Origin of the sequence: Sulfurimonas sp., assembly GCF_029027405.1 — a bacterium.
GTDB lineage: Bacteria > Campylobacterota > Campylobacteria > Campylobacterales > Sulfurimonadaceae > Sulfurimonas.
On the sequence record NZ_CP093396.1, the window covers coordinates 1,845,134 to 1,902,804 of the forward strand.

General features: G+C 31.2%; 62 protein-coding genes (2 of these 62 running past the window's edge). 37 read left to right on the forward strand and 25 right to left on the reverse strand.

Going from position 1 to position 57,671, the window contains the following annotated elements; genetic code table 11:
• The 9 genes from hypE to MOV42_RS08910 all read right to left on the reverse strand — a co-directional run.
• Positions 1-364 carry the beginning of a hydrogenase expression/formation protein HypE gene (hypE, locus tag MOV42_RS08870; protein WP_324170836.1) on the reverse strand. The gene continues 635 nt to the left of window position 1, outside the view, so only the first 364 of its 999 coding nucleotides appear in the window; it begins with the start codon at positions 362-364; the stop codon falls past the left edge of the window.
• Positions 365-377: 13 nt separating this feature from the next.
• Entirely contained in the window at positions 378-1,397 is a 1,020-nt protein-coding gene (locus tag MOV42_RS08875; RefSeq protein ID WP_324170837.1) for an aldo/keto reductase, read from the reverse strand.
• Positions 1,398-1,421: 24 nt separating this feature from the next.
• On the reverse strand, positions 1,422-3,452 hold the full coding sequence (locus MOV42_RS08880) for a KAP family P-loop NTPase fold protein (protein ID WP_324170838.1): 2,031 nt from the start codon (positions 3,450-3,452) through the stop codon (positions 1,422-1,424).
• Between the two features lies 1 nt (position 3,453).
• Entirely contained in the window at positions 3,454-3,951 is a 498-nt protein-coding gene (locus MOV42_RS08885) for a SixA phosphatase family protein (protein ID WP_324170839.1), read from the reverse strand.
• A complete protein-coding gene (locus MOV42_RS08890) occupies positions 3,948-4,910 on the reverse strand; it encodes a Fic family protein (RefSeq protein WP_324170840.1) in 963 nt (320 codons plus the stop codon). The genes MOV42_RS08885 and MOV42_RS08890 overlap by 4 nt, the downstream gene beginning before the upstream one ends.
• 31 nt (positions 4,911-4,941) lie before the next feature.
• A complete protein-coding gene (gene hypD / locus MOV42_RS08895) occupies positions 4,942-6,084 on the reverse strand; it encodes a hydrogenase formation protein HypD (RefSeq protein WP_324170841.1) in 1,143 nt (380 codons plus the stop codon).
• Complete coding sequence (locus MOV42_RS08900) at positions 6,085-6,417, reverse strand: HypC/HybG/HupF family hydrogenase formation chaperone (RefSeq protein WP_324170842.1); 333 nt, start codon at positions 6,415-6,417, stop codon at positions 6,085-6,087.
• The gene (gene hypB, locus MOV42_RS08905) at positions 6,417-7,184 is read right to left on the reverse strand and encodes a hydrogenase nickel incorporation protein HypB (protein WP_324170843.1); all 768 of its coding nucleotides are present in this window, start codon (positions 7,182-7,184) and stop codon (positions 6,417-6,419) included. The genes MOV42_RS08900 and hypB overlap by 1 nt, the downstream gene beginning before the upstream one ends.
• 154 nt (positions 7,185-7,338) lie before the next feature.
• A complete protein-coding gene (locus tag MOV42_RS08910; RefSeq protein ID WP_324170844.1) occupies positions 7,339-7,980 on the reverse strand; it encodes a hypothetical protein in 642 nt (213 codons plus the stop codon).
• 115 nt (positions 7,981-8,095) lie between these two features.
• On the opposite strand from MOV42_RS08910, the gene MOV42_RS08915 reads away from it, so the two are divergent.
• Entirely contained in the window at positions 8,096-8,755 is a 660-nt protein-coding gene (locus MOV42_RS08915) for a transposase (RefSeq protein WP_324170845.1), read from the forward strand.
• Between the two features lie 7 nt (positions 8,756-8,762).
• On the opposite strand, the gene MOV42_RS08920 is transcribed toward MOV42_RS08915, so the two are convergent.
• From MOV42_RS08920 to MOV42_RS08945, 6 genes are read right to left on the reverse strand one after another with little or no spacing between them, the layout of a single operon-like run.
• On the reverse strand, positions 8,763-9,218 hold the full coding sequence (locus tag MOV42_RS08920) for a GyrI-like domain-containing protein (RefSeq protein WP_324170846.1): 456 nt from the start codon (positions 9,216-9,218) through the stop codon (positions 8,763-8,765).
• Between the two features lie 15 nt (positions 9,219-9,233).
• A complete protein-coding gene (locus tag MOV42_RS08925; protein ID WP_324170847.1) occupies positions 9,234-9,752 on the reverse strand; it encodes a ClbS/DfsB family four-helix bundle protein in 519 nt (172 codons plus the stop codon).
• A gap of 48 nt (positions 9,753-9,800) precedes the next feature.
• Complete coding sequence (locus MOV42_RS08930; protein ID WP_324170848.1) at positions 9,801-10,160, reverse strand: VOC family protein; 360 nt, start codon at positions 10,158-10,160, stop codon at positions 9,801-9,803.
• Position 10,161: 1 nt separating this feature from the next.
• The gene (locus MOV42_RS08935) at positions 10,162-10,449 is read right to left on the reverse strand and encodes a helix-hairpin-helix domain-containing protein (RefSeq protein WP_324170849.1); all 288 of its coding nucleotides are present in this window, start codon (positions 10,447-10,449) and stop codon (positions 10,162-10,164) included.
• A 21-nt stretch (positions 10,450-10,470) separates the two neighbouring features.
• Positions 10,471-10,698 carry a BrnA antitoxin family protein gene (locus tag MOV42_RS08940; RefSeq protein WP_324170850.1) on the reverse strand — a complete coding sequence of 76 codons (228 nt, stop codon included), beginning with the start codon at positions 10,696-10,698 and terminating at the stop codon, positions 10,471-10,473.
• A complete protein-coding gene (locus MOV42_RS08945; RefSeq protein ID WP_324170851.1) occupies positions 10,685-10,969 on the reverse strand; it encodes a BrnT family toxin in 285 nt (94 codons plus the stop codon). Before MOV42_RS08945 ends, MOV42_RS08940 begins: the two co-directional genes overlap by 14 nt.
• A 529-nt stretch (positions 10,970-11,498) precedes the next feature.
• On the opposite strand from MOV42_RS08945, the gene MOV42_RS08950 reads away from it, so the two are divergent.
• The 4 genes from MOV42_RS08950 (at position 11,499) to MOV42_RS08965 (ending at position 16,532) form a co-directional block, all read left to right on the forward strand.
• Positions 11,499-13,355 (forward strand): TIGR00725 family protein, encoded by a 1,857-nt coding sequence (locus MOV42_RS08950; RefSeq protein ID WP_324170852.1) that lies wholly within the window; start codon positions 11,499-11,501, stop codon positions 13,353-13,355.
• A complete protein-coding gene (locus MOV42_RS08955) occupies positions 13,355-15,757 on the forward strand; it encodes a hypothetical protein (protein ID WP_324170853.1) in 2,403 nt (800 codons plus the stop codon). The genes MOV42_RS08950 and MOV42_RS08955 overlap by 1 nt, the downstream gene beginning before the upstream one ends.
• A 148-nt stretch (positions 15,758-15,905) precedes the next feature.
• Positions 15,906-16,163: a hypothetical protein gene (locus tag MOV42_RS08960; RefSeq protein ID WP_324170854.1), complete on the forward strand. Its 258-nt coding sequence runs from the start codon at positions 15,906-15,908 to the stop codon at positions 16,161-16,163.
• 66 nt (positions 16,164-16,229) lie between these two features.
• Complete coding sequence (locus tag MOV42_RS08965) at positions 16,230-16,532, forward strand: hypothetical protein (RefSeq protein WP_324170855.1); 303 nt, start codon at positions 16,230-16,232, stop codon at positions 16,530-16,532.
• Here MOV42_RS08965 and brnA read toward each other — a convergent pair.
• Entirely contained in the window at positions 16,522-16,734 is a 213-nt protein-coding gene (gene brnA / locus MOV42_RS08970; RefSeq protein ID WP_324170856.1) for a type II toxin-antitoxin system BrnA family antitoxin, read from the reverse strand. The two genes, MOV42_RS08965 and brnA, sit on opposite strands and share 11 nt — an antisense overlap.
• 100 nt (positions 16,735-16,834) lie before the next feature.
• Here brnA and MOV42_RS08975 point away from each other — a divergent pair, with 100 nt between their 5' ends.
• Positions 16,835-18,016 carry an IS3 family transposase gene (locus MOV42_RS08975; protein WP_324170857.1) on the forward strand — a complete coding sequence of 394 codons (1,182 nt, stop codon included), beginning with the start codon at positions 16,835-16,837 and terminating at the stop codon, positions 18,014-18,016.
• 100 nt (positions 18,017-18,116) lie between these two features.
• Here MOV42_RS08975 and hypF read toward each other — a convergent pair whose 3' ends face one another.
• From hypF to MOV42_RS09005, 6 genes are all read right to left on the reverse strand, one after another.
• Positions 18,117-20,282 (reverse strand): carbamoyltransferase HypF, encoded by a 2,166-nt coding sequence (gene hypF, locus MOV42_RS08980; protein ID WP_324173019.1) that lies wholly within the window; start codon positions 20,280-20,282, stop codon positions 18,117-18,119.
• The gene (locus tag MOV42_RS08985) at positions 20,278-21,951 is read right to left on the reverse strand and encodes a hydrogenase (protein WP_324170858.1); all 1,674 of its coding nucleotides are present in this window, start codon (positions 21,949-21,951) and stop codon (positions 20,278-20,280) included. Before MOV42_RS08985 ends, hypF begins: the two co-directional genes overlap by 5 nt.
• Entirely contained in the window at positions 21,942-22,496 is a 555-nt protein-coding gene (locus MOV42_RS08990) for a HyaD/HybD family hydrogenase maturation endopeptidase (RefSeq protein WP_324170859.1), read from the reverse strand. Before MOV42_RS08990 ends, MOV42_RS08985 begins: the two co-directional genes overlap by 10 nt.
• A 116-nt stretch (positions 22,497-22,612) precedes the next feature.
• Positions 22,613-23,302: a Ni/Fe-hydrogenase, b-type cytochrome subunit gene (cybH, locus tag MOV42_RS08995; protein WP_324170860.1), complete on the reverse strand. Its 690-nt coding sequence runs from the start codon at positions 23,300-23,302 to the stop codon at positions 22,613-22,615.
• Positions 23,303-23,313: 11 nt separating this feature from the next.
• Positions 23,314-25,047 carry a nickel-dependent hydrogenase large subunit gene (locus tag MOV42_RS09000; protein WP_324170861.1) on the reverse strand — a complete coding sequence of 578 codons (1,734 nt, stop codon included), beginning with the start codon at positions 25,045-25,047 and terminating at the stop codon, positions 23,314-23,316.
• An 11-nt stretch (positions 25,048-25,058) separates the two neighbouring features.
• Positions 25,059-26,210, reverse strand: coding sequence for a hydrogenase small subunit (locus MOV42_RS09005; protein ID WP_324170862.1), 1,152 nt, complete (start codon positions 26,208-26,210; stop codon positions 25,059-25,061).
• A 187-nt stretch (positions 26,211-26,397) separates the two neighbouring features.
• Between MOV42_RS09005 and guaB the strand changes: the two genes are divergently transcribed.
• Positions 26,398-27,843 (forward strand): IMP dehydrogenase, encoded by a 1,446-nt coding sequence (guaB, locus tag MOV42_RS09010; protein ID WP_324170863.1) that lies wholly within the window; start codon positions 26,398-26,400, stop codon positions 27,841-27,843.
• A gap of 48 nt (positions 27,844-27,891) precedes the next feature.
• Here the strand turns inward: guaB and MOV42_RS09015 are convergent, their stop codons facing one another.
• On the reverse strand, positions 27,892-28,353 hold the full coding sequence (locus tag MOV42_RS09015) for a CZB domain-containing protein (RefSeq protein ID WP_324170864.1): 462 nt from the start codon (positions 28,351-28,353) through the stop codon (positions 27,892-27,894).
• A gap of 133 nt (positions 28,354-28,486) precedes the next feature.
• Between MOV42_RS09015 and MOV42_RS09020 the strand changes: the two genes are divergently transcribed.
• The 5 genes from MOV42_RS09020 to MOV42_RS09040 all read left to right on the forward strand — a co-directional run bounded on the left by MOV42_RS09020 (position 28,487) and on the right by MOV42_RS09040 (position 36,319).
• The gene (locus MOV42_RS09020) at positions 28,487-28,990 is read left to right on the forward strand and encodes an RDD family protein (protein WP_324170865.1); all 504 of its coding nucleotides are present in this window, start codon (positions 28,487-28,489) and stop codon (positions 28,988-28,990) included.
• 65 nt (positions 28,991-29,055) lie between these two features.
• Complete coding sequence (gene gltB, locus MOV42_RS09025; RefSeq protein ID WP_324170866.1) at positions 29,056-33,567, forward strand: glutamate synthase large subunit; 4,512 nt, start codon at positions 29,056-29,058, stop codon at positions 33,565-33,567.
• Between the two features lies 1 nt (position 33,568).
• On the forward strand, positions 33,569-35,029 hold the full coding sequence (locus MOV42_RS09030; protein WP_324170867.1) for a glutamate synthase subunit beta: 1,461 nt from the start codon (positions 33,569-33,571) through the stop codon (positions 35,027-35,029).
• A 133-nt stretch (positions 35,030-35,162) separates the two neighbouring features.
• Complete coding sequence (locus MOV42_RS09035) at positions 35,163-35,756, forward strand: hypothetical protein (RefSeq protein ID WP_324170868.1); 594 nt, start codon at positions 35,163-35,165, stop codon at positions 35,754-35,756.
• 8 nt (positions 35,757-35,764) lie between these two features.
• The gene (locus MOV42_RS09040) at positions 35,765-36,319 is read left to right on the forward strand and encodes a hypothetical protein (protein WP_324170869.1); all 555 of its coding nucleotides are present in this window, start codon (positions 35,765-35,767) and stop codon (positions 36,317-36,319) included.
• Between the two features lie 437 nt (positions 36,320-36,756).
• On the opposite strand, the gene MOV42_RS09045 is transcribed toward MOV42_RS09040, so the two are convergent.
• Positions 36,757-37,737, reverse strand: coding sequence for an IS5 family transposase (locus MOV42_RS09045; RefSeq protein WP_324170870.1), 981 nt, complete (start codon positions 37,735-37,737; stop codon positions 36,757-36,759).
• A 210-nt stretch (positions 37,738-37,947) separates the two neighbouring features.
• On the opposite strand from MOV42_RS09045, the gene MOV42_RS09050 reads away from it, so the two are divergent.
• The 10 genes from MOV42_RS09050 (at position 37,948) to MOV42_RS09095 (ending at position 45,270) form a co-directional block, all read left to right on the forward strand.
• Entirely contained in the window at positions 37,948-38,925 is a 978-nt protein-coding gene (locus MOV42_RS09050) for a CsgG/HfaB family protein (RefSeq protein ID WP_324170871.1), read from the forward strand.
• On the forward strand, positions 38,925-39,224 hold the full coding sequence (locus tag MOV42_RS09055; protein WP_324170872.1) for a hypothetical protein: 300 nt from the start codon (positions 38,925-38,927) through the stop codon (positions 39,222-39,224). The genes MOV42_RS09050 and MOV42_RS09055 overlap by 1 nt, the downstream gene beginning before the upstream one ends.
• 2 nt (positions 39,225-39,226) lie before the next feature.
• Complete coding sequence (locus MOV42_RS09060) at positions 39,227-39,616, forward strand: DUF4810 domain-containing protein (RefSeq protein WP_324170873.1); 390 nt, start codon at positions 39,227-39,229, stop codon at positions 39,614-39,616.
• Complete coding sequence (locus tag MOV42_RS09065; RefSeq protein ID WP_324170874.1) at positions 39,606-40,292, forward strand: GNA1162 family protein; 687 nt, start codon at positions 39,606-39,608, stop codon at positions 40,290-40,292. The genes MOV42_RS09060 and MOV42_RS09065 overlap by 11 nt, the downstream gene beginning before the upstream one ends.
• 235 nt (positions 40,293-40,527) lie before the next feature.
• Entirely contained in the window at positions 40,528-41,793 is a 1,266-nt protein-coding gene (locus tag MOV42_RS09070) for an O-acetylhomoserine aminocarboxypropyltransferase/cysteine synthase family protein (protein ID WP_324170875.1), read from the forward strand.
• 60 nt (positions 41,794-41,853) lie between these two features.
• Complete coding sequence (gene metX / locus MOV42_RS09075; protein ID WP_324170876.1) at positions 41,854-42,960, forward strand: homoserine O-acetyltransferase MetX; 1,107 nt, start codon at positions 41,854-41,856, stop codon at positions 42,958-42,960.
• On the forward strand, positions 42,953-43,141 hold the full coding sequence (xseB, locus tag MOV42_RS09080) for an exodeoxyribonuclease VII small subunit (RefSeq protein WP_324170877.1): 189 nt from the start codon (positions 42,953-42,955) through the stop codon (positions 43,139-43,141). The genes metX and xseB overlap by 8 nt, the downstream gene beginning before the upstream one ends.
• Positions 43,141-43,935, forward strand: coding sequence for a carbon-nitrogen hydrolase family protein (locus MOV42_RS09085; RefSeq protein WP_324170878.1), 795 nt, complete (start codon positions 43,141-43,143; stop codon positions 43,933-43,935). Before xseB ends, MOV42_RS09085 begins: the two co-directional genes overlap by 1 nt.
• Complete coding sequence (locus MOV42_RS09090; protein ID WP_324170879.1) at positions 43,932-44,549, forward strand: dual specificity protein phosphatase family protein; 618 nt, start codon at positions 43,932-43,934, stop codon at positions 44,547-44,549. Before MOV42_RS09085 ends, MOV42_RS09090 begins: the two co-directional genes overlap by 4 nt.
• 49 nt (positions 44,550-44,598) lie before the next feature.
• Positions 44,599-45,270 (forward strand): ThiF family adenylyltransferase, encoded by a 672-nt coding sequence (locus MOV42_RS09095; RefSeq protein ID WP_324170880.1) that lies wholly within the window; start codon positions 44,599-44,601, stop codon positions 45,268-45,270.
• Here the strand turns inward: MOV42_RS09095 and MOV42_RS09100 are convergent.
• A complete protein-coding gene (locus MOV42_RS09100) occupies positions 45,260-45,715 on the reverse strand; it encodes a c-type cytochrome (RefSeq protein WP_324170881.1) in 456 nt (151 codons plus the stop codon). The two genes, MOV42_RS09095 and MOV42_RS09100, sit on opposite strands and share 11 nt — an antisense overlap.
• A 93-nt stretch (positions 45,716-45,808) precedes the next feature.
• Here MOV42_RS09100 and MOV42_RS09105 point away from each other — a divergent pair, with 93 nt between their 5' ends.
• The 15 genes from MOV42_RS09105 to MOV42_RS09175 all read left to right on the forward strand — a co-directional run.
• Positions 45,809-46,951 carry a succinyldiaminopimelate transaminase gene (locus MOV42_RS09105; RefSeq protein WP_324170882.1) on the forward strand — a complete coding sequence of 381 codons (1,143 nt, stop codon included), beginning with the start codon at positions 45,809-45,811 and terminating at the stop codon, positions 46,949-46,951.
• Positions 46,941-47,447, forward strand: coding sequence for a hypothetical protein (locus MOV42_RS09110; RefSeq protein WP_324170883.1), 507 nt, complete (start codon positions 46,941-46,943; stop codon positions 47,445-47,447). Before MOV42_RS09105 ends, MOV42_RS09110 begins: the two co-directional genes overlap by 11 nt.
• Positions 47,448-47,450: 3 nt before the next feature.
• Positions 47,451-48,764, forward strand: a complete 1,314-nt coding sequence (gene murC / locus MOV42_RS09115) for a UDP-N-acetylmuramate--L-alanine ligase (protein ID WP_324170884.1) — start codon at positions 47,451-47,453, stop codon at positions 48,762-48,764.
• Between the two features lies 1 nt (position 48,765).
• The gene (locus MOV42_RS09120) at positions 48,766-49,095 is read left to right on the forward strand and encodes a hypothetical protein (protein ID WP_324170885.1); all 330 of its coding nucleotides are present in this window, start codon (positions 48,766-48,768) and stop codon (positions 49,093-49,095) included.
• Positions 49,096-49,293: 198 nt separating this feature from the next.
• Complete coding sequence (locus tag MOV42_RS09125; RefSeq protein ID WP_294963258.1) at positions 49,294-49,512, forward strand: cold-shock protein; 219 nt, start codon at positions 49,294-49,296, stop codon at positions 49,510-49,512.
• 139 nt (positions 49,513-49,651) lie between these two features.
• The gene (locus MOV42_RS09130) at positions 49,652-51,871 is read left to right on the forward strand and encodes an endonuclease MutS2 (RefSeq protein ID WP_324170886.1); all 2,220 of its coding nucleotides are present in this window, start codon (positions 49,652-49,654) and stop codon (positions 51,869-51,871) included.
• Positions 51,872-51,921: 50 nt separating this feature from the next.
• Complete coding sequence (locus MOV42_RS09135; protein ID WP_324170887.1) at positions 51,922-52,356, forward strand: thioredoxin family protein; 435 nt, start codon at positions 51,922-51,924, stop codon at positions 52,354-52,356.
• Positions 52,353-52,793 (forward strand): hypothetical protein, encoded by a 441-nt coding sequence (locus tag MOV42_RS09140; RefSeq protein WP_324170888.1) that lies wholly within the window; start codon positions 52,353-52,355, stop codon positions 52,791-52,793. The genes MOV42_RS09135 and MOV42_RS09140 overlap by 4 nt, the downstream gene beginning before the upstream one ends.
• A 13-nt stretch (positions 52,794-52,806) precedes the next feature.
• Positions 52,807-53,247 carry a thioredoxin family protein gene (locus tag MOV42_RS09145; RefSeq protein ID WP_324170889.1) on the forward strand — a complete coding sequence of 147 codons (441 nt, stop codon included), beginning with the start codon at positions 52,807-52,809 and terminating at the stop codon, positions 53,245-53,247.
• Positions 53,240-53,680 carry a hypothetical protein gene (locus MOV42_RS09150; RefSeq protein ID WP_324170890.1) on the forward strand — a complete coding sequence of 147 codons (441 nt, stop codon included), beginning with the start codon at positions 53,240-53,242 and terminating at the stop codon, positions 53,678-53,680. The genes MOV42_RS09145 and MOV42_RS09150 overlap by 8 nt, the downstream gene beginning before the upstream one ends.
• Positions 53,673-54,881 (forward strand): NAD(P)/FAD-dependent oxidoreductase, encoded by a 1,209-nt coding sequence (locus tag MOV42_RS09155; protein ID WP_324170891.1) that lies wholly within the window; start codon positions 53,673-53,675, stop codon positions 54,879-54,881. The genes MOV42_RS09150 and MOV42_RS09155 overlap by 8 nt, the downstream gene beginning before the upstream one ends.
• Before the next feature lie 69 nt (positions 54,882-54,950).
• Entirely contained in the window at positions 54,951-55,640 is a 690-nt protein-coding gene (locus tag MOV42_RS09160; protein WP_324170892.1) for a response regulator transcription factor, read from the forward strand.
• 9 nt (positions 55,641-55,649) lie between these two features.
• Positions 55,650-56,204: a LemA family protein gene (locus MOV42_RS09165; RefSeq protein WP_324170893.1), complete on the forward strand. Its 555-nt coding sequence runs from the start codon at positions 55,650-55,652 to the stop codon at positions 56,202-56,204.
• A 3-nt stretch (positions 56,205-56,207) separates the two neighbouring features.
• Positions 56,208-57,170 (forward strand): DUF3137 domain-containing protein, encoded by a 963-nt coding sequence (locus MOV42_RS09170; RefSeq protein ID WP_324170894.1) that lies wholly within the window; start codon positions 56,208-56,210, stop codon positions 57,168-57,170.
• Positions 57,167-57,671, forward strand: partial view of an EI24 domain-containing protein gene (locus MOV42_RS09175; protein ID WP_324170895.1) — the 5' portion only. 266 nt of this gene lie beyond the right edge of the window; the window shows 505 of its 771 coding nt (coding positions 1-505); the start codon lies at positions 57,167-57,169; the stop codon falls past the right edge of the window. Before MOV42_RS09170 ends, MOV42_RS09175 begins: the two co-directional genes overlap by 4 nt.

Here is a 57,671-nt window from a genome sequence, read left to right on the forward strand (position 1 = left end):
CAACAATAGCACCATTTATTTCAAGTTCTTTTTTCATACTACGGACAATTTTTTCTAAATCTCTTACAGCAAAACCTTCTTCAATTATCACACTACATGTTAAATACTTTGGTTTTGCACCCATCATAGCTAAGTCATTACAAGTTCCACAAACTGCAAGCTTTCCGATATCCGCTCCAGGAAAAAAAAGTGGACTTACTGTAAAACTATCAGTAGAAAAAGCTAACTCTCCATTATGAATAACAGCTGCATCTTCATTTCGTTCAAGTATTTCATTTTTAAAAGCTTTATAAAAAACCTTAGTTATAAGTTCGTTGTTCTCTTGACCGCCGTTACCTTGTGCTAGTGTAATTGTTTTTGTCATTATAATCTTCCTATTATCCCATCGGATACATAATATTGTTTTGTATAGTTTTAATCTCTTGCATTGTTTCTTCACTAAGTTCTAAATCCATAGCAGCAAAAGAGTCATCAAGTTGCCCAGTATTTCTAGCTCCTACGATAGTAGATGCTACAAACTTAAACTGTTTTGAGTATGCTACTGCTAAAGTTACAGTAGATATATCTAGTTTTTTAGCTATTTCTATATACTTTGAAGTCGCTTCTAGTGTCTTGTTGTTAACAAACCTTGTTCCTTGAGCTTTTGTACGAGGGTCTTCACTCTTTAAGTACTCAGAAAATCTAGCATTTGTAGGATAGAGCTTTCCATTATACTTACCACTCAAAACTCCACCACCAATAGGTGAATATGGAAGGAGTGATATTTGTTCTTTTTCGCATACCAGTGCCGACTCATCTAAAAATCTTGGATTGTTCAAAGAGAAGTTGTTTTGAATTGATTCAAATCTTGGGATGCCAAGTTTTTTAGAAGTTTCATTTGCTTTTGTAAGTCCGTAGGCAGTATCATTTGAAGTTCCAAGGTATCTCACTTTTCCTTCTTTAACTAGTTCTTCAAAAGCTCTAAGTGACTCTTCGATAGGAACTATAGTATCTGGCCAGTGCATCTGATATAAGTCTATATAATCAGTTTGAAGTCTTTTCAAACTTCCTTCTATTGCACTTTTAATATGAAACTTATCAATAGCCGTAAAACCATGACGAACAGGAGGAACAAACCATCCACTAGCAGCACCAGCTACTTTAGATGCAAGAATAATGCTATCTCTTTTTTTATTCTTTAACCATTTACCAATAATTATCTCTGTTTCGCCTGCATAGTCTTCTTTTGGAGGAACAGGGTAAAGCTCAGCAGTATCGAAAAAGTTTATACCTTTCTCATAAGCCTTGTCCATAATCTTAAAAGATTCAGCTTCATCACTCCAGCTTCCAAAACCCATTGTTCCTAAACATATAGGAGTTACACGAAGTCCTGTTTTACCTATGTATCTATACTTCATTTTATGCTTTCTCCTTGCATAAATTTAAAATTTATCATTATTTCTCCAATACTCAAGTAAAGTACCTTGACCTTCTAATAGTTTTGACTTATCTAATTCATTTATATATTCTTCAACTACTTCTAACTTTATCAATTTTTCAAGAGATTCTTTTGATATATAATATTCCTTATAGCTTCCATTGACTATCCTATAGCTTTGAAATATATCTAATATTTTAAAAAAATCATTAGGTGATTTAAATATATTATTTTCTATATCTTTTGACAATACATCTATTGAAGCATTAAATAAATTAAAACTGTGTACCAAGTTTAAGATTCCACTGTAGTTAGACATATTTTCATATGTAATTGATTCTAACTCTGATTTAACTATACTGTTAAGTTTAGCAAGTGTTGCATCTGAAACTTTTAGCTTTTTATCACTATATGTTTTAGCTATCTCTTCATTAATACTTCGTAGTAAGTTGACTTTTACTTTAAATTCTATTTCGCTATCTGTTTTATAAAAATTCAATATAAAATCATCTACTTTTGGATGTTTAATTAAAACATCATATCCTAACTGCTCATAAGAAATTGATACATTAAATAATGAAAATGTGCTTTTATCTTTACTAACTAGGTCTTTTGATATTTTTAGTGTATTAAAAAACATGTTTTCTATTTCATTTTTCTCTATTGATTCATTAAACTCATAAAACATATCTAAAAAATATGAACTCTTTTGCTGTTCATCAGCTTTTAAGACAACTTTTTTTAATACTTCAAAGTCATTATTAATGAATGAATTTTTTATCTCATAATACTCTTTCATAGAGATTTTATCATCTGAAGTTGAAAAAGAAAAGTAGTTTTCAAAATAGTAAAAATTACTAATACCTTTATTTTTATGTCCACCTAAAGTTCTGTAATCATACTCTTTAAATATTGAAAAACTTATTTTTAATAAATCTTCAAAATCATGAAACTCTTTTAAATTATTACTGAAGTTTTCTTGAATTCTTTTTGTTTCTTCTTCTTTACTATAACCTGTATTTGTATTGATAAAAAAATCACTAGGCTTATTTTGAATTAATTCATAAAGAGTATGTTTTTTTAATTTGATGAGTGAAATTATAAAAAAATCTGTAAAGTTTACTTCTTCTGCAATAATTGGATATTCAAAAGAAATTATATTTACTATTTGATTGATATCTCTTATTGTTTTTATATAATTACCTACTATCGAATGAACTTCGCTCCATGTTTCCTTATTAAAAATGTATTTTACTTTTTTACATTCTAACTTAGTAAGAATTTCGTCAAGCTCTTTAAATAATAAATTTCTAATAGTAATTTTATGAGGTTTTGGAACTGAAAGTGGATATTGAACTATCTTTTCAAGATATTTTTGTCCTTTTTCGGCTTTAAATTTTAGAAGTGAATTTGAAACTACATTTTTATCATAAAGAAGTATATAAATAAGATTATCAAAGTCTGCAATGCCTTTTACAAGTCTAAATATAAACTCCGTTTCTTTATCAGTAAGTCTGTCTATATCATCAATTATAATAACGATTTTTTTATCTAATTTTTTTAAATAAGTATTTATTTTTTCTTTAACTTTTTCTAAATTGTCTCTGTTCTTATCCTCTAATCGTTTTGCTATGTTATATTTAACTTTTGCAACATCTCCTACCCCCACGGTTACATCGTCAGGTAAAATAAAAGATATTAATTTTCTAACATCTTTGGTAAACTCATCTTTTTTTGCATCTGTGGTTATTGAAAGAATTACTTTCATTAATTCATCAAAAAATAGTTTTATCACTTGCCTAATATCAGTAATAAGCCATGGATTAAAATGTACTATTTCAACATCATTCTTTATATCAGATTTAATAAAATTTATTAAAGTAGTTTTTCCACTACCCCATTCTCCTTCTAGAGAAAGTATAAAAGTTTCATCTTGAGAATAATTCAGAATACCTTTTGAAACCCTAGACGCAAATGGAGCAAAGTTTAACTTGTCATTTTTTATGTCATTCTCTGGGATATCACGATGTTGCACATTAAACCTTTTTAGTCATTTTTTTTGGATAATCAAACGAAATTAATCTTGCATTTTTTTTATTTATATCTTTCCAGTTCTTACAATTAAATTCAATCTCTACCATCCCACATGTTGGAAGATTCTCATCAAATCCAACATACTTTTCGGCTAACATATTTAACTCAAAATTATGTCCACATAAAAACAGAGTTGAGTTTTTTTCATTTACTTTTTTTATCATTTTATGAAGAGTGCTTAAACTTGCTTCATATATTTTTCTTTTAAATATAATTTTGTTTTTAAATTTTACTTTTTTAGCAATCGCTTTTATAGTTTTTTTTGCTCTAACTGCACTAGATGAAAGAATCATATCAGGTTTTACACCTTTTTCTTTTAATCTCTCTCCCATCTTTGGAGCATCTGCTATACCTCTGTGATTTAATGGTCTATCAAAATCTTTAAGACCGACCTCATCCCAACTTGATTTTGCGTGTCTTATAATATATAGTTTTTTCATTTAATTACTTCCCAATATCCACTTCTAGCACTACCGATTCTTTTAATTTTGTTTTCTTCTTTTAGTTTTTCTAGATCTCTTTTAATAGTCTTCTCGTTTACTTCAAATTTTAGTGCTAATTCTTTCACTGTTACTTTTGAATTTTCAGCTATTAAATTTAATATAGAAACTTCTCTACCTTTAGGGACATTTTTAGAGACATCATTGGGGACATTTTTTATCGCTTCAAAAATTACTTCCAACATAAACTCTATAAAAGGTGTGCTTTGTCCAAGTTCACCTGAATCTTCTAAGGCTTTGTAATATCTATCTTGATAGTCTCTTACAATACTTTCAGTAGCGACAGAAGAAAAAATACTTTTGTAGTTATATAATATCACGCTCTGCCATAGTCTTCCAATGCGACCGTTACCATCACTAAAGGGATGAATAAATTCAAACTCATAATGAAAGACACTACTTTTAATAAGAGGATGGTCATCTGAGTTTTTTAACCACTCAAACAAGTCACTCATCAACTCCGGAACTCTCTCATGCGGTGGAGCTACATGACTAACTCCATTTTCACTGCCAACTCCTACATTTACTCTTCTAAAAGCTCCTGCTGTTGTCAAGATACCATTCATTAAGATTTTATGTGCTTGAAGCAAGTCATCCAAAGAATCATAACAATACTCTTCAAACTTCTCATACGCTTTTATGGCTCCATCTACTTCTGCAAGCTCTCGCACACTACCAAGAACTCTTTTTCCATCTAATATAGCTGTAATTTTTTCTTCACCTAAGAAGTTACCTTCTATCTCTAGAGTACCAGCCAGTATTTTTATACGATTTGTTCTTCTTAAATATGGAGTAATAGAACTGTTTTGAGTACTCTCTATTTTAGTTAAAGCTTCAGTTATCTCACTCACAAGATTTAGCATCTTTGATGTGATTGTAAAAAGTGGTTGATAACTCATAGCTTTATACCTTGTGATTTCTAATGATATATTATATCAGATTCCCATATTTATAGTACGCTGAACAAGCACCTTCACTACTAACCATACAACTACCAACAGGTGAAGTTGGTTTACAAGCAGTTCCAAATATTGTACATTCAGGTGGTGAAGCCATGCCTCTAAGTATATCTCCACAGATGCAAAGTTTATGATCTTCTATCTCTTCTAAAGGTAGAACATCTTTATAAATAACTTCTGCATCATACTCACTAAATTCTGCTTTTAATTTTAAACCGCTTTTAGGTATATTTCCTAAACCTCTCCATTTAAAAAGGTCTGCTTTGTCAAAATACTTTTGAATCAATTTTTGAGCTTTAATATTTCCATTGTGAGTTACAAGTCTTTTATATTCTATTTCAAGCTCACATCTATCTTCAATGCACTGCTTAACTATCATACTTATACCTTGCATAACATCAACAGGTTCAAACCCAGTTACTACAACAGGTCGATTATAATCTCTTGGAAATTCTTCATATATCTTACTTCCACTTATAACACTCACATGAGAAGGCCCTAAAAAAGCATCTATTTTATTGTTATAACTATCAACATGAACATCTCTACTATCTATTAACTCTTTCATAACTTCGGGAACTGTTACATGGTTTATGTGAAAGTATATATTTGTTATTTTTTTATTTACAACAGCATTAAGAAGTGCAGCTGTCATTGGGGTTGTTGTTTCAAAACCTATCGCAAAAAATATAACTTTTTTACTAGGATTTTCATTTGCAATCTTTATACAATCTAGGGGAGAGTAAACAAATCTTACATCAGCACCTTTAGCTCTGGCATCTTGAAGACTACCTTTACTTCCTGGTACTTTTATCATATCACCTAAAGTTACTAAAATTACATCTTTTTGCATACTTAAAACATACGCATGATCAATTCTCTCTTTTGGTATGATACAAACAGGACAGCCTGGACCATGAACAAACTTAATATTTTTAGGTAAAAGTTGAGGAATTCCATACTTCATAATCGTATGAGTATGACCACCACAAACTTCCATAATATTTATAGGATTTTTCAGTTTTTTTGCATCTTCATTTATGATTTTAGCAAATGCTTTAATAGTATCGCCATCTCTAAAATCATCATATAGATTATTTAACTCTAACTCCATCTAAGCTCCTCTATTTGCGCACTCATCCCCCAGGGGAGCCTCTCTGGCTTCGCCATTCACCTTCTCATCTTCTTCTAGTATTGCTTGCTGTCTATCTTCTTCGTTCATTGCTTCAATGATTTCTTTATAAAGTTCTAAACTATCAAGAGCTTCCGCTTCATCAATTTTGTTCATTACAAAACCGATATGAAGAAGTACATAATCGCCAATTTTAACATCACCCTCTTCGAGTAAGTCTAAACTAGCTGCTCTTTGAACACCCATAGTATCAACAGTAGCCAAGTTTGTTTCTTTATCTATTTTTACTACTTTAGATGGAATTGAAAGACACATTATCTCATCTCCATCTTAAATTTTATCCACTGTGCAACTTTTTTTAGACTCTCTTCATCTTTTGTACTAACTTCAAGTATGTCAACATTTGGTTTTAGTTTTCTAGCATCTGCTTTTTCTTTTTCCATGTCATAATCAAAATGTGGAAGTAAATCAACCTTTGTAAATAAAACTAAATCAGCTTGGCGAAACATTACAGGATATTTTATAATCTTGTCTTCACCCTCAGGAATACTTACTAAAATAATATTTAAGTGACTCCCAACATCATAAGATGCAGGACAAACTAAGTTTCCAACATTTTCAACAAAACAAACATCCATAGCATCTAAGTCCATATGATGCAAAGCTTTATGAACCATAAATGCATCTAAATGACAAGCTGAACCTGTTTGAATCTGATGAGCTTGGATACCTTTAGCTTTTAATCTATCAGCATCTCTACTTGTTTCTAAATCACCTTCTACAACACCAAACTTAAAGTCACAAACATCATTAAGATGTTCCAACAAAGTAGTTTTACCACTTCCGGGAGAACTCATTAGGTTTATACAAAGAACACCTTTTGAATCAAAATGCTGTCGATTATGCCCTGCTTCATGGTCATTTTTATCTAAAATTTTTGTAATTATAGATATTGTTTTTGGATCATTTAACTGAGGGTTATCATGTAGATGCTGGTGAGCACCTTGATGTTCTGACGAATTTCCATGAGAGTGAGAATGTCCCACGCTATCTGTTATACTACAACCGCAATCTTTACACATAATTAATATTCCTTAATTTTATTTCATAAAATGAAGGAAACCCTTCATCTGTTTATCACGGTATCGGAAGTAATTCCGCTACCTACGCTAACGCTTGGTTTTCTTCAGCAGAAAGCTCTCGGCACTTGTGCCTCTTTGAGAGCTTTTCTAGTTTCTATCCGAGTATCATATTTGTTCCTACAACAACTGATACTACACCTGCTGTTGCAAAAACTCTTTTTAAATTTTGTTTCGAGTTTAACAAATTTTTATTAATATACAATATTACACTACCAAAACCTACAAAAATAACCATTACTCCAAGAGCAAAAGCTACAACCATTACTAAATCAACACTTCCTGATTCAAGCATTCCAAGAGTTACAAGCATTCCTCTAACTCCGCCAACACCCATCAATACGCCAATAGTAAAAGCTGATGATGTATCACGGTTATCATGTTTGTGTTCTTTACCAAACCAAATATGAACATGTTCTTTGCCATTATGTATATGTTTTTTCAACTGAATTCGGTCTGTAAAAACCATAAATAATAAGTAAACTCCCATCATCAAAATCACAGATGCTGAGATAATATCGCCATAACCGAGTATTGCTTCACTTATATTATAAGTATCTAAAATCTTTGCAAAGATAAAAAGTGCAAGTCCATGACCAATAGCGAACATTGTTGTTATTGTCATAGTCTTTTTTTTACTTTTTCCTATTGAGAAGTCTGCTATCGCAGTTAGGTGGTCAGGTCCAAAAGCGTGTAATATTCCATACCAAAAGATGAGTAATAATCCAAAATTTTCCATTAAATTTCCTCTTAAACGAATAAGTATTCATATTTTATATTTTTATAATTAAAAGTAAAGTTAATTTAGAACTTTCTTATATAGTTTTGGTACTAATCTATGTTAAAATACTACTATGAACTGTATTTATTGCGATAATAAAAAATTATATCACTTAAAATCTGGACAAGTTAAATGTTCTAGATGCAAAAAAAAGTTTTCATTAAACAAAATAAAAAAAGATTTAGCCTTAATTGAGGCATTTTGTGAAGATTTAACCGCTAATGAAACCGCCCATAGAACAAACCTAAATTATGTAACAATTACAAATAGATTTAAGCTATTTAGAGTTCTAATAGCCAACTATCTTGAAGATAAATATAGAGATAAAAATGTTATAGAATATGATGAATACACTTATTTGCCACAAAGTAAAAAAAGAGTAAAAGAAAATATTTTTGATGCTCATAATTTTATTACTTTTCATTTTGAAGATCAAGTTTTTAACTTACTTATGCCAAGTTTACATGTTTACAAAAAACAGTTTTTAGATGACGCAGCAGAGGAAGCCTACTTTAAAGAGTTTTCAAAATACATGATGTTAAATAAAATTTCAAAAACGCAAAAAAGAGAAAATATCATCACAAAATTTTGGCTTTATTTTGAAGACTCTATACTAAAATACAAAGGCATAGAAAATAAAAACTTTTTTATTTATTTAAAAGAGATTGAGTTTAAATTTAATTATAAAAAGACTAAACAAAAAGAGATACTTAAAGCTCTTTATTATGCATAGAAAGTACTTATTCTATTGAAATATAAATTTCTATTTCATTTTTCTCTTTATAGTGTTCAAAATCAGTTTTATAAACTCTTTTGTATTGAGAGTTTTCATTTGAAAAATACTTCCAAATTTCACCCCAAGTTTCTATAACTGCTTGTATTCTTGCATTGTCATCAGTTTCTTTGAGTGTTTTATGAAACACTAAATATTTACCTTTTTGAATTGTGATTTTATCTAAACTTTCATTTGATGTTTCATATCCTGCTAGTACATCAAATTCACCTTTTGCATCTGACTCAAAGTTATAGTAAATGCCATAAACTCTTTGCCCATTTTGGTAGTTTACTTCTACAGTACTATCAAACTTCTGCCATATAGCACCTATTTTTGCAGTTTTTGGATCCATTTCATTTGAATTTTTTGTTCTTGTTGAAATACCATATATTAATTTTTCTTCAATCTCTTCTACTCTCATAATTTTCCTTTATGTTTATTTGTATGTTTTTAGTGCTTTTTTATACTTTTTAAGTTTTATCATTGCCCAATCATAGTGACTTGATGTTGCTGAGATAAGATAAGAGGCTAAGGATGTTGTACCTGTCCATTTATATCTTTTCTTTTCAAATAGTTCTTCATCGTTGTATTTATTTATAACTTCTTGAACTTCTAAAAATGATTTTTCAAGCATCTTTAATATTTCATCATATTTGGTTGTTTGATAATTTTCCCAAATTTCTTGATTTAGTGATGCAATAGTTCTAAAAGTATAACCCTTTGCAGGAATATCTGGTTTTTCTCCACTCATTCCAACTTTATGCCAATCTAACATCATCAAGTGCCATTGATGAAGATGTGCTAAGATATCTCTTGTATTTTTATCTCTATCCTCAAACGGTATTTTACCATTTACAATTTCTTCTTCACCAAAAGACTCTATTAATTCAAACATTTTCTTAAAATTACTATTGCTTAGTTCTAAAAGTTCATCTTTATTTTTAGGTCTTGGCATTTTTTATCCTTTAAAGTTTAGTTGAGAAATATTTGAAGTCGTAACTTGTTATACACCTTTATCTGACCAAACTGCAAATTCATTGCCATTAGGGTCACTAAAATGAAACCTATGACCACCAGGGAACTCAAATATTGGTTTTATTATAGAGCCATCAGCATCTATAATTTTTGATTGAGTAGTTTTTAAATCATTACTGTAAAAAACAATTAAAGCACTTCCATTTGTTGTTGATGAAGACAGATCAGATTTATAAAATCCTCCATCAAGTCCCTCTTTTGAAAATGCTATATATTCAGAACCATAATCTGCAAATGACCAATCAAAGACTTTAGTGAAAAAATCTTTTGTGGCTTGAAGGTCTTTAGCAGGTAATTCTACATAGTTTGTTTTTTCATGTACATTCATTTTATTTTCCCTCTTTAAAAGTTTGTTTTCGTTTTTGTGTAAAATTCCACCATGGTTGTGGTTTTCCACCTTCCATAAAATCTACTACAGACATAAATACATCTATTACACAATGGTCAACGGGTTCACCTTTTTTTATACAAAGTTCATTATACAAGTCAAAAGGATTTTTTCCAATTAAATTTTGAGGTTTAGATATACCTATCAATCTTAAGTCTGAACTAATAGCTTTTCCAAGATTTGGTAAAGCTTCTAGTTTTGAAACTGTTTCTCTATTTGGATTTTTCATGTTGTCCTTGTGTGTATTTTGTTATACTGATTGTAGTTCTTTTCTAAGTAAAGCATTTATAAGTGTTTGGTAAGGTACTTTTTTTTCACTTGCTAACTTTTTAAAAAACAAGACTATATCGTTATCTAGTCTTAGTGAAACAGGTATTTTTTTTGGTTCATAAAATCTACCTCTAATACTGTCTGAAAAATCATATTCATCTTTCATCTCATAATCATCGAACTTTTCTCTTTGTTTAATGTCGCTCATAAAAAATCCTTTCTTTTAGGTTCGCTTTTCTTGCACTTATTATTCTAATTATCTCTTCACCATTTTCATCAAAAAACATATTTGCTACAACTAAGATTTTTTCTTTAGTGGTTGTTCCCAATGTTATCCATCTTTCTTCAAAATACTCAAAGCGATGGTCTAATTTTGAAATATGCATAGGGTCTAAAAAAACTTCTTTAGCTTCATCAAAACTAACTTGATGTTTCTCAATATTTAAATTGCTTTTTTCATTACTCCATTCAAATTTCACATTAAACCTTTTATTGATATGTTCAATTATAACAGTTTTGTACTGACATTGTCAATACAAGTTTTGTAGGTAGGAATCTTCGGAAAGATGGAACGAGAAAGACCTTTTTATTTTCACAATAACTCCTTTTTCTTAAGGGACATAATGCCCTTTTAATAGATAATTTAACAAATAACTAAACACTTATGTCCAAATAATTGATAATTCCATATAAAAAGAACATTTATATTTTAAGGATAATAATAGAAAATATCTATAAACCATAAAAATATGACAATTTGTCGATAGAATCAGCTAAATTATCTTTTAAATAGGACATTTTATGTGTTCTTTTATTTTTCTATATTAAGTCTACTTTCGCTATAGTGTTCGTAGAATAAATAATGATGGCTCGGGTTTGAACACCCACTGGTCATCTGTCGCACAGTACCAGATAACAAGCGGGAGGAGCGGACATCCAAATTAGAAAATTACATTTTTAAATTCGGTCATCACGCCAAAGAATAGAACTTAAAGGAAACAAGAGTAAATGAGAAAAAAAATTATTGCTGTAATAGGAAATGCAAACATCGAAAATGATATGGAAAAGCAAAAAATATCTTTTGATTTAGGTAAGTTAATAATTGACAACGGTTTTGTTTTGGCAACAGGTGGATTTGATGGAGTAATGGAATACGCATCAAAAGGAGCAAGAAAATCAAAAAAATATACCGAAAATTCAATAATTGGTATTTTACCTGATTACAATTCTGATAATGCAAATAAATATATTGACATAGCAATACCAACAGGCTTTGGATTGGCAAGAAATTTAATACTTATAAGTATGTCAAATGCTGTAATTGCAGTTGGTGGTGGATCAGGAACTTTGAACGAAATATCTGCATCTTGGCAAATGAATAAACTGATAATTGGTTTACAAGTAAATGGTTGGAGTAAAAAACTTTGTGGTCAAGCACTCGATGAAAGACGCAACGACATCATATTTTGTGCAAAAGATGCACAAGAAGCAATTGAGCTTTTAAATAGTAAAATTTCATACTATCAAATACGAAAATTTACTGGAATTAATAAACCAAGAATTAAAAAAGAAAAAGCAGAAAAAGAAATCAAAAGTCATTTTGCAATTAAAAATGAACTTGAATTTTTGGGAAAAGGAAGCGAGGGATTTGTTTTTACTGACAAGAAAAATATTTATAAATTAATAGATAATTCGCAACAACCTTTAGAGTTATATTGGACACTTTTATCTCTTTCTGAAACATTACAATGGGAAACTGAAATTATTTCTTTTCCAAAATTTGAAGTATTTTATGAAGATATTGGTGTTTTTATAAAATACAAATATGAAGTAACGGGTGAATTTGTTGAGAACACAAATATTCATATAAATAAATTCATTCATTTACTTAAACAGTTTCGTAGAATTAAATGGACTTTAACAGACTTTAAACCACAAAATTTAAGACTAACTGAAAAAGGTGATTTATTTGTAATTGATATAGGTAAAAGCTTTTTACCTATATCTGATTATTTATTTAAAAGTATGTGTCGTAGAGCTTTTGTAAGTTATAAATTACAAGGTAAATTATCAAATCCTCAAGATTTTAAAAAATATTTATCGCCTGTAAATCAAGTTTTGGATTTTTCGTTATTGATAAAATTTGGCTTTATTGAAAATGAATTAATAAAAGAATTTGAAAGTTTCTATAATGAAATTATTACAGTTGATAAAAAAGATATTTTAAACCCTATAATAAAAGATATTTTCCATAATCATTTAAAAGTAAAGAGTGTTTTTGATTATGGTTCAGGACATGGCGATATGTCAATGCTTTTAAAAGATGAAGGGTTGTTTGTTACAGCATATGAGCCTGATAAAAGTGTAGTGGATAAATATATAAAAAAATATTATCAAAATATTGATATTTTAGATGATTCAGAAATTGAAAGACTAATTATAAAAAAAATACAATTTGATAGCGTTTTATGCTCATTAGTTTTATGCCATCCTTTGGCTGAAAGTAAACAAGATAGATTAAATATTGTGAATGAAATAATGGCTAATATTACATCACTTTCAAATAAATATATTGTTATGGTTATTTGCAATCCTTTATATACTTATCAAACTTATTCTATATTACAAAAACGAATTTTGCCAGATAATTTTAATTATAAAAACGAGATGAAATTTACAAAAAAGATATATTCATCAGGTAAAAAGCGTTTTGATATTCACAGACCTTTGTCATTTTATGAAAACTTATTTGAAAACTATAATCTTGATATAAAAGAAATTATTCAAACAAAAGATGAAAAGCAAATAAATGGTATTGAAAATTCTGATTTTATGATTTTTATTTTGGAAAAAAGTAAGACATAATGAACAAAGAACAAAATACAGACCCTGTAATTGTAATAATCGCTACAAGTTTTGCAAGAACAAACCTATTATTAGAACGTTCTTTAAAGTCTGTATATGAGCAAACTAATATAAATCCACACCAGATTTATATCGTTGATGATAACCCAATAAAGGTTAATGAAAAATGTTCAGATGAATATGTCAAAATTGATAAAATAATACAGACCTTGCGAGAAAATATTTTAAAACCTAAATTTGTTAAATTTAAAAATCTAAGAGAATGTCAAAATATGAGATTTGAGAATTTCTTTCATACAAACTTAATTAAAAATACACGAACAAAAGGATTTTCAGGCACAGGTGCATGGAACTCAGGAGCATTCAAGGCTTTGCGTTATTCACAGAGAAACTTTTTTCTCGCCTTTCTTGATGATGATGATTCATGGAAAACAAATTATTTAGAAATACTATTTAAAAGTGTAAATAAATCAGAGAAAAAACTGATTAAAGGAAAACTAAAAAATATTCAAACCATAGCTTCTGTCTCAGGTTTTGTAAGAATTGAAAAAGAAAAAACAATAGAAATAAGTGCTAATAGAGATACTTTTACAAAATATAATTTCTTTATTGGAAATCCAGGATTACAAGGGAGTAACCTTTTTATTGAATTAAAAACATTTTGGACTATTGGCGGTTTTGACGAAAGTTTAAAAAGTGCAACGGATAGAGATTTGGCAATAAGACTAATTGAATATGAACGAATTAGGACATCAAAAAAAATAGTTTTTATTGATGAATATTTAGTTAATCATTTTACTACTTCTGATATTCGCGTAACAACTATTCCTGATAATAAAAAACAAGGATTAGACTTGTTTTATCGTAAATATCTACATCAATTTTCAAAAGAATTACAAGATAAATCATTGAGTAGAGCAAAAAAACTTTTCGATTATACTATTTCAGATAAAAAAGAGAAACTTGAAATTAACTTAACCAAACAAGATACTATAAAGGAAACTCTAAAATCGTTTAATCTTATTATTGGTGCAATTTCAGATAATGCAAATAATTTAACGGAATTATTTAAATCATTTTTAGTTCTACATCAAAAATACGGAAAGTGTTTAAAAGATTATAGGTTTTTAATTTTAGAAAATACAGATAATGAATACGAAATAAGACCAATTATAGATTATTTTATTTCAAAAAAAAATTTAAAAATAGAATTGATAAACAATATTTCCAATGGTCGTTCTATTGCAGAAAATAGAACTTTTTTACAACAAAAAATTTATGAAAAAGGTAAAAGCATCTTTGACAAGGATTGTGTTTCGTGGGTAATAGATGATGACCATTTATTTAAATATGATAGTCAAAAAGAGACTGTAATACCAAATTATTTTCAAATTATTGCCGAACAGTCAAATAATGGAATTGATGCAATATTTGGACAAATATCTGACGCACCACCTTTACCATTTTTAAGTACTTTACGAACTCAACTCATTGATTTTTATTACAATATGACATACTTTACATATTGTAATCCTTCTAAACAGTTTGAACTTAATAAATTGCAAGAGGTTAATATTGAACGAAAAGAGTTTTATTATGATCTATCAAATAGTAATTTTCAACACCTTGAATATCCTTATTATCAAGACTCAAAAGGACTGACAAATTTTGAAGCATTTAAAAACTTCTTGAATGAAACATCTTTATTATCAAAGGGAGTAAATGTTTTTAGAAAAATGACATTTGAACCTAAAATGCTTGGTAATATCACAAATAAGGCATCTATTTATCGTGGTGGTAATACAATAATATTTAATCCTGAATTATTAAAGACACCTAACTACACGCCTGAAAAAGCATACAATAGAAGGAGTGATTTTAATTGGTCAATTATCAATAAATACATTTTCAAACGAGAACTTTGCGAAATTGTATTACCACTAAAACACGATAGGCAATTACAGAAAACACCATTAGTTACAAATGAAGTTAAATTACAAGCAGATATAAAAGGTTTAATTTTTTATAGGCTTTTTGAAAATATTGTAAGTAAAGATAATTGGGAAAGTAAAACAAATCATAAAAGTGAATTGAGGTTTTATGAACAAATTAAAAAGCAGACATTTACTAAAATAAAAATAAATAATTATAGAACACAGAACTTGATAAATTTGATTTTAGAAATTCTAAAAGACGTAAAGCTTTGGTGGTATAAAAATGAGTATCGAGCGGAAATAGATTATAATATTCAACAAAATATATTTACATTAGAAGTTTTAAGAATTGAATTAGGAAAAAGAAAATTTCAAATTCTAATTCAAGATTTAGAAGATAATATGAAAATCGATAATGAGTTTATAAATAAAGTAATAGAAGAAATGACAAGAATAAAAAATGTATAACAAATCGGAGGAGAAAACGAGTGAAAATTTCCGATAATACAGAGCTTTTAGTATTGCATAAAGATAATTTAAAGTTCTAATTATTAAACCGTGATACCCACATCGTTTTTCACCTTAGGCGTTATGATACTAATAGAAAGGAAGTTAAATGGAAAAAATAATAGTTATTATAGGAATTATTTCTATAACCTCAGGGTTTCTTGTTTGGACAACACTAATGCAGAAAAAAGGCTTAAAAGTACAACAAACTGCTATTGATGTTCAAGCCGAAGCAAATGAAAGAGAAAAAAAGATTATGCAACATATTGAAGAAACTTTACAAATGAATAAAGAACAGCTTGAAGAACAAAAAACTATGAGTTCATTGCTAAAAGATATAAGAGATGAATTGAGACTAAAATCATAACAAAACCTTGGAACTCTAAATGAGCCACCCACCATTTGCCGTTATGCACATTAAAGGAACAAGAGTATGGATACTTCACAATTAAAGAAAATGAATCGTTTTCGTAAAGGCTTACGCTTTATTGGTGCGATGCTCACGCTAGTTGGTGGATTCTTACTATTTAACTTTAGCTTATTATTGCTTGACCCAAACTCAACAATTACTGTCAACGGTGTTGTTACTTCTGATTTCAATCCAAAGCTAAAAGCAGTTATATTTATATCGTTGATTGTTTTTATTGGACTAGTTGCATTATTCGGGTCTAATAGCTTTATTAATAAAATATTTGTTTGGCGTCAGTCACTATTATCTATTTTCACTAAAGGTTGACAACGCCAATCTTTTTGGCCTCTTCATCTAGTGAGTTTATTATCCATTCAGGAAAATCAACATTGACTTTTTTAGTTTCTGTTTTTAACCTTTTTAGTCTTATAGCTGTTGAAAAATCCAAAAAGTCATCAATATTTTCATTGTTGTCAAATTTTTCATCAAACCTTTTGGCTGTTATTTTTTCAATAATTTTTCTCTTCATTTTTTATACATCTATACTACCCCAAGAAAATCAAACAACTATTTCTAAAGTTTAATTCTTAAAAGAGTAAAATTAAACAATAAAAATAGAAGGTAATCTTATGAGTCGAAAAAGAACAACATATACAGCAGAATTCAAGACAAAGTTAGTTTTAGAAGTTTTAAAAGAAGATAAGACACTAAATGAAATAGCAAGTGTAAATAATATCACACCAAAAAACTTACAAAATTGGAAGAAGATATTTTTGGAAAATGCAGAAGTTGCGATGGAACCTGCAAAAGTAATTAAAGAGTACAAAGAAGAGAATGTAAGATTACAAGCTAAACTTGATGAATATGCAAAGGTTGTAGGTCAACTAACAGTAGAGAAGGACTGGGCGGTGGGAAAGTTAAGCAGCTTGGACTCTAGCTATAAAAAGGAGTTGATTGATAGAGATGAAAATAAGGCATTATCAGTTGTAAAACAATGTAATCTTATTAACTATAACAGAAGTAATTTGTTCTATGCACCAATGGTAAATCTTGCTAAAAATGTAATTAAAAAACATATAGAAAAAGTATTTGAAGAGATACCAAGCTATGGCTATATGAAAGTGTATTATCAACTACTAGAGGATGGTTTTCGTGTCAGTCCCAACACAGTGCTGGCATACCGTAGAGAGTTAGGATTACAGGCTGTTTTAGCTGTAAGACCACTAAATACATGGGCGGACAAGCAACATCATAAATACTCTTACAAAATAAGAGGATTAGATATCGTAAGAGCAAACCAAGTATGGTCAACAGATATAACCTATATTAAAATTAAAGGTGGTATGGTCTATATGGCTGCCATAATTGATTGGTATTCTAAAGCAATATTATCTTGGCGAATATCCAACACAATGGATACAGATTTAGTCATGGGTGTACTAGATGAAGCACTCGCACTCTATGGTAAGCCTGAGATATTTAATACTGATCAAGGGTCACAATATACAAGCTGTATCCACACTCAAACATTAAAAGATAATGACATAATTATCTCTATGGATGGCAAAGGTAGAGCAACAGATAATATTTGTATTGAGAGGTTCTGGAGAAGTGCTAAAGTTGAAAAAATATACCTCAATGAATATGAGAGAGTATCAGTTCTCAAAAGTGATGTTAAGGATTATATAGAATTTTATAATCACAGAAGATTTCATGAGACATTGAAATATAAAAAACCTATGAATGTTTATTATGATAGTTTAAAAATCAATGATGAGAATTACACTAAATCTAGTGAAAATGTAGCATAGGGTAACAGGTATTTAGGGAATTAGATTTTTGAAAAAGTTGTCTTGACATATTGGGGTAGTATAATCTTCTAACACTAATAATTCTGTATATATCACTTCTTTAATGCATAACTTGATAATAAGCTTGTCCTAAAGCAATTCCACCATCATTTATAGAAGTTTCTTGTTGAAAGTAATATTTTATATTTTCTTTTTTTAACTCTTTTATTATAAGTTCTAAAAGTGTTTTATTTTGAAAAACACCACCGCTTAAGATGACTTCTTTTTTCTCTAGTTTTGAAATATCTATAACTATTTTACAAAGAGTATTTATATAGATGCTCACTAAGTCTTTGTCAAATAAATCAAACTCTATATCTATAACTCCATCTATTATTTTATACTCAAATACCTTTGTTATCTCAGGTTTATAGTTTTGCTCACATATTAGTCCCGCTTCACCTTCATAAGTTTGAAAATGAAGTAGATTTAAAAATGAGGCAATCGCATCAAACACTCTACCAACTGAGCTACTTTTTGGAGCATTTAGATTTTTAGTGTAACTTTGATGAAGAATTTTTATTTCACTTTCTTTAAATGACTGGATAAGTTCTAAGTTTAAACTCAACACTTCATCTAAAGTATATCTATCAAAAAGCATACTCAGAGCTACTCTACGAGGTTCTTTGATAGCTTTTTCTCCACCAAGAAGTTTGATAGATTTGAAAGTGTATTTTCTCTTATCACCTAAAAAAATCTCTCCACCCCAAAGTAAACCATCATCTCCATAACCTGTGCCATCAAAACTAAAACCTAAGTAATCTCCATCTAAAGCAAACTCAGCTTTAGTTGCATAGATATGAGCTAAATGATGTTGAACTTCTTTTAGTTCTTTGTTTTGAAGTTTAGCCCATTTTGTGGTTTCATAGTTTGGATGTTTATCATGAACAATGATATCAGGCTCAAAATCATAAAATCTTTTAAAGGTTTCTATTGTCGCTTGGAAAAATTCAAAAGCTTTTAAAGAACCCAAATCTCCAATATGAGGAGAAAGTATAATATTATCATCTATTACAAAAGCTATTGCATTTTTTGCATTTGCTCCAACTGCTAAGATTTTCTTTTTACTTTTAAATGGAAGTTTGATAACCTTAGGTCCAAAACCACGAGAAAGTCTTAGCATCTGCCCTTTAGCATCTACGACTTGAAGCAAAGAATCATCAACTCCATTTATTATCTCTCTATTAAAATCTAGTATAAACTCAACAAAGGGTAATTTTTCTTTTATCATCTTAGCATCTATGATTATAGGTTCACTTGCTAAATTTGCACTTGTTGCAACTATTGGGTTATCTAGATGCTCAAAGAGTAAGTGATGAAGTGATGTATATGGTAAAAAACAAGCAATTCTATCTATATTTGGAGCGACATATTTTGAATATTTGTCACTGCTTTTTATATCTTTTTTAAGTATTACTATTGGTGCTTCTTTTGAATGTAAGAGTTCTTTTTCTTTTTCACTTATAGATGCTATATCTTTAACTTGGTTTTCATCTTTACACATAATAGCAAAAGGTTTAGAAGATCTATGTTTAAACTCTCTTAACTTTTTTACTACTTCATCATTACTAGCATCACAAACTATGTGAAAACCACCTATTCCTTTTATGGCAACAATTTTTCCATTTTTTATATAATCAGCCGTTTTTTCTATACTCTCATTTAAACTTGGTCCGCAACTATTACATGAAATAGGTTGTGCATGATATCTACGATTTAGTGGATTTTTATACTCATCATCACATGAATCACACATTGTAAAATCTTGCATTGAAGTATTGGCTCTATCGTAAGGAACAGTTTTTATAATAGAATATCTAGGTCCACAATTTGTGCAGTTTGTTGCAAAATAATCTAGATACTTATTTTCATCTTTTATATCATTTAAACACTCTGAACATATTGCGATATCTGGAGAAGTTAAAGCCGTTTTAGATGAAGTTTTTAAATCATTTGTACTTTGAATAATTTCAAAAATTTTATAATTTTTAAGTTCTTTTTCTATCTTTTTGATTTTATCTATTCTAGCTAATGGAGGAAGTTTTGAGTGTAGAAGTATTTCAAACTCAGATATATTTGCATCTAAACCTTCAACTTCTAACTCAACACCATTTTGATTATTTTTTACAAAACCATTAAGAGAGAGTTGCGTAACTAGCTGATACACAAAGGGGCGAAATCCAACACCTTGGACTTGCCCAGAGATTTTAAAGTTTACTAGCTTAATTAGCAACTAGTTCATTTCCACCATATAAAATATTATCACCATCTACTGGCAATTGTTTATTGAAATATAGTTTATGATTTATAGAAACTTCTTTGTCCAACTTGCTAAAAAGATGATTGTTTCCTAGTAGTGAACCTGTTGCTACAACAACATCAGTATTCATACTATGTTTAATCTCATCTAATTGAGTAGCTATAAATTCAACAAAGCTCTCTATAACTCCATAACAAAGACTTAATGGGTCTATATCAGCTAACCTAAAAGTCATTGCTGTTCTTATAACCATAAGTGGATCTAAAAAAACTTTTGATTTTATTGTTTGTAATTTATAATCTATTCTAGGACCCTTCTCGCCTAAATATAATTTTGCATTATTTTCTAAAATATTTCCGCTTGTATATAGGTCTTCGCTATCACTTAGGTCTAATATAATTGCTATAATTCCCCATAATTTATAAACATTTAAATCTTTACCATCAAAAGTAATTTTAGATATTTTTTCACAATGCTCTGGGTATTTTGCTTTATATGATTTTAATAGTTTTGAAGCTTTTTCATCACTAGCATCTATAGCCTCAAATATTTGAGAAATTGAACTAAACTCAAACTTGAAAGATAAGTACTCTATGATTCCAAATTTTTTAGAATATGCCAAAATATTGTTATGATAATCTTTACTTAGATTTAGCCCAACAACAGTTTGCTCGAATAGTTTATGTTCTCTTATTACAGAATTAAAAGCACCCAAAAATGGAACTACTTTCTCTGATGATAAAGGAAATTTCGGAAGTCCCTTGTTTCCACTTAGAATAATAATATTTTTTTCTCCAACAACACATTCTATAGGAACAAGGTTTGTTTTTGGCTCAACAAGAAGCAGTTCATCTTGAAATTCAATCTTTTGCTGAGTTATAAATACTAGATTAATTCCATTTTTTTGTAACTCTAAAGAAATAAAATGAAGGATTAAATCATCTGCTAATTTAAATCTTAAAAGTTCATTATCAACTCCCTCAAAATCAACTTTAAATTTAAGGTTTGTTTTTAACTTTATAAGTGGCTTTTCAATTGCACCTAAAGCAATGATTTCATTTTCTGTTGCACTCGTATATTTGCCTACTGATGCCAAATCATAACTTAATACATCAAACGAAATATCATTACATTTTGAGCTTAATTTACCTAAATAGTATTCGCCATAAAAAGTATTAACCTTTACATTATTTCCATCAGCTATAGACTTTGCAATTTTTTGAAAATCTGCTTGATGATTTTGAGGTTTAATGTTAGCGTCATATCCACAAACTTCACATTCGCAAAAAGGATTGTAAAAGTTTTCATTTGACTCATCTAGAACTTTTTTCAGGCAACTTGGACAAAATGATAAAAAAGCTTTATCTGCTGAAGGTAAAACGAACTCTTCATCAGGCATAGCATCTACAACATTAACTTGGGTATTGTCTAAAAATATTGAGTGTGGAAGTTCTAAAGAAAGGTTGTTTGCAAATTCTTCTAATTCAGTTGAATTTTCAGACTCTACGAAAAGTTTTACTTTTTTATCTACTTTAACTAACTTACCTTCAAGTTTTGAATTACTCAAAACTCTTAAAAGCACTTTTTCATAAACTAAAGATGATGATGAATACTCAAATACAAACTCTAATAACACTCTGTACCTCTCAAATAAGATGTTTTTGCAACTTCTTGAAGATTAACTTTTTCGTTTTTAACACTTACTTCCATTCCTAACTCTTTCATATATTTTATAATAGAGTCTTCCATTGTCAAACAAGCATTTAACACTTCTTTTGTGATTGTAAAAGTTGTATCTTCTCCTATAACATAGGGAATAACTCCAACAATTTTAACAGGAGGAAGGTCACCTAGCATATCAATCATCTGCAAAGTTTGTAGCATCTCAACTTCATGAGCACTCCCCTGCCAAGTAATATAATCTGGAACTGCACTAAAGTCAAAACTATAAACATCTCCAATACTCCCATCTTTTACACTAACACAGTCAATAAGAACAACTCTGTCGTAATCTGTAATAATTGGTATTAAAATCTGAGCGAGAGTACCACCATCTACTAAAGTTACACTATGTTCTTCAGACTTAAAATTATACTTTTCATCCAAAAAATTTGTTAAATGAACACCTATGCCTTCATCACCAAACAATACATTACCGATACCTAAAATTAATATTTTCACATTACTCCAATATTACTAAAAAAAAAGTTTCCAATTAATAATTCTATCGAAAAATGATTGATTGGAAACTTTATGTTTTTTTTTGAAAAAAAAGCAAGGAAAACCTTGCCTTTAATTTAATCTTTTTTACGCCATTTCAAACCACTAAATATTGCGTCCATACCACCATCTTTACCAAAGACAGCATTAAAAACAGCCATATAAATATGACCTAAAACAAACAGCATAATACCCCAAGTAAGGATATGGTGAATTGTACGAACTGTTGCAAGTCCACCAATCATAACTTCAATGCTTTTCATAGTACCGTATAGTGCTCCACCAAGACCTTCATGATAAACATGAACATAAAGTATTAAACCTGTAATAATTAGAGCAAACACCATTAGATATAAAGTAAGGTATGCCATAAACTGAACAGGATTATATACCCCGTTTAGTTTTGGATGCTTAGATACTAGTAAATAGTACCCTATTTGCTTTGCCCAGACTACTGGGTTAAAAACATCTATGATAGATGATCTTTCTATATTACATTTTTTTGTAAATAAGAACATATATATTTTAAATATAACTGTCGATATTAGCGCAAATCCAAAAATAATATGCCAAGATCTCATAAGAGCCTGCATAAAATTTGTTGGTTCAGCATTTACTGCTGGTGCTAAAAAAGGATCAGCTATGTAAAATCCTGTTACCGTTAAAACAACGATGGATAAAGCTCTTATCCAATGTTGCCATCTATATGGAGCACCGAACTCTTGTTCACGCACCATTTCAATATTTCCATGAGCTTCATTATTCATAATTTCTCCTTTTATACGCTACATCCGCCATAAAGAGGATCTAATTTATAGACACTCAGCTCATTACCTTTTGTATCCATCACATGAACAGCACAAGCAATACATGGGTCATAAGAGTGAATAATTCTTACAATTTCTAATGGTTGAGATAAATTTTCAATTTTTAATCCAACTAAATCAGCTTCATAAGGACCTTTAACACCATTTGAATCCATAGGACCTGCATTCCAAGTAGATGGAACAACAGCTTGATAATTTTCTACAACACCATTTTTAATTCTTATCCAGTGACTTAACATTCCACGAGGAACATCACCCATACCTCTACCTTTATACTCTTTGTTTTTATCAATAGTATAAGTAGCACAAGTTTCTTGGTCAACTTTTAAGTTTTCAATTAAGTTATTGAAAGCGATCATAGCATTATCAGCTACAAGTTTTGATTGTAACATTCTTGCTGCTGTTCTACCTAAAGTTGTAAATAAAGCTCCAACAGGAAGACCTGTAACTTTCAAAAAATCATTAACAAGTTTTTGAATTTTCTCGTTACCTTTTGCATAACCAACAACTAAACATGCTAGTGGACCAACTTCCATTGGTTTTCCATCATATCTTGGTGATTTAATCCAGCTATACTTATCTTTTTCATTGATTTGCTTAGAGTGAATCATCTTACCATCTGGTCCAACAGTTTCACCATCTACAAAACCTGTATATTTAGGGTCTGTCTCTCCATCATAAGGATGAAGTGGTTTATCATTTTGGTACCATGAGTGAGTAGCTTCTTCAGTAATTAAATCTTCATTTAGATCAAATACTTTAGTTAAATCTCCATTCATTACGATACCAGTTTCAAATAACTTCTCGCCTCTACTAATAACGAAATCTTCAAAAGCCATAAAGTTAAGAACACCAATTTGCTTAACAACAGAGCCTTCCGTTTTAAACATTTCTCCAGCCATAACGATATCTGGATAGTAAGCGTTGTTAATAAAGTCAGCAATTTTTTGGAATTTAACCATATATTCACCCATTTTTGCTGGGTTTAATATATCCATTACACATGTAACTCCACCAACAGCTAAACTCTGTGGATGTGGATTCTTACCACCAAAAATAGCTAATAATTGTGCCGCTACTCTTTGGATCTCTAAAGCGTGTAAATAGTGAGAAAGTGCTATTAGATTTTGCTCTGGAGTGAACTTATAAGTTCCATGTCCCCAGTATGCATTAGCAAATGGCCCAAGTCCCTGAGGATTTTTAGCAAATTTGCCTATTTTTTCTTGAACTTTAATAAGATCATTTTCACCAGTAGCTATTGGGCTTTTTGAATATTTAAACGCCAATTTACTTGCTTTTGCAGGGTCTGCACTAAGAGCTGAAACTATATCAACCCAGTCAACACCATGAAGATGATAAAAGTGAACAACATGATCGTGCATAAATAATGCAGCATTCATAAGTGTTCTTACAAGTTCTGCATTTAAAGGAATTGTAATTCCTAATGCATCTTCAATAGCCATTGTACTTTTTAAATAATGAGAATAAGTACATACACCACAAATTCTTTGCATCATTAATGGTACATTTCTAGGGTCTCTTCCCTTAGCTATAACCTCAAGGCCTCTCCATAAAGTTGAAGAAACGAAAGCATCTTGAACAATACCATCATCACCAACGATAACTTCAGCTCTTAAATGTCCTTCTATTCTTGTTATTGGATCTACTATTACTCTTTTTGACATATCTGTGCTCCTTATTCTTTTGGTGGTTTAACTGCTGATATTGCTGCGTGTGCTGCAATTCCAATAGCGGTTACTGTTAGTAAACCTAAACCAATTTTGTCTGCTGTTGCGTCAGAACCAAGTCCGCCAAATGTTGTTTGATAAAGTCTATTTGCAAGAGGTTCTCGTAAATCACCCATAGTGTCCCAAAAATCTGGTTCACTACAGCCCATACAGCCATGTCCAGCTTGAACTGGCCAAGATGTACCTTCATTAAACTTTTGCTTAGAACAGTTGTTGAAAGTATAAGGACCTTTACAGCCTACTTTATATAAACAATAACCTTTTTTAGCACCTTCATCACCAAACTGCTCTACAAATTCGCCAGCGTCAAAATGACCCCGTCTTTCACACATATCGTGAATTCTTTGTCCATAAGCCCACTTAGGTCTATTATATGCGTCTAGTGCTGGAAGCGTACCATATAGCAAAAAGTGCATTAGCGTTCCAACAATGTTACTTTCACTTGGTGGACAACCTGGTACATTTATAACAGGTTTATTAATTACATTGCTAAGTGAAGTTGCATTTGTAGGGTTTGGATAAGCTGCTTGAACTCCACCAAAAGATGAACAGGTACCAATAGCAAAGATTGCTGCAGCATGTGCAGATGCGTCTATAGCACTGTCTTCTCCTGATTTACCATGACCACCTATAGTTAAGAAATGACTACCTTTACCATGAGGAATTCCACCCTCAACCATAAGAACATATCTACCTTTGTATTTTTCAATAGCATTTTCAAGGTTTTGTTCTGCTTGCCAACCAGCGGCTGACATAATAGTTTCTTGATACTCTAAAGATATATGATCAAAAATTAAACTATCTATACTTGGTGATGCTGATCTTAATAAAGACTCCGTACAGCCAGTACACTCCGCCATATGTAGCCATATAACTGGAAGTCTATCTGCTACTTCTGCCGCTTTTGCTACAAGTGGAGTAAAACTAGCAGGTAGCGATAACATAGCTGTAACAGTACCAGCCCATGCCATAAACTCTCTTCTAGAAAAACCATTTTCTTCCATTAACTCAGGAATTGATTTTTTATCATCAATTTTTGATAATTTTGATAATTCTTCAACTCGAGTAGACAACTTTTTATATAAACTGTCGTTCACCATAATTCTCTCCTTTTTACTTTCAATACTCATTATAAATGAATACTCATTCAGAGAAAGTTTATATAAATCTATCTTATACTTAGCTTAATACAATATTACTCCTGTAAAGTAATTTAAGATTGTAACTTTACTTATTTTTAACAACTAAAAAGATATAATCTATCTATTATTCCAGCAAAGGACAATTATGAAGATTCGTAAACGCGCACTGACATTTGAAGATGTACTTTTAGTACCACAATATTCTGAAGTATTACCAAAAGAGGTTTGTTTAGAAACTAAACTAACTCGAAACATAAAACTTAAAATCCCTATGGTCTCTGCTGCAATGGATACAGTTACAGAGTATAGAGCTGCAATTGCTATGGCTAGACTTGGTGGCATAGGAATTATTCATAAAAATATGGATGTTGAAGCTCAATGCAAACAGATTACGAAAGTTAAAAAAAGTGAAAGTGGAATTATTATAGACCCAATTTTTGTTCATCCAGATGCAACACTTGCAGATGCTGAAAAGCTTATGAGTGAGTTTAGAATTTCTGGTGTTCCTGTTGTTGATGGTCACAACAAGCTTTTAGGTATTTTAACAAATCGTGATATGAGATTTGAAAAAGATATGCGTAAACTTGCATCTGAAGCTATGACTCACATGCCTCTTATTACTGCAACAAAAGGTATTTCCCTTGATGATGCTGGTGATATTATGCATAAAAATAAAATAGAAAAACTTCCTATTATTGATGATGATGGCTTTTTAAAAGGTCTTGTAACAATCAAAGATATAAGAAAACGCATAGAATATCCTAACTCAAACAAAGATTCTTTTGGAAGACTTGTTGTTGGTGGAGCTATTGGTGTTGGTCAATATGAAAGAGCAAAAGCACTCGTAGATGCTGGGTGTGATGTTTTAGTTCTTGACTCTGCACATGGTCATTCTAAAGGAATTCTTGATACTGTTAGAAAAATCAAAGATACTATGGAAATTGATGTAATAGCTGGAAATATAGCAACAAAAGAGGCCGTTCTTGCACTTATAGAAGCTGGGGCAGATGCTGTAAAAGTTGGTATCGGACCAGGGTCGATTTGTACAACTAGAATAGTTGCTGGTGTTGGTGTACCTCAAATCTCTGCAATTGATGAATGTGCCGAAGCAGCAAGACCTCATGGAGTCCCTGTTATAGCTGATGGAGGGATTAAGTATTCTGGAGATATCGCTAAAGCTTTAGCTGTTGGTGCTTCATGTGTAATGGCTGGTTCACTTTTAGCAGGAACAGAAGAATCTCCGGGAGAAACTATCATGTTTCAAGGTCGTCAATATAAATCATACCGTGGTATGGGAAGTATTGGAGCTATGCAAAAAGGATCTAACGACAGATATTTTCAAGAAGGAACTGCAGCTGATAAGCTAGTTCCAGAAGGGATAGAAGGTCGTGTTCCTTTTCGTGGTGCTATCTCTGGTATTGTTCACCAAATGATGGGAGGGATTCGTGCTTCTATGGGCTATTGTGGAAGTCAGAACATAGAAACTTTTTGGGAAAAAGCGGAATTTGTAGAAATAACAAGTGCTGGACTAAAAGAGAGTCATGTTCACGATGTAATCATAACTCAAGAAGCACCTAACTATCATGTGTAATCTACTTAAAGTTCAAAAGAAAATAATATTTTCTTTTGAACTTATCTCTTAAATTTTCAATAAATCTTGACTGCTAATAGCTATGATTCTTCTTTCCATACGATTTATTTCATGAAGAAGACTTTCTGAAACAAGTCTTAATTTTGAAAAATATTCTTTTCCAAGTTTTGTAGACTCGTCTGTTATCTTCTTCTTTTTTCCAAACAGTTTACTAAAAAAACCTTGAGAATCATGAGAAAAATATATCTTGTAAATATTTAGATATATATTATGTAAATCACTATGTAAATCTTCAATTTTTTTCATAGACTCTATCGGGTTATTTTTTAATGCATTTAAATTTTGAGCTTCTCCGTAAAACCAACACCCAAACTTACATGCTGTAGAATCTACGGGAATTGAATTTTTATCTGTTTCAAAACCTTCAATTAATAACTTTGCTTTTTGTACCCATTTTATGTGAGCTACTTTTGCACTACGCAGTTCTTTAAGAATTTCTTCTTTTACCATAAGTAAATCCTCCCTATAATAAAATGCTTATTTTATATTCTACTTTATTTAACTTAATTTATTATTACAGTAATTGAAGCTTTTTCTTGATAAAATACAACTAACTAGATTTCAAACTCACAAGGGAGTACATTTGCCATTATTACAAAAAGTTAGATACGCAGGTTTTTGGATTAGATTTGTTGCATCCTTTTTAGATACTTTATTTTTAGCCTTGCCTATTGGGATTGTTATATACTATCTAAGTGATGGAAATTGGTTTGACTTTTCTATGTACCAGCAAAATATACAAATGGCAATGAGTGGAAATATTCATGCTCTGGACTCTCAACCAAAAATGTCTATAAAATGGGAACTTTTTTTTGAAGTTTGTGTTTTACTTGTTACTCTACTTTTTTGGAAACGATACAAAGGAGCAACCCCTGGCAAAAAATTTGTTCATATTAAAATAGTAGATGCTAAAACATTTGAAGATATAAATAACACACAAGCAATCACTCGTTCATTTGGATATATTGTTTCTACCTTAGCCTTGCTTATTGGTTTTTTTATGGTTGCTTTTAGATCTGACAAAAGAGCTTTACACGACCTACTAGCTAGTACTGTTGTTATTTACGATGAAGAATCAAACAGCTAAATATAAACTTCCTTTAGCTACTATTTACAAATTATTATTACTAAACTACTTTCAAAGGGAGAATTATGCAAGCTAAATACTTACCAACAAGAGAGGGACTTTATGACCCAGAATTTGAGCATGACGCTTGTGGCGTTGGTTTTGTAGCGCATTTAAAGGGAAAAACATCTCATGACATTGTAAAAAAAGGTCTTACACTTTTAGCAAACCTCGAGCATCGTGGAGCTGTTGGTGCTGAGAAAAACTCTGGAGATGGTGCAGGTATTTTAACTCAGATGCCAGATAAATTTTTACGAAGAGTTTTAAAAGAAAAAGATATTGACTTACCAGAGTTTTCTCACTACGCTGTAGGTGTCGTATTTTTACCAAAAGATCCAGAAGCTTATGCAGAGTGTAAAGCGATTGTTGAAGATTGTATAGAAGACCTTGGTCAAGAGTTTTTAGGCTGGAGAAGAGTTCCAACGGTTAATGAATCTTTAGGCGAAACTGTTAAAGTTATTGAACCTTACATACATCAAGTTATCGTAAAAAGAAATCCTGATTTAGAAGATGCAGAAGCTTTTGAGCGTAAACTTTTTGTTATCAGAAAATACACTCAATCAAAAATAACATCTTCACAAGTTCGTGGTACAGAATATTTTTATATGCCTTCTATGTCTTATAAAACTATCTCATATAAAGGGCAGCTAATTACAGAGCAACTTCCTTTATATTTTCCAGATTTAAATGAGAGTGATTATGAATCAGCGATAGCTTTAGTTCATAGTCGTTTTTCAACAAATACTTTCCCATCTTGGCCTCTTGCTCAACCATTTAGATATATCGCTCACAATGGAGAGATAAATACTCTTCGTGGAAACATAAACTGGATGAGAGCAAGACAATCAATGTTAAAATCAAAGCTATTTAGTGATGATGAACTTGATAAAATCTACCCTTACCTTATAAATGAAGCAAAAGGTTCTGACTCATCTGTTTTAGATAATGTTATAGAACTTTTAACTCTAGCTGGTCGCCCCCTTCCTCATGTAATGATGATGATGATTCCTGAAGCATGGAGAAGTCAAGAGATGGATGAATCTCGTCGTGCTTTTTATGAGTACCACGCTACATTTATGGAACCTTGGGATGGACCTGCATCTGTTGCTTTTACAGATGGAAAAGTTATCGGTGCAACTTTAGATAGAAATGGTCTTCGTCCGTCAAGATACTTCCTTACAAAAGACGATATTTTAGTAATGGCATCTGAACAAGGTGCTTTGGAATTTCCTTCTGAAGATATTGTTTTAAAAGGAAGACTACAACCAGGTAAAATGTTTTTAGCAGACTTAGAAAAAGGTGAGATTATTAGTGATGATGATATTAAAGCAAAAATCACAACTTCACACGACTATGCAAAATGGATAGAAAAACAAAAAATTAACCTTGATGATTTAACACTAAACAAAGATGTAAAACAACCAAATCATAAAACTATACTCGTTCGTCAAAAATGTTTTGGTTACACGCAAGAAGATTTAAAAATTCTTTTAGCACCAATGGCAAATACTGCTTATGAAGCAACAGGTTCGATGGGAAATGACGCTTCGCTTTCTGTTTTATCAAATGCTTCTACAAATCTTTACAACTACTTTCATCAGTTGTTTGCTCAGGTTACAAACCCTCCAATCGATCCGATTCGAGAAGAGTCAGTTATGTCACTTATCTCATATATTGGACCACAAGGAAATCTTTTTCAAGAAGTTGATGAAGATAGAAAGTTTATCAAACTACAATCTCCAATACTTACAAATGAGCAGTTTGAAAAACTAAGCGGAATTAATGAGTTTAACTTTAGTGCAAAAACTATAAGTATTCTTTTTGATTCAACAAAAAGTGATTCTTTAAAAAGAGCCTTAAATAGTGTTTTAGAACAAGCTAGTGATGCTGTAAAAGCTGGGCATGAAGTTATTATACTCTCAACAAGAGGTACAAACAAAACTAAAGCAGCTATTCCATCTCTTTTAGCTGTTAGTGCCGTGCACCATGCTCTTGTAGATGAAGGTCTTAGAACAAACTGTGGTTTAGTTATAGAAACGGGTGAAGCAAGAGAGATTCATCATTTTGCAACTCTTATTGGTTATGGTGCAAATGCTATTAATCCTTACTTGGCTTTTGAAACTATCGAAGATATGCGAAAAAGAAAAATGATTGACAAAGGTATCACTCCAAAAATGGCAGAAGCAAACTATATAACTGCTATTGGAAAGGGCATCTATAAGATTATGTCTAAAATGGGAATTTCAACTATTCGTTCATACACAGGTGCGCAAATATTTGAAGCAGTTGGTCTTTCTCAAAACTTAGTAGATAACTACTTTAAAGGAACTCCAACAAGATTAGATGGGATAGACATAGATACTATACAAGAAGAAACACTACTTTGCCACAAAATCGCTTATCCAAAAGAGATTATAGAATCAAATGACTTACCTTATGGTGGTCACTATGCGTATAGACAGAGAGGAGAAAATCACCTTTTTACTCCTGAAACTATTTTTCTACTTCAAGACTCTACAAAAAATAATGACTATGAAACTTACAAAAAATATGCAAAACTTATAAATGACCCTCAAGAAGGTTATATTAGTCTTCGTTCACTTCTTGATTTTAAACGCTTAAAACCTATTGATATAGAAGATGTAGAATCAGTTGAGTCTATCATCACTCGTTTTGCAACTGGTGCTATGAGTTATGGCTCTATTTCTGAAGAAGCACACACAACTTTAGCTATTGCCATGAACTCTATCGGAGCAAAAAGTAATACAGGAGAAGGTGGAGAAGACTCTTCTAGATTTGGAACTAACAAAAACTCTAAAATAAAACAAGTCGCATCTGGGCGTTTTGGAGTAACTGCAAACTATCTTATAAATGCAGAAGAACTTCAAATCAAACTTGCTCAAGGTGCAAAACCTGGAGAAGGTGGACAACTTCCTGGGCATAAAGTTGATGAGATTATAGGTAGAACACGACATTCTACTCCAGGAGTTGGTCTTATTTCTCCACCTCCTCATCATGATATTTACTCTATTGAAGATTTAAAACAGTTAATCCATGACCTTAAAAATGCAAACAAAGATGCAAGAATCAATACTAAACTAGTTTCTGAAGTTGGTGTTGGAACTATTGCCGCTGGTGTTGCAAAAGCTCACTCAGATGTTGTTTTGATTTCTGGTTTTGATGGAGGAACAGGTGCTTCACCTCAAACTTCCATAAAACACGCTGGGCTTCCTTGGGAGTTAGGACTTGCAGAAACTCACCAAACACTTGTAAAAAATGGTCTTCGCTCAAGAATAGTTCTCCAAACAGATGGACAACTTCGTACTGGTAGGGATATTGCAATAGCAACTCTTTTAGGTGCTGAAGAGTGGGGAGTAGCAACTGCTGCACTTATAGTTGAGGGCTGTATAATGATGAGAAAATGTCATCTAAATACTTGTCCTGTTGGAATCGCAACGCAAGACAAAGACCTTCGTGCAAAATACACAGGTAAACCTGAACATATCGTAAATTATATTAAATTTATAGCAAGAGAACTGCGTGAAGTCATGGCACAACTTGGATTTAAAACTATAAATGAAATGGTAGGAAGAACAGACAAACTAAAGGCAAAAGAAGGTGTTACTCACTGGAAAGCTAAGCATCTACAACTTGATAAACTGCTACATCGTGTTCATGTTAGAAGTGATGACACCTCTTACTGTACGAAAAAACAAGAACATGGCTTAGAAAATGCACTTGACAATAAATTAATAGATTTAGCTCAAAATGCTATAAAAAATAAAATACCTATAAAAGAGAATATAAAACTAAGAAATATCCATAGAACTGTTGGCACAATGCTCTCAGCAGAAGTAACTCGTAAATATGGAGAAGCTGGTTTAAGTGATGATACTATCTACTTTAAAGCAACAGGAAGCGGTGGACAAAGTTTTGGTGCTTTTGTAACTAAAGGGATTACCTTTGAAATAGAAGGTGATGCAAATGATTACTACGGAAAAGGATTGTGTGGTGGTAAACTTATTTTATATCCACCATTAAACGCTATTTATGAAGCAAATGAAAATGTTATTTTAGGAAATGTTGCCTTTTATGGTGCTACAAGTGGAGAGTCATACATATATGGTCTAGCAGGTGAGCGTTTTTGTGTTCGTAACTCTGGAGCAAATGTTGTTGTTGGAGCTATTGGTGACCATGGTTGTGAGTATATGACTGGTGGTAGAGTTGTTATACTTGGTGAAATTGGAAAGAATTTTGCTGCTGGAATGAGCGGTGGTATAGCCTATATATATGATAAGAACAAAACTGCTAAAGGTCGCATAAATCAAGGAAGTGTTGATTTAGACAGTATAGACAATGATACTGATGAAAAAGAATTAAAAAGTATGATAGAAAACTATATAACTTATACAAATTCTAAAGAGGCAAAAGAGATTTTAGCAAACTGGGAAGAGGCAAAAAATACATTTATAAAAGTTATGCCAGTTGATTATAAACGAGTTTTAAAAGAACAGGCTCAAAAAATGAGAGAGGTGTAAGATGGGAAAAATTACAGGATTTAAAGAGTATAAGCGTCAAAATTTTTCTATTGCACCAGTAGAGGAACGCATAAAGCATAACAATGAATTTGTAATTCCTGCGAATAAAAATGCAATGGAGATTCAAGGTGCTAGATGCATGGACTGTGGTGTTCCTTTTTGTCATAGTAATTATGGTTGTCCAGTCGGTAATAATATACCTCAATTTAATGATCACATATATAAAAACAAATGGGAAAATGCATTTCGTACACTGATGAGTACAAATAATTTTCCAGAATTTACGGGAAGAGTATGCCCTGCTCCATGTGAGACTGCTTGTGTTCTTGGTTTAAATAATGACGCAGTTACAATAAAGGGCATCGAGTATTCAATAATTGAGATGGCTTACAAAAAAGGCTGGATGAAACCACAAGTACCAAAAATCAGAAGTGGCAAAAAAGTTGCAGTTGTTGGTTCTGGTCCAGCTGGTCTTAGTGTTGCAAGTCAGCTTAACAAAGCGGGACATGAAGTTACTATATATGAAAGAGATAAACGCATCGGCGGTTTAGTTCGTTATGGTATTCCAAACTATAAACTTGACAAGAAAAAAGTAGTTCAACGCAGAATTGATATGATGGTTGAAGAAGGCATAAAATTTGTTACAAATGCGCATATTGGTATAGATATACCACTGAAAAAACTTCAAGATGAATATGACTCTGTTGTACTATGTGGTGGAGCGTCTTTACCAAGAGACTTACCAATAGACAATAGAGATGCTAAAGGTATTCATTTTGCAATGGAATTTTTAGCACAGTGTAACTCACGCATAGAGGGTGAAAATATTCCTAAAGAAAAAGAGATTTTAGCAACTGATAAACATATTGTTGTTATTGGTGGAGGAGATACAGGAAGTGACTGCGTTGGAAACTCTATAAGACAAGGAGCAGCATCTATCACCCAGATAGAACTAATGCCAAAAGCACCACTAGAGAGAACAGATGCTATGCCATGGCCAACATATCCAAGAGTGTTTAAACTATCAACTTCTCAACAAGAGGGTTGTGATATGGACTTTAACATACTTTCAAAATCATTTATCAAAGATGAAAATGGAAATGTAAAAGGTCTAAACTGTGTAAAAATTGAGTGGGGAGATAAAGGATTTAGTGAAATAAAAGGAACTGAATTTACTTTAAAAGCTGACTTAATTTTCTTAGCTATGGGCTTTATGGGACCTGAGCAAACAGGTATGATAGAAGAGTTAAAACTTGACACAGATGCTAGAAGTAATATAGAGACAAACAACTACAAAACTTCTGTTGAAGGCGTTTTTAGTGCTGGAGATATGAGAAGAGGTCAATCACTTGTAGTTTGGGCAATTTATGAAGGTAGAGAGTGTGCCATAGCAGTTGATGAATTTTTATCAAACAAAAAAACTATGCTAAACGCTAGAAGTAAATCTTTATACGAGAACTGATTTTCAAGACAATGTCATATAACATCTAAACACTTTATAGTAGTTATTATTTATTAGATTTAAGGTTCTTTTGTATAGAATATGTTTAAATAAATAGTTATGTTACGATTAAATAACAAAAGGAATATACACATTGAGAAAACAATACAAATTATTAGTTGCTAGTATTATAACAATGATGGCAATTACAGGATGTTCACATAAAATATCTATAAATCCTTCATTAGAAAAAATACGAGAGACAACAGTTGAAAATAAACTTGACATTAATGTCGGTTATTATATATCTAAGCATAATAAAAAGTTAAAAGTAACAACTCCAGGAGGTGGGGGAGATAAAGTTGAATATATGCCATATAAAGATACCGAAAGTGCTTTAAATACAATTTTGTCAAAAGTTTTCAATAGAGTATACTCGTTAAAGTCATTTAACGATAAAGAATATATTGAATCAAAAAGTATAAAATATATTTTTACACCAAAAATCAAAACAAACTCTTCATCTGACAGTGCCTTTACATGGCCACCAACAAAATTTACTGTGGCATTAACATGTGAAGCTGTTAATTTGAATGGAAGTAAAGTATGGGAAGAAACTACTTATGAAGAAGGAAATGCTGAGTTTGATGAATTTAAAGAAAATTTTTCATTATCTGCTCAAAGAGCTACAGAGAAAGCATTTCAAAGTATGCTAAATAAATTAAAAAAATCAGATTCATTCAAATAAGGAAAAATATGAGATACTTCAAACTTACACTATTAGCATTATTATTAGTTTTAACAACAGGTTGTTCAATGAAAGGTCATAAGTTTAATCCTGATTTTAATTCAATTAATGAATTAAAAGATACTAACTTAAAGTCTATGACAATACAAAAAAATAAGTTTAAAAAAGAAAAAGATGAGTCAATTGGTCTAAGAGCAATGAATATGACATCTCCTTACGGAGGTTCTTTTTCAAAATATTTAGAAATTTCATTAGAAGAACAGTTAAAGCAAGCATCAATATATGACACAAAATCTGATATTAAAATTTCTACTGTATTATTGAAAAATGATGTTTCTATCTCCAGTTTTAGTATTGGAGAAGCTGACTTATCGGCCAACTTTATAGTTATGAATAAAGATAGAAAAGTTTATGAAAAAGAGCATTCTATACATCACGAATGGGATTCATCATTTATTGGACAAATAGCTATCAAAAATGCTATCGAAAACTATCCTGTTGCGATGCAAAAATTGATAGATAGTTTTTTATTAGACAAAGAATTGATTGAAGTAGCCAAGTAAGAAAAGCATAACAAAAACAAGAGACAATGAAAAAAAATAGTCTCATTATCTAATGTTGTTTGGGCAATTTACGAAGGCAGAGAGTGTGCCATAGCAGTTGATGAATTTTTATCAAACAAAAAAACTATGCTAAACGCTAGAAGTAAATCTTTATATGAGAAATGATTTTTAAAATAAACTTAGGTTACATCTCATGGGAGATGTGACGAGAGAATCAATTCTTTTAACTTCCATAAATACCATTTCACTTAATATTATAGATAGCATCTAAGCACTTTATTGTAATTGAACCCTCTGAACAAGTCAGCTGATTCTTATTTATCTTGATATTCTAACATTTTAAAAATTCACTTTCAATTTTGAGATGAATTTTTGAGTATATTTTCTATATTTTTACTAATATATGCAATATTAGTCTCTCTTCTTGTCGTTTTATATCAGTTTATTGCTCTTACCAGTGCAGGTGTCCGTCTCAGATTATAACAAGCAGCCAACATAAAAAAGTGTTGTTGATTTTTCTCTATTCCAAGATATTTAGTTTCTCTAAATTTCATATGATGCTTGATAAATGCAAATGGCAGTTCTACTAAACATCTTATCTTTGAGAACCTTGTATTATTTCTTGATTGTTTAGGTCTTAATTTAGATTGACCTCTTACTCTTCTTTCGACTATACCAGCAAATATACCTTTTGCTCTTAAAGTTATCTTCCTTGCTTTTTGTATATAGCCGCTATCTGCAAAGATAGCTTTATCTTCATCTTGAGTAAGTTCATCGAATTGAGTACTATCATGAGTTGATGCAGTTGTAGCTATTACTTTTTTGATGATACCGTTTGTATCAGTTGCTATATGCATCTTTAATCCATGATGTTTACGACCTCTTTTTGAAGTATAGGTTGCATCAGAATCATGGGCTTTATTTGAAATAACTTTACCCTTGTCATCTTTTTTTCTCTTTGGTTCGCTTGAGTGGATGAGAGTAGCGTCTATAAGAGTTCCCTCATTGAGTATAAGTCTTTTAGATTCCATCATCTTTTTTACTTCTTCAAATATATCACCAAGTATCTCTTCTTTGATAAGCTTGTTTCTAAATTTACAAATAGTTGTTTCATCTGGAATAGTATCTTCATCTCTTATATCAAGAAACTTTCTGAAGCTTATACGGTCATGTATAAGCTCTTCGGTCATTGGGTCTGACAATCCATACCAGTTTTGTAAAAAAAGTGAGCCTACTAATATCTTTGATGGAATAGATGGTCTTCCTGTCTTACCTTTGTTGGGTTTGTATACATTTTTCTCTATAAGTATCTTCTCAATAGCTTCAAATGGAATAATCTCTTTCATCTCATTTAAAAACTTCATACTCTTCTTACCACCTTGGTATTTCATGGCATGGTCAAAAAAACTTAGTTGCATATTTATCCCTCAAACTTGGCTTCTTAGTATATTTATTTTAGCTAATTCTTGGTTTGAGGGAGGTTAAGTTAAATTGCTTGATTGTTCAGAGGGTTCAATTGTTATTCGTTAGATTTAAGGTTCTTTTATATAGAATGTGTTTGATTAAATAGCTGTTTTGATGTTAAAATATAATTCCATCACACAGCAAATATTAAAATAAGGATTTACATGTTTTTCAAAAGTATATATACGATATCTGCTATTTCAATTTTATTTTCTGGTTGTGCAACTATGCAAAAAACAGAAACACATAAAATTCCAATAAAAAATGAATTCCAGATAAGTGAAACTCTAAAAGTCAAAGAAAATATTCCTTCTGGATTAAAAAGAAAAGTTACAATAGGTAGATTTACAAATGAAACTAAATATGGTCAAAGTTTTTTTATTGATAAAAATAACGATAAAATTGGAAAACAGGCAATGGATATTTTATCTGCAAAACTATTTCAATCAGGAAGATTTATCATGTTAGAGCGTGCAGATTTATCAAAAATAGAAAAAGAGCTTAGCATGGGCAATCATGCTAAACTTGACAACTCTGCTGATTACTTGATTTTAGGTTCTATTACAGAGTTTGGACGCAAAGAAACAAGTGATGTAGGAATATTTAGTCGTGTTAAAAAACAAGAAGCATTTGCAAAAGTACATATTAGAATAGTAGATGTTAGTACGGGCTTAATTATTTATTCTGAAGAAGGGAAAGGTACATCTTTTAGTGAAGCAGGAACAGTAATGGGTGTTGGTGGCAAGGCTGGATATAACGGTCAATTAAATGATAAAGCGATTGATGCAGCAATATCAGATTTAACTTCTAATATAATTGAAAACATGCTTGACAAACCATGGAAAGGATACATTCTTGGATATGAGGATGGAAGCTTAATCGTATCAGGTGGGAAAAGTCAAAATATCAAAATTGGCGATAAATTTGATATTTACAAAGAAGGAAAAAAAGTTAAAAATCCTCAAACAAATATGATGATGAGCCTTCCTGGTAAAAAGATAGCAACAATCGAAATAGAAGCTACAATAGGTGATACACTCGATACAGAAGTTTCCTTGGCTACTATTGTAACTGGTAATTTAAAGGCATATATAGAAAGTAATAATTACTCTAAATTATATATTCAGATAGGAGTTAAATAATGAGAAAAATAATATTAACAATAGGCTTAATTGCTTCAATATTTTTATCCGGATGTGGATACAAAGAAGGAGTAGCAACTGCTACTAAAAAATCTTATTTATATTTTACTGGCAATATAAACGATACCATGATTTCAGTAGACAATGGAGATAAGTTTAGTGTACAAGCTGGTAAAAACTACAAATACTCAGTTAAACCAGGCAAACATCTAGTTGAAATATATAGAAATAATATACTAATCATTAAAAGAAATATTTTTATTAGTGATGGTATTTCCAAAGAAATTGAGGTGCAATAAAAATGAAAAACAATAAAATAATAGGCTTATTAACAATAGTATCTATTGGATTTATAATATCTGGTTGTGGTCAACCAAAGCCTTTATATACATATGGAAACTATAGCTCAAGTTATTATGAATCCAAGAAAGATGTTGATACTGATACGGCTTTGGAACTTCAAAAATCAATAGAATATGCTATTGAAAATGCAAATGAAAGCCGTTCTGGTAGAGTTGCTCCAGGAATGTATGCGAATCTAGGTTATATATATCTCAAAGGTGGTAAAACTGATAAAGCTATAGAAAATTTTAATAAAGAAAAATCTATATATCCAGAGTCAGCTCACTTCATGGATAGAATGATTAAAAAAATAGAATTAGCAGAAGGAAAAACAGATAATGAAAAATAAACTTACAATACTATTAACTTCTATAGTGTCTATATTGATTTTTACTGGATGTGGAGCTACATATGTCACAAAAGGAACAGAATTTCCTAAAATGTATGAGCAACAACCTCGCTCAATACTTATATTACCGCCAATGAATGAAAGCACAGATGCTGAAGCTAAAGATTATTATATGACAACAACAGAAATGCCTTTTGCTTTAATGGGTTACTATACATTTCCAACAGAAATGGTTAGTGATATTATGAAGCAAGAGGGTGTTTATGACACTGAGATTTTATATAATATGCCTCTTGATAAATACTACGAATATTTTGGTGCTGATACAGTTTTGTTTACGAGGATTAAAAAATGGGATGTTTCATATATGATACTTGCTTCAAACTTAACTATATCAATAGAAGCTAAAATCATGTCAACTAAGACATCTGAAGAGTTATGGAAATATACTGGTACAGTTGTTGTAGACTTAAGTGGTGGAGATACAGGTGGAGGAATTGTTGGCTTAATAACAAAAGCAATTTTATCAGCTGTAAATACAGCAACTGCTGATTATGTACAACATGCACATACTGCGAATAGAAGAATAATTTATACTCTTCCTGCTGGTCCATATAATGAAATGCACATGAAAGATCAAAGTGTTCAATTAATTGATCAAACTCCAGGAAAATGAAATATTTCAATATCAACAATATAAGAGATAAGGGGTAAGGTACCAAATTCAAGAGTGGAGTTTAGCCCCGCCGTTAACTCTAAATTAGTATTCCCAAACTTGACAAAGAAAGAAATAAAAAGACAATTTATAAGTTTTGACTTAGCGATGTTTGAAGTTGTCTATATTCAATAAATTGATACATTAAGTATTTTGTGATAAAATCATTAAAATATTTTATAACATTGGAGAAACAATGGATTTACAAACAAAAGCACTACATGCTGGATATGAAAAAGACTCTCAAGGAACTATGGCAGTTCCTATTTATATGACGACTGCGTATGAGTTTCGTGATGTTGAGCACGCTGCAAATTTATTTGCACTTAAAGAATTAGGTAACATTTACACTCGTTTAAATAATCCTACAACAGATGTTTTTGAAAAAAGATTTGCTGAGTTAGAAGGTGGAGAAGCTGCTATTGCTACAGCAAGTGGCATGAGTGCTATTTTTTACGCTATTGCTAACTCTGCTGAGGCTGGTGATAATATTGTATGCGCTAGACAACTTTATGGTGGAAGTCTTACACTGAATTCTCATACTCTTAAACGCTTTGGAATTGAATCAAGATTTTTTGATGTTCAAAATCCAAGTGAGATAGAAGCACTCATAGACGACAAAACAAAAGTTATCTTTTTTGAGTCTTTAACAAATCCTAGTATTGATGTTGCTGACATTGAGGCGATTACTACTATCGCTAACAAACATGGCATACTTACTGTAGTTGACAATACTGTAGCCACTCCTGTTTTATGCCGTCCTTTTGAGTTTGGAGCAGATATATCTGTTCACTCTACATCTAAGTACACAACAGGTCAAGGTCTTGCTATTGGTGGTATTTTAGTTGAGAGAAAAGGTCTTTTAGAAAAACTAAAAGCAAATCCAAGATACCCTCAGTTTAATGAGCCAGACCCTTCTTACCATGGGTTGGTGTATGTAGATGTACCTCTTCCTGCTTTTACTTTAAGAACTCGGCTTTCGCTTCTTAGAGATATTGGTGCAGTTCCATCTCCCTTTAACTCTTGGTTATTTATTCAAGGAACAGAAACACTATCTCTTCGCATGAAGGAGCATTCGGCAAATGCTTTAGCACTAGCCGAATTTTTAGAAGCACATCCAAAAGTAAATAAAGTAAATTATCCTGGTTTAAAAAGTAACTCAAACTATGCCAATGCTCAAAAACACTTTGACAATGGAGCTTGTAGTGGACTTTTAAGTTTTGAAGTTGACTCTTTAGAAATAGCTACTAAAATCGTAGATGCTACTGAACTTTACTCTTTAGTTGTAAATATTGGTGATTCAAAATCAATCATTACGCACCCTGCATCTACAACTCATCAACAGTTAAATGAAGAAGAATTAAAAGCTTGTGGTGTTCCTTCTGGACTTATCAGAATTTCAGCTGGATTAGAATCAATAAAAGATTTAATCGCAGACATTAAACAAGCTTTAGAGGCATAAAAAGTAGTATTAAGTCATTTTCGCTAAAATGTTACTATTATTTTACGGAGAACTGCAAACTTGCCTTTAAACTTACAAATACATACAGAGCATTTTACAAACCCTCTCTATTTAGAGAGTGGTCGTATTTTAGAACCTTATGATATTGTTTATGAAACATACGGTGAAATAAATGACGATAAAAGCAATGTGGTTGTAGTTTGTCATGCACTTACAGGTTCTCACCATGCAGCTGGCATCTATGAAAATGAAACTAAAGCTGGTTGGTGGGATGGTTTTATCGGTTCTGGCAAAGCAATAGACACAGATAAGTACTTTGTAATTTGCTCAAATGTCATAGGTAGTTGCTTTGGTTCAACAGGTCCTATGAGTATGCAACACCCTCAGCACGAACACTATCGCTACAAATTTCCAGTTGTTACTATAAAAGATATGGTAAAAGCTCAACGCATACTTTTTGACAGACTTGATATTCATAGAGTTCACGCAGTTGTAGGTGGCTCTATGGGAGGGATGCAAGCTCTCGCTTTTGCAGTTCACTATCCTAACTTTTCAAATAAAATCATCGCTTTAGCCGCAACTCACGCAACACAACCTTGGGCAATAGCCTTTAACAAGGTAGCTCAAGAATCTATCTTAAAAGACCCTGATTTTAAACAAGGCTACTATGACCCTGAAGTTATAAAAGAGCAAGGCTTATCAGGTATGGCTGTTGGTCGTATGGCTGGTCATATTAGTTTTTTATCCCCTGAGTCTATGGCTACTAAGTTTGGTCGTGAGTATAAAAGAACAGATGGACTTTATGAACTTTTTGGAAAGTTTCAAGTTGAGTCTTATTTAGAGTACAATGGTTACAATTTTACAAAATGGTTTGACCCTTTAGCATATCTTTACATAACTAAAGCTATTAATATCTTTGATTTAGCAAGAGGTTTTGACTCACTTGAAGAGGCTCTTAAAAAAGTAACTTCAAGTATGCATCTGATTAGCTTTAGAGATGATTTACTTTTTAAAAATATAGAGATGAAAAAAATTGCTGATACTTTAAGTGAGATTGGTAACAACAACTATAACTATATTGACATAGATAGCGGTTATGGTCATGACGCTTTTTTAGTAGAGTTAGAAAAATTTGAAAAATATGTAAAGGATGCATTAGATGGCTAAAACACCAGATTTTGAAACAAAACTAACAAGTGCTAAAAAGACATTGGAAAACTTGATGAAACCTGATATTACTTTGCAAAATAGTGTAAAAGAATATGAAAAAGGAATCAAAGAGTTAAATGATGCTCAAAAAATTCTCGAAACAGCTGTCATAAAAATTAACGAAATAAAGAATAACTAATGCGTTGTGCTGTACTACAACTTAGCGCTCAAGGCATGAGTAGTACAAAACTTTACAATTACATAAGAATTGCTCATACAAAAAATGTAAAAGTTCTTCTGCTTGGTGAGTACATATTAAACCCTTTTTTCAAAGAGTTACAAAATATGTCAATTTCTATGATAAAAGAACAAGCCGAGCACCAGATTAAAATACTTAAAGAACTATCTTCTACTTACAATATGACAATCGTTGCACCTTTAGTTATTGTAAAGAAGAAAAAAGTTTATAAAACAGTTGCTAAGTTTGCTCCATCATCTACTGCTTACTATCAACAACAAATCCTTATAAACTACTCACATTGGAATGAGGAAAAATTCTTTTCAAACAGTATCGATGTTATTAAATCACCGCTAGTTTTTAAAGTTGATGGCTTTAAGTTTGCGATTATCAGCGGTTTTGAGATTCATTTTGATGAAATATTTGCACAAATTTCACAAAAAAATGTAGATGCTATCTTACTCCCAAGCATATCTACTTTTGACTCTTTTGAGAGATGGAAAACTCTTATACTTTCTCGTGCTTTTACAAATAACTGCTACATTCTTAGAGCAAACCGAATAGGTGAATATACCCAAGAAGAATTTTCATGGAAATTTTATGGAGACTCCATACTAGCATCTCCAAATGGAGAGTTATTATCTCATCTTGGAAACAAGGAAGAACTAATGTTAGTAGAGATGTCTCACAGTGAAGTAGTTCAAACAAGACGGACATGGGGATTCAAAGATATAATAAAAAGGAGAGAATCATGAAAAAAATATTTAAAATTTCACTTATATTAGTTGTAATACTAGCTACTTTTTATGTATATCATGTACATTTTGACTACCGTTTTGAAGTGATTAGCAAAGACAAGGTTTATAAATCAGGTCTAATAAAACCTGAGAAACTTGAAGGCTATCTTGTAAAATATAATATTAAAACTGTTATAGACTTAATGGACCCTGGTGTTCAAGATGCACTTAATCCAGCAAAACAAAAAAATATAGATGAAGAAGATAATGCTATTAATCAGATAAATCAAAAGAACAATCTAAACATAAAACATGTAAATATACCATCAGGACAAGTACCAAATAAAAAGACTCTTACTAAGTTTTTTGAAGTTCTTGATAACAAAGACAACTATCCAATTTTAATACACTGCTATCATGGAACAGGGAGAGCACAAATATATAGTGCCCTTTATAGAGTAGAGTATGAAAATTGGAATACTGAAGATGCGAGACAAAAGACAAGATTTATGGTTGAGGGATTTGGATATAGAAGTAGTTTCTCAAAAGGAAAAGTAAAAGGTGACTTTCTTATAGAATATAAACCTAGAAAAGAAGGCATACTTAGTACTATAAACACACTCCAAAAATAGTGTGTTTAACCTTTTTGTGCTATAATTTTTTTTTAATAAAGGCTCAATAATGATGAAATATTTCCATCGCCAGATACAACTTTGGGGCGAAGAAACACAACAAAATTTACAAACAAAAAAGATAGCAGTTATTGGCTCAGGTGGTCTTGGAAGTTCTTTAGCATTTGCACTTGGAGCTAGTGGTATTGGCGAAATTCATATGGTTGACTTTGATGAAGTTTCTTTGCACAATATCCATAGACAAATAGCTTTTAAAGTTGGTGATGAAGGCAAAAATAAAGCTACAATCAATGCAAAAATCATAGAAGAAAGATGCCCCTATGTGAAGGCTATCGCTCATGAGTGTAACTTTGAAGAGTGGAGCAAAAAAAATATAGAAGTAGATTTAATCATAGATGCTACAGATAATCTTCCAACTCGCGGGGATATAAACGCCTATGCAAAAAGTATAAATATGCCTTGGTTGTATGGAAGTGTTGAGGCTTTTCATGGGCAAGTTTGTTTCATAGATAAGTCTTCTTTTACGGATGCCTTTAAAATCATCAAAAAAACTCCAGCAGGAATCGCAGCACCAATAGTTATGCACATAGCATCTCTACAAGCAAACTTAGCACTTAGATTTCTAGCAGGTCTTAGCGTTAAAAAAGACACACTTTACTATCTTTTTTTTAACCAAGATGGTGAGTTAATAACTCAAAAATTCACACTTCCTAAAGCTTAGAAATATAGTCCGAAAGAGCTTTGATTTGCTCATCATCTAGCTTAGATACTTGACCTTTCATAATGCTCTTCATAGCTCCGCCATAAGTTCCATCTTTATATCCATTTAGTGAGTTTGTAACCTTAGATGCCATCCATCCTTGAATCAATTTTGATTTTCCTAGAGCAGGTTTATCACCTTTCGCCCCATGACAAGCTGAACAGCTTTTATAAAGTGAAGCAGCATCTATAGATGCCACAACCTCTTTTACCTCTTCTTTAGGAACAGAAGTCAATACTTTTTGAATAATTACTGCTTGTGGAGTAACCGCTACTTTTTCTTCAACTTTTTTTACTTCAGTCACTTTTTGTACTTCAATCTTTTGTACTTGCTTTACTTCTTTTTTTGCATCTTCACTACAGCCAACTAATAAAAATGCCAAAACTACATAAACTATTATTTTCATATTTATCTCCATTTTATTTTCCCTAGTATATCGTTAAAGTGCTTCTAATGCTTTTAAGCTATAATATCGAGATTATAAGAAGGTACTAATACTATGATATTTCAACCATATCCATTTGAGAAGTTAAATGATTTACTAAAACATATAGAACCAAACAAAAACTACAATCCTGCTATTTTAACTATCGGTGAACCACAATTTGAAACTCCAAAGTTCATTCAAGATTCCCTTTGTAACAATTCTAATTTACTTAAAAAATATCCTAAAACTTCTGGTGAAATATCACTTAGAACTGCTCAAAGAGGTTTTTTCAAAAAAAGGTTTAGTGTTGATTTAAAAGATGAACAAATTATTCCTACTTTTGGAACTCGTGAAGTGCTATTTAACTTTCCTCAATTTTTACTATTTGGCAAAGAAAATTCAACTATCGCTTTTCCAAATCCTTTTTATCAAATTTATGAAGGTGCAGCGATTGCTACAAAATCAAAAATAATCCATCTAAGCCTAGATGCTAGCAATAACTTTAAACCAAAGATAAATGAAGATGAATTAAGCCAATGTGACTTAGTCATCTTAAACTTTCCAAATAACCCAACAACATCTACACTTAGCCTTGATGAACTTGGCGAATGGGTGTACTTGAGTTTAAAGCATAACTTTGTTTTACTAAATGATGAGTGTTATAGCGAACTATATACTGATGAAAAAATGCCATCTCTACTTGAAGCATCGTTGCATGTTGGAAATACTAGCTTTAAAAATATCTTAGTAATTAACTCTATCTCAAAACGCTCATCTGCGCCAGGTCTTCGTTCAGGCTTTATAGCAGGAGATGAAAACATATTAAAAGAGTATATGAAGTACAGAACTTATATCGGTTGTGCTTCTCCCCTTCCTCTTCAAAGTGCAGCTGCTGCAGCTTGGAGTGATGAAAAACATGTACAAGCATCAAGAGAAATTTATAAAAAGAACTTTGAAATTGCAAAAGAAATACTAAAAATAGAAATTCCAAAAGCAACTTTTTATATCTGGTTAAAAGTTGATAAACCCATAGAATTTACAAAAAAACTTTATCAAAATTACAATGTAAAAGTTCTTCCCGGTGAATTTTTAGCTAGAACAGATGCTAATGGTAAAAATCCAGGAAAAGATTTTGTGCGAATTGCTTTAGTTGAGAGTGAAGACAAAACAACGGATGCCCTAAAAAGAATTAAGGAATGCTTAGATGCCAAGTAATATAGAAGAATTAAAAAGTAAAGTATTAGAAGCTCAATCAAACTCTGATATAGCTTCTTTATATACCCTAGAACAAAAAGCTTCTGATATGTTTGACGAGGACACACTTGGTGCTTTTTATACAAATATATTAGATATGGCATTAGAGAGATTAACAGATGCTCTTGAATCTCCAAGAGTTATGGATATGCAAGAAGTACAAGACTTTGCAACTTTAAGAGCTTTGTATGAATATGCTATGGAATATTACCATGCCAACAATATCACAGACGCGTCTGCCCTTTTTGAAGTTCTTAGTGGATTATCAAATGATAAAAAATTTTCTTCTGCACTAAAGTTTCACTGGATCGCATCTAAAGAAAGCATATCTTTAGACGATTTTATGGATAATATTGCAAATATAGAAGCAACTCAAGATGAGGGAACATTTTACATAAGTGTTTTTACAAAAGAGGCACAAAAATTGCTTGATAATGCCCAAATAGCGGGGGAATAATATATGAAAATTCATTTTATCGGTATTGGTGGCATAGGAATCTCTGGTTTAGCACAATACATGCATTACAAAGGACATGAGGTTAGTGGTTCTGATATTTCTGACACTATCATTACTAAAAAACTTCGTGATTTAGGCATAGAAGTTTCTATTGCACATAGTGGGGATGCTATAACCTCTCAAGATTTAGTAATTCACTCAGCAATCATTCGTCCTGATAATCCAGAAATCATAGCAGCGAAAAAGAAAGGTATAGAAGTACTCGCTCGTCGTGAAGCTCTACTTCGAATACTTAACACTTCAAAAGTATACTCAGTTGCTGGTGCTCACGGTAAAAGCACTACAACAGCTATACTAACCGCTATCATGGAAGGTTCTGCTATTATAGGTGCGGAATCAAAAGCATTTGGCTCAAATGTAAGATATGACGAACTAAGTGATGTGTTACTATTTGAAGCTGATGAAAGTGATGGAAGTTTTATCAACTCAAATCCTCATTGTGCAATAGTTATCAATGCTGAACCTGAGCATATGGAATATTATGATTACAATTATGAGCTTTTTTATGACTCATATAAAACTTTTATTAACTCTGCCCCATTTCGTGTATTAAATGCAGAAGACCCATTTTTAAGCACTTTAAAAGATGATGTAGAGGCCAACTGGTTATATCCTACTACGGATATCACAAATATAGAATTTGTACTTATAGATGACGAACCTCACACAAGATTTACTCTTAGAGATTTAGGTTTATTTGATGTATGGGGATTTGGCAAGCACATCGCTCTAGATGCATCTCTTGCTATTTTAGCTGCCAACGAATCTATGGATATAGAAGAGATAAGGACTAAACTTCTTACCTTTAAGGGAATCAAAAAGCGTTTTGATATTGTCGGGTCTGAATCTGATAGTGTTATCATAGATGATTATGGTCACCATCCAACAGAAATAAAAGCTACTTTTGAATCTGTAAGAGAGTATGCACAACTCAAAGGTTTTAATAAGATTACTGCTATCTGGCAACCACATAAATACTCTCGTACAATTGATAATCTTGAAGAATTTATAAAATGTTTTGAAGGTGTGGGAGAACTAATAATACTCCCTGTGTGGTCAGCTGGGGAAACTCCTCGTGATATTGACTTCAAAGAGAACTTCAAACATTACAACTTAATCATGGCAGACAAAATCAAAAGAGCAAACAACAATATAACTGTTATTAAGAACCAAGAGACGCTAAAGACTTTAGACAAAGGTCTTATCATTGGTTTTGGAGCAGGAGATATAACTTACCAAATTAGGGGAACCGCATAATATGGCATATATAGCTGGACTTATAATTGCAGGGCTTTTCTTTTTAGCTCTACATTACTTTACCGAACTTACAAAAAAACAAAAAGCACTTATCACTATTATAATTTCTGTAGTTGTTCTAAGTGCTATTGCATTTAACATATACAGTAGTTCTCAAAGAGAAAAAATGCTAACCGTTGTAATGAAGTTTAATCAAAACAAAACTGTAAAATGTAATGGCATCGATGTTGATAATAAAAACTACACGATTAGTATCGGAACATACACTTTCATAGGTAAGGAAAATACCCCAAATTATGGGCAAATGATTAGTGCTTCTAGTTGCGAATAGCTAAATAGCAATATTTAACAACACTTTTTGGATTTTTTAGATATGATACGGCCAATGAAAGATGATTCTAGTTACATCTTTAGTCGACTTTGTATTGGTAACTCCTTGTTAACAGTTAAATTCATCTAAAAATTAGACTTTATATTAGATTTTCAACCACCTTGTTACAAGGGTGTATTAAAACACAAAGGATTTACAATGGCAGCATTAGTAAACGGCACAGTAAAATGGTTCAACAGCGAAAAAGGTTTCGGATTTATCGAGCAAGAGAATGGTGGTAAAGATGTATTCGTACATTTCCGTCAAGTTAATAGCAATGGTTACGATCGTGTTTCACTAAACGAAGGTCAAAAAGTTACTTTCGAAATTGGTGAAGGCGAAAAAGGTCCTCAAGCAGAAAACGTTACAGGTCTGTAATCTTTCTCTATTGAGCAGATCTTCTGCTCAATACCTTTCAAATATTTATTTTCAAAACTCTCCAACTTAAACTTCTTAATAATCAAAATTTAGCTAAAATTGTAAATATAAAAGCAACTAATAGGTAAAATAATAAAATATGGCAACTGATAAAACTTCTAAAATAGAATTACTAATAAATCAACTAGACCTAAGTGAACATATAGAACAATTTAAAAGCTTCTTTTCACGCCAAAGTTCTTTATATATAGAGGGTGATCAGGAACTACACTTTCGTTATATCAAGGCATTAGACCAGATAGAGTTTAAAGCCCCTCCTAAAGTAATAGACTTTCACAATATAAAAGGACATTTAAAAAAGAGAGGTGTACTTAACTTTGAACAGATATTTGAAATAGTAAAAGTTGTAAGATACTTTCGTTACTTTAAAAATCGTGAAATTGAAGGCATCATTGGTGCATGGATGAGTAAATTTGAAGTTCACGAAAAGTTTCATGATGTAGAAAAATACTTTACAAATGATGGTAAGTTTGAAGAAAATTTAGACCAGACACTTTTTGGACTTAGTGCTAGGATAAAAGAGCATAAAAATAATATGAATAGCTCTATTAAAAGAATGATGTCAAGCTCCAAACTAGCAGGTTACTTAGTAGATACTCAGATTCACTATGTTAATGACCAAGAATGTCTTTTAGTTCGCGGTGGCTTCAACCATGTACTAAAAGGTGCAGTAATTGGACGAAGTAGCAGTGGTTTTTTTTATGTATCACCTGATAGCATCTTAAAAGCTAAAGAGCAGATAAGATATATAGAACAAGAAAGAGAAGCTATCTTTTATACTTATGTAAAAGAGTTTTCATCTGTTTTAAGTGAAATACAACCTTTTATAGCCTACATTGATAAAGAATTTACAAAGTTTGATAACTACCAAGCCAGAGTGCTATTCGCAAAAAGTAAAAACTTGCAACTAATAAAGTCAAAAAATGACTCCAAAATAATTTTAAATAATTTTACTCACCCTGCTCTACATAAACCAAAGCCTGTAAATGTTGACTTTAGTAAAAATATACTTATGGTAACTGGAGTAAATGCTGGTGGTAAGACTATGCTTTTAAAGTCTATCTTGGCTGCTGCTTTTATGGCAAAATATATAATTCCTATGTCACTAAATGAAAACAAATCACATATAGGAAGTTTTAAAGCTGTCCTTTCCATTATAGACGACCCTCAAAATGTAAAAAATGACATCTCAACATTTGCTGGACGCATGCAAGAATTTTCTAAGATATTTGAATTTAAATCTGCACTTGTCGGAATAGATGAGATAGAGCTTGGAACTGATAGTGACGAGGCAGCAGCCCTATTTAAAGTCATACTAGATGACCTTATAAAAAGAGGTCAAAAAGTAGTAGTTACAACTCACCATAAACGCCTAGCAGCTCTTATGGCTGATCGTGATGATGTTGAACTTATGGCGGCAATATATGATGAAGAACTAAGAGTTCCAACTTATGAATTTATGCAGGGCATTATCGGCAAAAGTTACGCTTTTGAAACTGCAAGTAGATATGGCATCTCAAATAGCATTGTAAAAGAAGCAAAAAATGTTTACGGTGACAACAGTGAGAAACTAAGTCTTCTCATAGAAAGAGGTTCACAACTAGAGCGTGAGCTAAAACAAAAGAATAAAAAAGTAGATGATAGGCTAGAAGAATTAAGACTTAAAGAACTAGACCTAAAAGAGCAAAAAGAGACTCTTTTTAAAGAGCTAGATGCCAAAAAAAATGAGCTAAAAAGTAGTTATGCCTTAGCAATAAATGAGGCAAAGACAGCAGCAAAAGCTGGAGATACAAAAGCTATCCATAGAGCTATGAGTAAAGCAAACCTAAAATTGCCACCTGATAAAAAAGAGACTATTCTTCATAACCATGAGTTTAAAGTTGGTGATTTTATAAAATATAGAACAAACAAGGGTTCCATAATTTCCATAAAAGATAAAAAAGAAGCCCTTATAGAAGTAGGTGGTATGAGGCTAAGAGTAAAAACTAAAGACCTTAAACCTACTAAAAATATACATCATAAACCTCAAACATATATAAAAGTAGATGTAGAGAAAAAAGCAGGTTTAAAATGTGACCTTCATGGTATGAGAGCTGTGGAGGCAGAAGAAGTACTAGATAAATTTATTTCAGATGCACTAGTATCTGGTTGGGACGAGGTAATTGTTTATCACGGGATTGGAACAGGTAAGTTATCTTATGCTGTTAAAAATTTTCTTATTGCTCACCCTAGAGTTAAAAGTTTTGATGATGCACCTCAGCATCTTGGTGGGTTTGGGGCTAAAATCATAACTCTGTAACTTAATGTAAATTGTGTTAATATCATACTATAAAACCTTAAAGAGAAAAGATGAAAATATTCATAACATTGCTATTATTAATTACATTTTGTAATGCTGCTAAAATTGATAAATTTGCTTCTGAAGTCGGCTATTTTAGAGATTACTACTCCGCATTAAAAATAGCTAAGGAACAGAACAAACCAGTTATGCTAGTCGTTGTTGGAGACTACTGTCCTTGGTGTAAAAAATTTGAGAGAAAAGCATTAAAATCTCCACTTATAAGAAAAAGAGTTAAACAATATTTTATACCAGTTGTAATTGATAACAAAAGAGATATTGGTAAATATCCAAAAGAATTTCACACAAAACTACTACCTACAGTATATTTTATAAACCAAAATACGGGTGAAAAAATTCTTAGAGTTTTAGGTTATTCAAGAAAAACTACATTTTCCAACACTATGGATGAAGTAATAAAAACATATAAAAAGAAAAAATTATGAGATTTTTAGCCACACTTCTTTTTACCTTTAGTACACTTTTTAGTGCAAACTATTTTTCCCTTGATGATGTAAACTCTTTGCATCTACACATGTCAAATAAGCTAGAATTCATGGATGAAAAACAAAAAAAATCCCTTAAAAAAGATATAACTGACAAACTAAAAAAAGCTGGTTTTAAATTTGGTAAAGTTGATTCTATTAATTTTCTTGTTAAACTAAAATCTGTAGAGATAGACGAAGGAGAAGTAGTCCACATAAGTATAGGCTTAGGAGAAAATGTCACAGCTTCAAGAGGGCAAGACATAGATATATTTGCATATACTTTTTATATGGATACTTTACTAGAAGCAGATGAGCCGTACGAGGAAACCATATATACTATAAACCGTTTAATTTCAAAATTTATAGATGCTCATAAATTTGATAATGAACAATAATTAAGGAGAATCAATGAAAATATTTATTTCATTACTATTAATATCTACCCTCGCAATATCTGCACAAATAGATGAGTTTGCATCTACAAATAATTATTCAAGAGATTATAACTCAGCTGCAAAAATAGCAAAAAAACACAACAAGCTGATCATGTTGGTTGTAGTTAGCGATTATTGTCCTTGGTGTAAAAAATTTGAGAAAAAAACTTTAAGTTCTGATTTGGTTAAGAATAAGGTTCAAAAAAATCTTATTCCTATTATTATAAATAAAAACAAAGATAAAGAAAAATATCCTGCAAAATTTTACTCAAAACTAGTTCCAACTGTTATATTTATAAATCCAAAAACAAGTAAAAGAGTTTATGAATCTTTAGGTTACATGAAAAAAAGTGATTTTATTCAAGAAATAGACATAGCATTAAAAAAATTCAACAAAATGAAAAATAATGTTTAGACTTGTTTTTATCTTTTTGATTACTTTCACTTCACTTTTTAGTGCTTCTTTTTTCACACTTGACAATGTAGGTCCTTTAAACATTTATGTTTCTCTTAAAGTAAATTATCTAAATAAAGCACAAAAAGATGAGATACAAAACATTCTTTCTAGCGAGCTTAAAAAAGCAGGATTTACCTTTGTCGGTGATGATCCAACTACTTTCATGTTAAAAATTGAGGCAATAGAAGTTAATGATACGCAAATTATATATACCCAAATTGCTCTAGGTGAAAATATAAAAACACTTCGTAAAGGCAACATTAGTGGTTACGCTTTTACATATGTAGCAAATGATTTTATAGACTCAGATGAACCTTATGCTGATACACTTGAGTCAGTAAGATTTTTACTATCTGAGTTTATAGAAGCTCACAAAGATGACAATGAATAAAAAAGTTGCGATTGTAGGTGGCGGAGCGTCTGGACTTATTTGTGCAATATTTTGTGCAAAAAACTCTTGTGAGGTTGATATCTATGAACAAAACTCAAAGTGTGGTAAAAAAATTCTAGTCTCTGGTAATGGCAGATGCAACATTACAAATAAAAACTTAAATACAACAGACTATTTCGGAGAAAATCCATCTTTTTGCTTAGATGCTATAAATAATTTTGGTTATAAAGAATTTAGCGATTTTGCATCTAGTATAGGTCTCTTGTTGGATGTGAAAGACGATGGCAGATGCTATCCTCTGAGCAATGAGTCAAAAAGTGTACTTTCTATCTTTCTTAGTTATGCTACAAGTCTTGGTGTTAAAATTCACCTAGATAAGAAAATAACAGATATCAAAAATCTTTATAAAAAACATGATTTTGTTGTTATAGCAACTGGTTCACAAGCTGGCGAGCATCTAGGTGGAAATGATGATGGATATAAATTTGCAAAAGAATTTGGACACAATATAATTGACACTTACCCATCTTTAGTTCAACTTCATCTAAACTCATCTATTGCATCTAAAATGAGTGGTGTAAAAACTTTCGCAAAAGTAACTCTACTTATTAATAATAAAAAAGATATTTCTACCTCTGGTGATATTTTATTTACATCTTACGGTATTTCTGGTTTTGCAATTTTAGATATTTCCCAAAAAGTGAGTGTAGCCTTAATGGAGTGTAATAAGGTTGATATTTGCATAAACCTTCTTCCATCTTTTAATGCTCAAAAATTATCTTCTCATATATCTAAGCTAATGCAAAAAATGCCAAATTTATCAATTATTGATATTTTAGTAGGACTAATTTCACTTAAAATTGCCAAAGGCATACTCCAAAGTGTGAATCTAAGTATAGATGCAAAAGCAAATGATATAAACATAAAACAATGTAAAAAAATTGCTAATGAATTGCTAAATTGGCGTTTTGAGGTTAGTGATACTCATGGTTTTCGTCATGGAGAAGTTAGTGGTGGTGGAGTTGATACAAGTGAAATAAATCCTAAAACAATGGAGTCTTTAAAAAAACAAAATCTTTACTTTTGTGGAGAAGTGATTGATATACTAGGAAAAAGAGGAGGATATAATTTTGCCTTTGCTTGGGCTAGTGGTTACTCTTGTGCTAAAGATATAAATAAAAATTGTAAACATAAAGAATAATAATGATAAAATAAGTAAAATCGTTTAAATATATGTTAAATACGCATGAAGCAAACTTAGGATTCGATTATGAAAAGCAAACTAAGACTATTATATGCTGAAGATGAAAAAATAGTACGAGATTTTTTTTTAGAAATTTTTAAAAGATATTTTGAATATATAGAAGTAGCTGAGAATGGGAAACAAGCTTTAGAATTATATGAAAAAAATAAATTTGATATTGCAATTTTAGATGTATCTATGCCACAATTAAATGGTTTAAATGTCGCTTCTACTATCAGAGAAACCGATAGTGATATTGAAATAATTATGCTTGCTGCTTTTACTGATACAGACAAACTTTTAAAAGCTATTAACCTACACTTATTTTCCTATCTATCCAAACCTGTGAAATTAAAGGAGTTAGATTCTACTCTAAACAGAGTTATAACAAAACTATCAAAAAATATTAAAATTAAAATTAATGATTTTTATCATTGGGATGTAAAAAAAGAAAAGCTGTACTATCTGTTAGATGAAGTGAAGCTATCTAAAAAAGAACACTCTTTAACAAAAATTTTAATACAAAATCCACATAAATATCATACTTCTTGTGAGATTCAAAATACTATTATGAAATCTTATCCAGAGAGTGACATACATTGCAACAACACAATTCAACTTATTTCAAGATTTAAGAAAAAAATGCTAAAATCATACAACAAAGAGCATTTTTTCATAGACAATGTCTATGGATTAGGCTACAAAATAATTTCTTAGGATTCTCTCATGTCAATTCCATTTCTTATATTTTTAGTAATTGTAATCAATCTATTTTTTATCTATAACTCACTTGTTTCTAAAAAAAATCAAGTCCAAAATATCTTTGCAAGCTTAGATGCTGTGCTAAAAAAACGCTATGACCTTATCCCAAATTTAGTTGCAACTGTTAGTAAATATATGGAGCATGAAAAATCTTTACTAAGTGAAGTGACAAAACTCCGTTCAGATGCGAATAAGCCTAATGTAAGTGATGATCAAAAAATAGCTCTAGATGCTAAGCTTAGTAGTGCTTTAGGCTCAATAATGATTGCAGTAGAAAACTATCCTGACTTAAAAGCAAATGAAAATGTTATGCACCTTCAAGCTACACTAAATGAAGTAGAAGAGCAAATTTCTGCTGCAAGACGAGCTTATAATCAAGCTGTTACTGATTACAACAACAAAATAGAAATGATTCCTTCAAACTTTATAGCTATGGCAATTGGCTATAAAAGAAAAGAAGTTTTTCATATTCCAGATGCTCAAAGGGAAAATATAAATGTTAAAGAGCTTTTCAACTAATATATGAAAACAGCAAGTGAATTAACGGATTTTTACTATGAAACTCTATACCCAACTCTAAAAAACCTAGAAAAAGATAGAAAAAGTTTAAGAGATAAAATTATTATCATTGGAATGATATTATCACTTATCTGTCTTGCGCTAATCTTTCTACTGTCATCTTTTATACAGCAAAGTCCCGATATTCTTATCTTCATTGGTATTGGATATATGGCAGTTGGTGGTTTTTTATATAAGTTTTTTATCAAAGATTATACAAATGAATTTAAACAAAAGGTTATAAGACCTCTTATTGGTGCTATTGATTCCAGTCTATCATATTCAAGTGATATCCATATTCCACAAAAATTTTTTGTGCGTTCTGATTTATTTTCTTCTCCTGATAGAATAAGTGGAAATGATTATGTTCAGGGGAATATAGATGCAACTAAGATAGAGTTTTCAGATATTCATGCCGAAAAAAAGCATAAAGATTCAAAAGGGCGTACTAGTTGGAGTACAATTTTTCAAGGTCTTTTTATAGTAGCTGATTTTAACAAAAACTTTTTAGCGAAGACTGTTATCTTACCAGATACAGCACAAAGCACTTTTGGAGACTTAATAGGAAGCTGGTTACAATCAAATAACTTTTCAAGAGATGAACTTGTTAAAATGGATGATAATAATTTTGAAAAAGAGTTTGTAGTTTATTCAAGCAATCAAATAGAAGCAAGATATATTCTGTCTCACTCACTGATGAAAAAACTGCTAGACTTTAAACATAAATCAAAACATCCACTATACATATCATTTATAGGCTCACATATACATTTAGCTATCTACTACGATAAAGACCTTTTTGAGCCAACAGTATTTCGTTCACTATTAAACTATAAAATAGCGATGGAGTATGTAAAAACATTACACCTTGCCATCGGCATAGTAGATGAGCTAAAACTAAATCAAAGACTTTGGAGTAAAAGATGATAGTACAAAGTATAAAAGACTTACTAACACCTAAAATGCTAAAATATTCAATCGTGCCATTTTTGCTAACTTTGGTAGTAATGTATGTTCTATTTTTTATAGTAGCAGGTATTGGAGTTGATCAACTAGGAGAGATGTCAGTTCACTCAAGCCAAACAACTATGCAAAACGGCATCCCTCATACAGAGAGCTTCGACACAATGATAGAAGGTACGGCAATAATTCAGTTTTTAATGAGTTATGCCATCACTTCATGGATAGCAACTTTTCTCATCTACGCTCTTGGTAGTTTTGCTGTTCTTTATATGTCTATTTTTATAGCCGTTATTGTTATTGGTTTTTTAACACCTTTTGTTTTAAAAGAGCTTCAATTTAGACATTACGGTGATGTTGATATGATAGGATATTCAAATATATTTGAGTCCATATTTTTAGTATTTAAGTGGGCAGTTATCATGTTACTTCTTTTTATACTTTTAGTGCCTTTTTATTTTATACCAC

Bases quoted from the DNA above. Each gene is read 5' to 3' on its own strand.
- MOV42_RS08875 (WP_324170837.1), bottom strand. From the start codon at position 1,397: ATGAAGTATAGATACATAGGTAAAACAGGACTTCGTGTAACTCCTATA.
- MOV42_RS08885 (WP_324170839.1), bottom strand. From the start codon at position 3,951: ATGAAAAAACTATATATTATAAGACACGCAAAATCAAGTTGGGATGAG.
- MOV42_RS08890 (WP_324170840.1), bottom strand. From the start codon at position 4,910: ATGAGTTATCAACCACTTTTTACAATCACATCAAAGATGCTAAATCTT.
- hypD (WP_324170841.1), bottom strand. From the start codon at position 6,084: ATGGAGTTAGAGTTAAATAATCTATATGATGATTTTAGAGATGGCGAT.
- MOV42_RS08900 (WP_324170842.1), bottom strand. From the start codon at position 6,417: ATGTGTCTTTCAATTCCATCTAAAGTAGTAAAAATAGATAAAGAAACA.
- hypB (WP_324170843.1), bottom strand. From the start codon at position 7,184: ATGTGTAAAGATTGCGGTTGTAGTATAACAGATAGCGTGGGACATTCT.
- MOV42_RS08910 (WP_324170844.1), bottom strand. From the start codon at position 7,980: ATGGAAAATTTTGGATTATTACTCATCTTTTGGTATGGAATATTACAC.
- MOV42_RS08915 (WP_324170845.1), top strand. From the start codon at position 8,096: ATGAACTGTATTTATTGCGATAATAAAAAATTATATCACTTAAAATCT.
- MOV42_RS08920 (WP_324170846.1), bottom strand. From the start codon at position 9,218: ATGAGAGTAGAAGAGATTGAAGAAAAATTAATATATGGTATTTCAACA.
- MOV42_RS08925 (WP_324170847.1), bottom strand. From the start codon at position 9,752: ATGCCAAGACCTAAAAATAAAGATGAACTTTTAGAACTAAGCAATAGT.
- MOV42_RS08930 (WP_324170848.1), bottom strand. From the start codon at position 10,160: ATGAATGTACATGAAAAAACAAACTATGTAGAATTACCTGCTAAAGAC.
- MOV42_RS08935 (WP_324170849.1), bottom strand. From the start codon at position 10,449: ATGAAAAATCCAAATAGAGAAACAGTTTCAAAACTAGAAGCTTTACCA.
- MOV42_RS08940 (WP_324170850.1), bottom strand. From the start codon at position 10,698: ATGAGCGACATTAAACAAAGAGAAAAGTTCGATGATTATGAGATGAAA.
- MOV42_RS08950 (WP_324170852.1), top strand. From the start codon at position 11,499: ATGAGAAAAAAAATTATTGCTGTAATAGGAAATGCAAACATCGAAAAT.
- MOV42_RS08955 (WP_324170853.1), top strand. From the start codon at position 13,355: ATGAACAAAGAACAAAATACAGACCCTGTAATTGTAATAATCGCTACA.
- MOV42_RS08960 (WP_324170854.1), top strand. From the start codon at position 15,906: ATGGAAAAAATAATAGTTATTATAGGAATTATTTCTATAACCTCAGGG.
- MOV42_RS08965 (WP_324170855.1), top strand. From the start codon at position 16,230: ATGGATACTTCACAATTAAAGAAAATGAATCGTTTTCGTAAAGGCTTA.
- brnA (WP_324170856.1), bottom strand. From the start codon at position 16,734: ATGAAGAGAAAAATTATTGAAAAAATAACAGCCAAAAGGTTTGATGAA.
- MOV42_RS08975 (WP_324170857.1), top strand. From the start codon at position 16,835: ATGAGTCGAAAAAGAACAACATATACAGCAGAATTCAAGACAAAGTTA.
- cybH (WP_324170860.1), bottom strand. From the start codon at position 23,302: ATGAATAATGAAGCTCATGGAAATATTGAAATGGTGCGTGAACAAGAG.
- MOV42_RS09000 (WP_324170861.1), bottom strand. From the start codon at position 25,047: ATGTCAAAAAGAGTAATAGTAGATCCAATAACAAGAATAGAAGGACAT.
- MOV42_RS09005 (WP_324170862.1), bottom strand. From the start codon at position 26,210: ATGGTGAACGACAGTTTATATAAAAAGTTGTCTACTCGAGTTGAAGAA.
- guaB (WP_324170863.1), top strand. From the start codon at position 26,398: ATGAAGATTCGTAAACGCGCACTGACATTTGAAGATGTACTTTTAGTA.
- MOV42_RS09015 (WP_324170864.1), bottom strand. From the start codon at position 28,353: ATGGTAAAAGAAGAAATTCTTAAAGAACTGCGTAGTGCAAAAGTAGCT.
- gltB (WP_324170866.1), top strand. From the start codon at position 29,056: ATGCAAGCTAAATACTTACCAACAAGAGAGGGACTTTATGACCCAGAA.
- MOV42_RS09030 (WP_324170867.1), top strand. From the start codon at position 33,569: ATGGGAAAAATTACAGGATTTAAAGAGTATAAGCGTCAAAATTTTTCT.
- MOV42_RS09040 (WP_324170869.1), top strand. From the start codon at position 35,765: ATGAGATACTTCAAACTTACACTATTAGCATTATTATTAGTTTTAACA.
- MOV42_RS09045 (WP_324170870.1), bottom strand. From the start codon at position 37,737: ATGCAACTAAGTTTTTTTGACCATGCCATGAAATACCAAGGTGGTAAG.
- MOV42_RS09050 (WP_324170871.1), top strand. From the start codon at position 37,948: ATGTTTTTCAAAAGTATATATACGATATCTGCTATTTCAATTTTATTT.
- MOV42_RS09055 (WP_324170872.1), top strand. From the start codon at position 38,925: ATGAGAAAAATAATATTAACAATAGGCTTAATTGCTTCAATATTTTTA.
- MOV42_RS09060 (WP_324170873.1), top strand. From the start codon at position 39,227: ATGAAAAACAATAAAATAATAGGCTTATTAACAATAGTATCTATTGGA.
- MOV42_RS09065 (WP_324170874.1), top strand. From the start codon at position 39,606: ATGAAAAATAAACTTACAATACTATTAACTTCTATAGTGTCTATATTG.
- MOV42_RS09070 (WP_324170875.1), top strand. From the start codon at position 40,528: ATGGATTTACAAACAAAAGCACTACATGCTGGATATGAAAAAGACTCT.
- xseB (WP_324170877.1), top strand. From the start codon at position 42,953: ATGGCTAAAACACCAGATTTTGAAACAAAACTAACAAGTGCTAAAAAG.
- MOV42_RS09085 (WP_324170878.1), top strand. From the start codon at position 43,141: ATGCGTTGTGCTGTACTACAACTTAGCGCTCAAGGCATGAGTAGTACA.
- MOV42_RS09090 (WP_324170879.1), top strand. From the start codon at position 43,932: ATGAAAAAAATATTTAAAATTTCACTTATATTAGTTGTAATACTAGCT.
- MOV42_RS09095 (WP_324170880.1), top strand. From the start codon at position 44,599: ATGATGAAATATTTCCATCGCCAGATACAACTTTGGGGCGAAGAAACA.
- MOV42_RS09100 (WP_324170881.1), bottom strand. From the start codon at position 45,715: ATGAAAATAATAGTTTATGTAGTTTTGGCATTTTTATTAGTTGGCTGT.
- MOV42_RS09105 (WP_324170882.1), top strand. From the start codon at position 45,809: ATGATATTTCAACCATATCCATTTGAGAAGTTAAATGATTTACTAAAA.
- MOV42_RS09110 (WP_324170883.1), top strand. From the start codon at position 46,941: ATGCCAAGTAATATAGAAGAATTAAAAAGTAAAGTATTAGAAGCTCAA.
- murC (WP_324170884.1), top strand. From the start codon at position 47,451: ATGAAAATTCATTTTATCGGTATTGGTGGCATAGGAATCTCTGGTTTA.
- MOV42_RS09120 (WP_324170885.1), top strand. From the start codon at position 48,766: ATGGCATATATAGCTGGACTTATAATTGCAGGGCTTTTCTTTTTAGCT.
- MOV42_RS09125 (WP_294963258.1), top strand. From the start codon at position 49,294: ATGGCAGCATTAGTAAACGGCACAGTAAAATGGTTCAACAGCGAAAAA.
- MOV42_RS09130 (WP_324170886.1), top strand. From the start codon at position 49,652: ATGGCAACTGATAAAACTTCTAAAATAGAATTACTAATAAATCAACTA.
- MOV42_RS09135 (WP_324170887.1), top strand. From the start codon at position 51,922: ATGAAAATATTCATAACATTGCTATTATTAATTACATTTTGTAATGCT.
- MOV42_RS09140 (WP_324170888.1), top strand. From the start codon at position 52,353: ATGAGATTTTTAGCCACACTTCTTTTTACCTTTAGTACACTTTTTAGT.
- MOV42_RS09145 (WP_324170889.1), top strand. From the start codon at position 52,807: ATGAAAATATTTATTTCATTACTATTAATATCTACCCTCGCAATATCT.
- MOV42_RS09150 (WP_324170890.1), top strand. From the start codon at position 53,240: ATGTTTAGACTTGTTTTTATCTTTTTGATTACTTTCACTTCACTTTTT.
- MOV42_RS09155 (WP_324170891.1), top strand. From the start codon at position 53,673: ATGAATAAAAAAGTTGCGATTGTAGGTGGCGGAGCGTCTGGACTTATT.
- MOV42_RS09160 (WP_324170892.1), top strand. From the start codon at position 54,951: ATGAAAAGCAAACTAAGACTATTATATGCTGAAGATGAAAAAATAGTA.
- MOV42_RS09165 (WP_324170893.1), top strand. From the start codon at position 55,650: ATGTCAATTCCATTTCTTATATTTTTAGTAATTGTAATCAATCTATTT.
- MOV42_RS09170 (WP_324170894.1), top strand. From the start codon at position 56,208: ATGAAAACAGCAAGTGAATTAACGGATTTTTACTATGAAACTCTATAC.